The 57,671-nt window shown below is 53.9% G+C and carries 42 protein-coding genes (2 of these 42 cut by a window edge); 12 read left to right on the forward strand and 30 right to left on the reverse strand.

Features of this window, described 5'->3' with window-relative positions:
- From ldtD to cmoM, 5 genes are all read right to left on the reverse strand, one after another.
- A protein-coding gene (gene ldtD, locus F3J28_RS09840; RefSeq protein ID WP_166875402.1) for a L,D-transpeptidase crosses the window boundary here: on the reverse strand, positions 1-1,185 show its 5' portion. The gene continues 654 nt to the left of window position 1, outside the view; the window shows 1,185 of its 1,839 coding nt (coding positions 1-1,185); it begins with the start codon at positions 1,183-1,185; its stop codon lies beyond the left edge, outside the window.
- 182 nt (positions 1,186-1,367) lie between these two features.
- Positions 1,368-5,825: a chromosome partition protein MukB gene (gene mukB / locus F3J28_RS09845; RefSeq protein WP_166875405.1), complete on the reverse strand. Its 4,458-nt coding sequence runs from the start codon at positions 5,823-5,825 to the stop codon at positions 1,368-1,370.
- Positions 5,822-6,538, reverse strand: a complete 717-nt coding sequence (gene mukE, locus F3J28_RS09850) for a chromosome partition protein MukE (RefSeq protein ID WP_008461197.1) — start codon at positions 6,536-6,538, stop codon at positions 5,822-5,824. Before mukE ends, mukB begins: the two co-directional genes overlap by 4 nt.
- A complete protein-coding gene (mukF, locus tag F3J28_RS09855) occupies positions 6,519-7,841 on the reverse strand; it encodes a chromosome partition protein MukF (RefSeq protein WP_166875408.1) in 1,323 nt (440 codons plus the stop codon). The genes mukE and mukF overlap by 20 nt, the downstream gene beginning before the upstream one ends.
- Before the next feature lie 3 nt (positions 7,842-7,844).
- Positions 7,845-8,621 carry a tRNA uridine 5-oxyacetic acid(34) methyltransferase CmoM gene (gene cmoM / locus F3J28_RS09860; protein ID WP_166875411.1) on the reverse strand — a complete coding sequence of 259 codons (777 nt, stop codon included), beginning with the start codon at positions 8,619-8,621 and terminating at the stop codon, positions 7,845-7,847.
- A 132-nt stretch (positions 8,622-8,753) separates the two neighbouring features.
- On the opposite strand from cmoM, the gene elyC reads away from it, so the two are divergent.
- Positions 8,754-9,533 (forward strand): envelope biogenesis factor ElyC, encoded by a 780-nt coding sequence (gene elyC, locus F3J28_RS09865; protein WP_166875414.1) that lies wholly within the window; start codon positions 8,754-8,756, stop codon positions 9,531-9,533.
- On the opposite strand, the gene F3J28_RS09870 is transcribed toward elyC, so the two are convergent.
- The 12 genes from F3J28_RS09870 to serC form a co-directional block, all read right to left on the reverse strand.
- Positions 9,510-10,403, reverse strand: a complete 894-nt coding sequence (locus F3J28_RS09870) for a YcbJ family phosphotransferase (RefSeq protein ID WP_166875418.1) — start codon at positions 10,401-10,403, stop codon at positions 9,510-9,512. The genes elyC and F3J28_RS09870 overlap by 24 nt on opposite strands.
- Before the next feature lie 137 nt (positions 10,404-10,540).
- The gene (gene kdsB, locus F3J28_RS09875; RefSeq protein WP_166875421.1) at positions 10,541-11,287 is read right to left on the reverse strand and encodes a 3-deoxy-manno-octulosonate cytidylyltransferase; all 747 of its coding nucleotides are present in this window, start codon (positions 11,285-11,287) and stop codon (positions 10,541-10,543) included.
- A complete protein-coding gene (ycaR, locus tag F3J28_RS09880; RefSeq protein ID WP_008461191.1) occupies positions 11,284-11,466 on the reverse strand; it encodes a protein YcaR in 183 nt (60 codons plus the stop codon). Before ycaR ends, kdsB begins: the two co-directional genes overlap by 4 nt.
- Before the next feature lie 48 nt (positions 11,467-11,514).
- Complete coding sequence (locus F3J28_RS09885) at positions 11,515-12,747, reverse strand: winged helix-turn-helix domain-containing protein (RefSeq protein WP_166875423.1); 1,233 nt, start codon at positions 12,745-12,747, stop codon at positions 11,515-11,517.
- Between the two features lie 43 nt (positions 12,748-12,790).
- Positions 12,791-13,774, reverse strand: coding sequence for a tetraacyldisaccharide 4'-kinase (gene lpxK, locus F3J28_RS09890; RefSeq protein ID WP_166875426.1), 984 nt, complete (start codon positions 13,772-13,774; stop codon positions 12,791-12,793).
- On the reverse strand, positions 13,771-15,519 hold the full coding sequence (msbA, locus tag F3J28_RS09895) for a lipid A ABC transporter ATP-binding protein/permease MsbA (protein ID WP_008461187.1): 1,749 nt from the start codon (positions 15,517-15,519) through the stop codon (positions 13,771-13,773). Before msbA ends, lpxK begins: the two co-directional genes overlap by 4 nt.
- A gap of 37 nt (positions 15,520-15,556) precedes the next feature.
- Entirely contained in the window at positions 15,557-17,824 is a 2,268-nt protein-coding gene (locus F3J28_RS09900) for a ComEC family protein (RefSeq protein WP_166875429.1), read from the reverse strand.
- Between the two features lie 202 nt (positions 17,825-18,026).
- Positions 18,027-18,311 carry an integration host factor subunit beta gene (ihfB, locus tag F3J28_RS09905; protein WP_008461182.1) on the reverse strand — a complete coding sequence of 95 codons (285 nt, stop codon included), beginning with the start codon at positions 18,309-18,311 and terminating at the stop codon, positions 18,027-18,029.
- Between the two features lie 115 nt (positions 18,312-18,426).
- On the reverse strand, positions 18,427-20,100 hold the full coding sequence (rpsA, locus tag F3J28_RS09910; RefSeq protein WP_008461180.1) for a 30S ribosomal protein S1: 1,674 nt from the start codon (positions 20,098-20,100) through the stop codon (positions 18,427-18,429).
- A gap of 114 nt (positions 20,101-20,214) precedes the next feature.
- Positions 20,215-20,898 carry a (d)CMP kinase gene (gene cmk, locus F3J28_RS09915; RefSeq protein WP_008461178.1) on the reverse strand — a complete coding sequence of 228 codons (684 nt, stop codon included), beginning with the start codon at positions 20,896-20,898 and terminating at the stop codon, positions 20,215-20,217.
- Between the two features lie 192 nt (positions 20,899-21,090).
- Entirely contained in the window at positions 21,091-22,374 is a 1,284-nt protein-coding gene (gene aroA, locus F3J28_RS09920; RefSeq protein ID WP_166876565.1) for a 3-phosphoshikimate 1-carboxyvinyltransferase, read from the reverse strand.
- A 77-nt stretch (positions 22,375-22,451) separates the two neighbouring features.
- Positions 22,452-23,537, reverse strand: a complete 1,086-nt coding sequence (serC, locus tag F3J28_RS09925; protein WP_166875432.1) for a 3-phosphoserine/phosphohydroxythreonine transaminase — start codon at positions 23,535-23,537, stop codon at positions 22,452-22,454.
- A 338-nt stretch (positions 23,538-23,875) separates the two neighbouring features.
- On the opposite strand from serC, the gene ycaO reads away from it, so the two are divergent.
- From ycaO to pflA, 4 genes are all read left to right on the forward strand, one after another.
- Positions 23,876-25,639, forward strand: coding sequence for a 30S ribosomal protein S12 methylthiotransferase accessory factor YcaO (gene ycaO, locus F3J28_RS09930; RefSeq protein WP_166875435.1), 1,764 nt, complete (start codon positions 23,876-23,878; stop codon positions 25,637-25,639).
- Positions 25,640-26,040: 401 nt separating this feature from the next.
- Positions 26,041-26,898 (forward strand): formate transporter FocA, encoded by an 858-nt coding sequence (focA, locus tag F3J28_RS09935; RefSeq protein ID WP_039301559.1) that lies wholly within the window; start codon positions 26,041-26,043, stop codon positions 26,896-26,898.
- A 50-nt stretch (positions 26,899-26,948) separates the two neighbouring features.
- On the forward strand, positions 26,949-29,231 hold the full coding sequence (pflB, locus tag F3J28_RS09940; RefSeq protein WP_166875437.1) for a formate C-acetyltransferase: 2,283 nt from the start codon (positions 26,949-26,951) through the stop codon (positions 29,229-29,231).
- A 194-nt stretch (positions 29,232-29,425) separates the two neighbouring features.
- Entirely contained in the window at positions 29,426-30,166 is a 741-nt protein-coding gene (pflA, locus tag F3J28_RS09945) for a pyruvate formate lyase 1-activating protein (RefSeq protein WP_008461164.1), read from the forward strand.
- Positions 30,167-30,297: 131 nt separating this feature from the next.
- On the opposite strand, the gene F3J28_RS09950 is transcribed toward pflA, so the two are convergent.
- From F3J28_RS09950 to lrp, 9 genes are all read right to left on the reverse strand, one after another.
- A complete protein-coding gene (locus F3J28_RS09950) occupies positions 30,298-31,446 on the reverse strand; it encodes an MFS transporter (protein WP_166875440.1) in 1,149 nt (382 codons plus the stop codon).
- Positions 31,447-31,742: 296 nt separating this feature from the next.
- Positions 31,743-32,603 carry a dimethyl sulfoxide reductase anchor subunit family protein gene (locus F3J28_RS09955; RefSeq protein WP_166875443.1) on the reverse strand — a complete coding sequence of 287 codons (861 nt, stop codon included), beginning with the start codon at positions 32,601-32,603 and terminating at the stop codon, positions 31,743-31,745.
- A 1-nt stretch (position 32,604) separates the two neighbouring features.
- Entirely contained in the window at positions 32,605-33,222 is a 618-nt protein-coding gene (locus F3J28_RS09960; protein ID WP_008461158.1) for a DMSO/selenate family reductase complex B subunit, read from the reverse strand.
- 10 nt (positions 33,223-33,232) lie between these two features.
- A complete protein-coding gene (dmsA, locus tag F3J28_RS09965; RefSeq protein WP_166875446.1) occupies positions 33,233-35,674 on the reverse strand; it encodes a dimethylsulfoxide reductase subunit A in 2,442 nt (813 codons plus the stop codon).
- 345 nt (positions 35,675-36,019) lie between these two features.
- A complete protein-coding gene (gene serS / locus F3J28_RS09970; RefSeq protein WP_008461154.1) occupies positions 36,020-37,312 on the reverse strand; it encodes a serine--tRNA ligase in 1,293 nt (430 codons plus the stop codon).
- A gap of 94 nt (positions 37,313-37,406) precedes the next feature.
- Positions 37,407-38,750 (reverse strand): replication-associated recombination protein A, encoded by a 1,344-nt coding sequence (locus tag F3J28_RS09975; RefSeq protein ID WP_008461151.1) that lies wholly within the window; start codon positions 38,748-38,750, stop codon positions 37,407-37,409.
- 8 nt (positions 38,751-38,758) lie between these two features.
- The gene (gene lolA / locus F3J28_RS09980; protein WP_166875448.1) at positions 38,759-39,370 is read right to left on the reverse strand and encodes an outer membrane lipoprotein periplasmic chaperone LolA; all 612 of its coding nucleotides are present in this window, start codon (positions 39,368-39,370) and stop codon (positions 38,759-38,761) included.
- Positions 39,371-39,546: 176 nt separating this feature from the next.
- Entirely contained in the window at positions 39,547-43,260 is a 3,714-nt protein-coding gene (locus F3J28_RS09985) for a DNA translocase FtsK 4TM domain-containing protein (RefSeq protein ID WP_166875451.1), read from the reverse strand.
- A gap of 121 nt (positions 43,261-43,381) precedes the next feature.
- Entirely contained in the window at positions 43,382-43,876 is a 495-nt protein-coding gene (lrp, locus tag F3J28_RS09990) for a leucine-responsive transcriptional regulator Lrp (protein ID WP_000228469.1), read from the reverse strand.
- Between the two features lie 491 nt (positions 43,877-44,367).
- On the opposite strand from lrp, the gene trxB reads away from it, so the two are divergent.
- The 5 genes from trxB to infA all read left to right on the forward strand — a co-directional run bounded on the left by trxB (position 44,368) and on the right by infA (position 50,197).
- A complete protein-coding gene (trxB, locus tag F3J28_RS09995) occupies positions 44,368-45,336 on the forward strand; it encodes a thioredoxin-disulfide reductase (RefSeq protein ID WP_039291478.1) in 969 nt (322 codons plus the stop codon).
- A 113-nt stretch (positions 45,337-45,449) separates the two neighbouring features.
- Complete coding sequence (gene cydD, locus F3J28_RS10000; RefSeq protein WP_166875454.1) at positions 45,450-47,216, forward strand: heme ABC transporter permease/ATP-binding protein CydD; 1,767 nt, start codon at positions 45,450-45,452, stop codon at positions 47,214-47,216.
- Entirely contained in the window at positions 47,216-48,937 is a 1,722-nt protein-coding gene (gene cydC / locus F3J28_RS10005; RefSeq protein ID WP_166875456.1) for a heme ABC transporter ATP-binding protein/permease CydC, read from the forward strand. Before cydD ends, cydC begins: the two co-directional genes overlap by 1 nt.
- A 61-nt stretch (positions 48,938-48,998) precedes the next feature.
- Positions 48,999-49,700, forward strand: coding sequence for a leucyl/phenylalanyl-tRNA--protein transferase (aat, locus tag F3J28_RS10010; protein ID WP_166875459.1), 702 nt, complete (start codon positions 48,999-49,001; stop codon positions 49,698-49,700).
- A gap of 278 nt (positions 49,701-49,978) precedes the next feature.
- The gene (infA, locus tag F3J28_RS10015; RefSeq protein ID WP_002211347.1) at positions 49,979-50,197 is read left to right on the forward strand and encodes a translation initiation factor IF-1; all 219 of its coding nucleotides are present in this window, start codon (positions 49,979-49,981) and stop codon (positions 50,195-50,197) included.
- A gap of 267 nt (positions 50,198-50,464) precedes the next feature.
- Here the strand turns inward: infA and clpA are convergent, their stop codons facing one another.
- On the reverse strand, positions 50,465-52,738 hold the full coding sequence (gene clpA / locus F3J28_RS10020) for an ATP-dependent Clp protease ATP-binding subunit ClpA (RefSeq protein WP_166875461.1): 2,274 nt from the start codon (positions 52,736-52,738) through the stop codon (positions 50,465-50,467).
- A 27-nt stretch (positions 52,739-52,765) separates the two neighbouring features.
- Entirely contained in the window at positions 52,766-53,086 is a 321-nt protein-coding gene (clpS, locus tag F3J28_RS10025; RefSeq protein WP_008461103.1) for an ATP-dependent Clp protease adapter ClpS, read from the reverse strand.
- 323 nt (positions 53,087-53,409) lie between these two features.
- Between clpS and cspD the strand changes: the two genes are divergently transcribed.
- Positions 53,410-53,631, forward strand: coding sequence for a cold shock-like protein CspD (gene cspD, locus F3J28_RS10030; protein ID WP_008461102.1), 222 nt, complete (start codon positions 53,410-53,412; stop codon positions 53,629-53,631).
- Between the two features lie 77 nt (positions 53,632-53,708).
- Here the strand turns inward: cspD and macB are convergent, their stop codons facing one another.
- Both macB and macA read right to left on the reverse strand, forming a co-directional pair.
- Positions 53,709-55,655 carry a macrolide ABC transporter ATP-binding protein/permease MacB gene (macB, locus tag F3J28_RS10035; RefSeq protein ID WP_166875463.1) on the reverse strand — a complete coding sequence of 649 codons (1,947 nt, stop codon included), beginning with the start codon at positions 55,653-55,655 and terminating at the stop codon, positions 53,709-53,711.
- On the reverse strand, positions 55,652-56,767 hold the full coding sequence (gene macA / locus F3J28_RS10040) for a macrolide transporter subunit MacA (protein ID WP_166875466.1): 1,116 nt from the start codon (positions 56,765-56,767) through the stop codon (positions 55,652-55,654). Before macA ends, macB begins: the two co-directional genes overlap by 4 nt.
- A gap of 142 nt (positions 56,768-56,909) precedes the next feature.
- Between macA and F3J28_RS10045 the strand changes: the two genes are divergently transcribed.
- Positions 56,910-57,671, forward strand: partial view of a VirK/YbjX family protein gene (locus tag F3J28_RS10045; protein ID WP_166875469.1) — the 5' portion only. It continues 186 nt past the right edge of the window; 762 of the gene's 948 nt are visible here — the first part of the coding sequence; it begins with the start codon at positions 56,910-56,912; its stop codon lies beyond the right edge, outside the window.

A 57,671-nucleotide genomic window follows, 5' to 3' on the forward strand; every position in this document is an offset into this window, starting at 1 on the left:
GCGAGAAGCCAGGGCTTCATTGCCGTTGAGGTAATACACCAGCGAATAGTTAGGAATGTTCACCATAATGCCGGTCTCAAGTTTATCCGGCAGCAGGCGCAAACGTTGAATATTCAATGCCACCAGGGCTGCACGCTGCTGAGGCGTGACGTTAAGCCAGTCGCGCGTCAGTTGGCCAATCGCACCGTCCGAGCCTAGCCCTTGCCATTGCTGGAAGCGTTTAACGCCATCGACCAGATCGCGACTATAAACGCCGCGGGCAGCAGCCTGAGATTTCTTCTTGCCCGGCTGAGGAGACGCTTCTTCGACGTTAATCGCGGACGGGCTTACGGTGACATCCGCCACGCTGGTCACCCCCGATGGCTTGTCCTGAAGCATGCCGGTTCGGGCAAGAATCTCTCTCAGCGCCCCCACGTCGTTGCTCCACTGCCCTGGCCTTAAGGTCTCTTTACCGGTCATCTGCGGCCACGGACGGGTATCAGCCAACAGGTGAATCAGGGACTGATGCAGCTGGGCATACTGCGGATGCTGAGGCGCAAGGCTGTCGATAAAGTTCACCAGAGAACCCTGATCAACGGCTACCTGCCACTGGTTAATCACCGACAGGGGCGGCGTTTTTAACTTGTAAGGCGTGCTGCTATAAAGCCAGCGATTGCCGTCAATCGGGATCCCCGAAACGAACTGCAGGTAACCCATCATGGCGTCGGAAAGCACCACATCGCGTGCCATACCGGTCACTGCGGGATCGGTCAACAGCTCAACCCACTGGTTAAACTGCGGCTGTATTCCGGCAATGGCCACTTCCGCCAGCTGTTGCTGAAAGGCTTTAACCGCATCGCGGTTTTCCCACATCGGCTTCATGTCACGCGCAGCATAGAAGGCCGACAGGGCGTTGAGATAAACCGGCGTGTAGCCCGCAGGCAGGCCCGCAATAAGCTGTGACCGACTTTGTGCCGCCGACATCGTGGAGGTGTTTGTTGGCAAAGTTCCGGCCATCGTGGCCGTCGCCGTAGACTGCGCCAAAGGCTGATTGAGTTCCGTGGGCCGATCGGTCTGGAAAGCAGAACTGTCGGAGGGAACGACGGCAGGCTCGTCGGCCTGGGCCACAAACAGCGGAGCGAAACTGAGCGCCAGGCAGTAACCGACTGCCGATAGTCGAAAATCTTTAACTTTTCTAAGCAACATCCCTTGCCCCCTGTTTATTACTGTGCTCACCGTCAAAGGCGGGAAGTATTCACCACTAGTATATAAACAGTAAAAACCATTTGCCTGACAAAATGTAAAGAAAATTAAAGATTAAGACTGTTCGCGACAAAGAAAAAGCGGGCCTTAGCCCGCTTGATAATATCGCATCCAGCAGCGCTGGTTTACGAGGCGTCCGCCGTTTCCGAACCCTGCTGCGGCTCTGGCAGCGCCGGGGCCGCAAAGCCACGCAGGCCAACAACGTGAACGTGCTCGCTGTTCTGGAAGACCTTACGCACCAGCTTATAGGTGGTCCCTTTTTCCGGGCTGATGTTTTCTGGCGCGGCAATAATTAATTGCATTTCCAGACGTTCACACAGCTCAAACAGCGTGGCGATGGACTTGGCATCCAGTCGCGCCGCTTCGTCAAGGAACAGCAGGCGGCAAGGGGAAATGTCTTTCCCACGCAGGCGCTGCGACTCGTCTTCCCAGCTCTGAACAACCATCACCAGGATAGACATCCCGGTCCCGATAGCTTCCCCGGTGGACAACGCGCCGCTCTCTGCACGCAGCCAGCCGTCTGAACCACGGTTTACCTCAACTTCCATTTCCAGGTAGTTACGGTAATCCAGCAGCTCTTCGCCGATGGTCTGCGGCGTGCGCTGGCCCATGTCGATCTGCGGGTTAAGGCGCTGATAAAGCTTCGCTAACGCTTCGGAGAAGGTCAGACGATTGCTGTTGAACAGATCCTGATGCTGCTCATGCTGCTCGGAAAGTACGTTCAGCAGCGTTGCGTGAGCCTCGCGCACGTTGACGTTCAGACGAACGCTCTTCACCTGGCCGAAGGAGACGCTTTGCAGGCCCTGGTTGAGCATGCGAATACGGTTCTGCTCGCGCTGGATCGTCTTGCGAATGATGTTCGCCACGCTGCGGGAGCTGATCGCCAGTTTCTGCTCGCGTGAAGTCAGTTCTTCCGTCAGGCGACTCAGTTCGATTTCCATCTGCTCGATGGCTTCAACCGGATCGTCGGTACGAATGATGTCCTGGCGAATACGCTCGCGCAGATGCTGATAAACCGCGACGAAGAACTGAATCTTACGTTCAGGGCGCTTAGGATCTTCCGACAGACGAAGCACGTCACGCAGATGTTCGTTGTCGGCCACCGCCAGGCGCAGCGCACCCAACGCCTTATCCGACATGGAACGCAGATCGTCCCCGGAGAGATAAGCCAGCTCACGACGATGCAGGCGGCGCTCAACGCCGTTGTCTTTCACCATACGCATGACGGCGCACCAGCCTGCTTTCGCCGTTACAACCTGCTCGCGCATTTCAAAGTAATTACGCTCCAGCTGCTTCAGCTTGCGGGTCAGGTTGTTCATCTCCGCTTCGCAGTAAGTCAGCTGCTTCTCAAGCTGATTACGGCGCGAGCGGTTGTTGCTGAGCGCGGTATGCAGCTCATCGCGGCGCGCACGTGCTCTTTCCTCCGCCCCGGTATCTGCGCGGACGCCGATATCCTGCAGTTCTTTATGCAGATCCGTCAGCAGCTCTTTTTTGGTATCAAACGAACTTTTCAGCGACGCCAGAAGCTGGTTGTACTGACCCAGCTGCTGGGCATGCTGGCGCAGCGCTTCACGGGAACGCGTCCGCTCCACTTCAGCCTGTTCCAGACGCTGGCGCAGCTTCTCATTCAGGTCGCTGTTGCCGTCCAGCATGGCGGCAGAGTCGCTGTAGCTGAAGTGGGCGCGACGCTGCACGACTTCGGTCAGCGCAAACGCGCGCTGACGGGCATCACGCTGTATTTGCTGCGCGTGAGCGTAGTCGTCTTTAAGCTGCTCGAACTGTTCAGGGTCGCTCTGCAGCACGCTGGCAACGCCTTCCAGCTTGATTAACTGGTTGCCGTGCTGGTGAATAAAGCGAGCTGATTCTTCGGCTTCATCCAGGCGCTCCTGGATTTCATCGCAGCGATCGGCCAGCGTTTCGTCATTCAGCAGACTAATACGCGGCAGCAGGCGGTTAAGCTGGGCCACGCCCTCTTTTGCCTGCTCAAACTGCTGGCGCTGCTGCTGATTGTCATTTTCGTGGTTGTTGATCGCCCGCTCAATCTCGCCGCGACGGCTGTTGAGGTGGCGAATTTCCGCCTCAGGATCGTCTTCAAACGCCACGCCCAGATGCTGGCCGATAAAGCGGCTAAACGACTGGTGCAGGCGCTGGTTTTTCTGCACATCGAAAGAAAGCGTGGCGAAGCGCTCGGCCAGTGACTCACGTTCGTTATGCAACGCTTCAAGGCGGTTTTCACGCGCGGCACGGCCAAACAGCGGCAGCTCCGGCAGACGCGAATAGCGCCACTGGCGTTCAGCGGTTTTGACGAGTACCGCCGTACCCATCTCTTCAACGGTAAACACGCTGTCATCGAACGAAGACGGGTCCCCTTCAATCAGGTACAGGTCTTCCGGGCAATCTTCCAGATTTTCCAGCTGTTCGCGTACTAAAGAAAGATCGGGCACCACGATGGCGTGACGGGATGGACCATACAACGCGGAGAAGTACGGCGCATCTTCAAGGCCGATGTCATCATAAATTTCAGACAGCAGCACGCCGCCAAAACGTTCGGCCAGCGCGTTGAGGCGCGGGTCTTCGGCACCGCCAGGCTGGCTGAGGCGTTCAATTTCGTCATCTACGGCACGTTTACGCGCCCCGACTTCGTCACGCTCAACGGTGGATTCGCGCTCGCGCTCCAGCAGCTGCTGCATGTACTCAGTCACCTGCTGGCTGGCTTCAAACTGCTCGCCGCTTTGCTCGCACAGCTGAGTCAGGCTGGTTTGCGCCGCAATCCATCTTGGCGCGCGCAGGTTCAGCGTTTTGATGCTGGCCTGAATTTGTTCCAGTTCCTGACGCAGCGCCATGCGCTGCTCGCTTGCTTCGGCTACGGTTTGCTGCAGCGCGCCGATGCGCTCTTCCAGCTCCTCATGCAGCGCTTCAAGCTCTTCCGGATCGAACTGTTTGCCCTGGCGTTTACAGAAGTCAGCGAGCAAGCGCTCGGCTTCCTGCTGTTCACGCAGGCGCTGTTCCAGCTCGTTGAGACGCATACGCAGCGGCTGAACCTGATCGGCCAGATGACGCTGGTTGCTGCTGTCGCGCAGCAATTCACGCGCGGTGTCCCAGGCTTCGCTGCGGCTCACCGGGCCACTGATCGCCGTTACCAGTTGGTAAGCATGTTCGAACTGGCTATGCGCCGCCTGAGCCACGCTCATTTTCTGTTCAAGAGACAACAGTTTGTCGGTTGCCTCGATCTCTTTCGCTTTGAAAGTGTCCAGCCATTCATCGGCGCTGTCGGCGGTTAAATCCGGCAGATGGCAAAGCTCGCGAGCACGCTCCAGCGCCTGAAGCGCCTGCTGGTACTGAATAGCGCGGGTCTGCTGCACGTCCAGCGCCTGCTGGTAATCGGCAAGCTGACTCTTCAGCTCATCCACTTCCAGCTCGGCGGCTTCGGCCCGGGCCTCGTTTTCTTCCTGCTGCTCGTGCGCCTCGGCAACGATCTCATTTTGCTCTTCAAGACGAATTTGCAGCTCGTCGAGGTCAGCTTCGTAGCGCTCGATCTTTTCCTGCTGGCGAATCGCCGTTTGCACCAGATTCAGATGATCGCTTGCGGCCTGATAATCCGTTTCCAGATCGCCTTCCGCACCGCTGTGTTCACCCAGCTCCCGCGCCATATCAACGTGCTTATATTGTTCGGCGGCCAGCTGCTGGCGGCTAATCAACAGTTCGCGACGAAATTCCAGCGCTTTATCCAGGTGGATACGTCGTTCGTTGGCGTGGCGCATGTAGTCTGCCGCCACATAGTCAGTCGCTTCCGAGATTAAGTGCTTAAACAAATCACGGTCGGACTGGGTGACGCGAATCGCTTCCAGCGTCATGCGGTTTTCACGCAGCGCCGCTTCCATGTCCTGGAAGGCTTTACGCACGCCGCCGTTTTCCGGCAGCAGGTAATCACGCAGGGAACGGGTGATCGCGCTGGAAATACCGCCGTACAGCGAGGCTTCAATCAGGCGATAGTATTTGCTACGGTCTGCGGCGCTGCGCAAACGACGGGCAACAATGCCCAGATCGAACATCAGCGAGTGGTAGTCGGTAATGGAGTTGAACTGCTTGAACTGCACGCCTTCAATGGCTTCAACTTTATCCTTCAGCTCCTGCAGGCTGAGTACGCGAGCCTGACGTTCATTCAGCGTTTCAGTCAGTAACTGCGTCGGCTGAATCGAGGTTGGCAAGCCCTGAATTGCAAAGGGTTTAATATCGACTTTACGGTCGCGCCCGGCGACCTGCTGCAGACGGACACCCACCACAACGCGCTGATGACGCGAGTTGATGACGTCCAGCGTGGAGTAACAGACGCCTGCTTTCAGCTTACCGTGAAGGCCTTTATCGCGAGAGCCTGAGGTGGCCCCCGCCTCCGTGGTGTTGCGGAAGTGCAGCAAGGTTAAGTCCGGGATAAGCGCCGTGACGAAAGCCGCCATAGTGGTGGACTTACCCGCCCCGTTGCCCCCGGAAAGCGTGGTAACCAGCTCATCGAGATCGAATGTACGCGCGAAGAAACCGTTCCAGTTAACCAGCGTCAGCGAGCGAAATTTTCCGCGTTCAATCATTCTTGTTCATCCTCCGCGTTATCCAGTCCTGGTTGTGGCTCATCGCTCTCATCATTGAGCTGCAGGCGACTTTCGACCGCCATGGCTTCGCCGTCGCGAATCATGCGCAGCTGGGCTTCGCGTGGGTCATCGCCGGTACGCACATCGGCGCCAAAGCGGAAGACCGATTCAGTGATGCGGAATTTACTGCTGTCGTGGCCCATAAACCAGATCATGCCGAGGCGGCGCAGGCGAGTCAGTGAAGCACGTACTTTCTCCTGCAGCTTTTGGCGGTCAAGGTCGGATCCGGTGGAACGGTTATTCACCAGCTTCAGCAGCTTGTTTTCATCCGCCAGCGTTAGCAGCTCGTCATAAAGCTCCTGCTGGGTGAAGATCCCTTCGTTGGCCAGGCGCTCCGGGCTGAGGTAGAGGTAGCACAGAATTTTGCCTACCATCATATCCAGCTCGGAGAGCACAGAACGTGGGATTAGCGTGGTGGAACGTGGACGCAGATAGAAAAATCCTTCTGGCGCACGGATGAGTTCCACGTTATAGCGCGCGTAAAACTCTTCCAGATATTCCTGGAAATCCATCAAGAAGGCGTGGTTGTCCAGCTCTTCGAGGCCAATATGACGCCCGGCGCGCAGCTGGCTGTCGAGCGCAGGAAAAAGAGGGTTAGCCAGCGCCTGTGCCAGTTTAACCGGCATCACTTGTTCAATATTTGTTGATGACATGCGCCTGTACCTTGGCTCCGTAATCGTTAATGGTTTGCCACTTAGCCGGCAATCCTGTGAAATCCGCTTCCGCTACGCCCAGACGCACCGCCTGGTCAACAACAATACGCGCCACGTCGAAGTGACGCGCGCGCGGGTATTGCACGAGGTAGTCACGTACCACAACGCCCAAATCAAGAGGAGCTTGTTGGGTTTTGTAGACCTGTAGCGCCGCTTCAATCAGCGCCGCCAGCTGTTCACGAATTTCGTTAAATTCTTCAAACTCGAGTTCACTTGGCAACTCGCCGGTGACCTCTTCATCCCGCAGTGCCATCTCTTCGTCACGCATATCCAGCAGGCGATCGGCGCTGGAGTAGGTCAGCGCCCATGGCGCATCGAAGTAGCTTTGCACCGACTGGCGCAGACGCTGAGCAAAGACGCGGTTTTTATCCATATCGATAGCGGTACGAATAAATTTATGCACGTGGCGGTCGTAGCCAATCCACAGGTCAATGGCCTGCTGGCCCCAGCTGATAATGCGGTCGAGTTTGCTTTGCAGGTCGAACACCAGGCGGTCTACAAAGTGAAGATCGTCGCGCCCCAGGGTTGAGTCCTGAACGCGCAGCAGGTTGGCCTGCAGCTTATCCCCCGCGGCTTCGAGCGTATCCTGCAGTTCACGTAGCGTGCCGGATGTCTCTGACAACAGCAGTTCGCAGCTTGAAATCGCCGCCCGCCAGTCTTTGTTCAGCAGTTGGGCAATGTCATCTTTTACCTGCTGCTGCTGCTCGTCCATAATGCGCTGGGTGAGATCGATACTGTCGAAAATCTCCGCCACGGAATATTTGAGCGGCGCATAAACATTGCGGTGCCAGTGAAATTCATCGCCATCTTCATCGGCCGCATCAGCGGCGCGCTTAAGCTCGCCCGCAACGATAGAAAGCTGCATAGACAGACGCAGCGTGGAAAACTCACGCTGGCGAATGTAGTAGTCAGTGATGCCAATCCCCAGAGGCGTCAGGCGATAAATGGCATTGCCTTCGGTTAGCTCGCTGACAAAGCGATTGAGCAAACGCTGACGGACCATATCGTTGATGGCGTTATTAGCGCGCACGGTGATGGTTTCGCTCGTTTGTTCAAAACCATCGCTGACGTGACGAAACGCATCAATCAGCTCTCCCTCGCTCAGCTCGCCATCAAGGCGCTCGCCGTTTAAGGTGGCCACGGCCAGCAAAAACGTCAGGCGCTCCGTCGGTAGCGAGATCGAAAAATCATTTTTCCTGGCCCAGGCAACCAGTTCAGGCACTGTCTGGGAAAAATCACTCATAATTTATCCTTGGCTCTGCGGCTTAAACGCGGTTACGTGAATATAGCGGCCGAGACTGATAAACGGCTCCTGCCGACAATAACGCGTCTCCAGCGTCAGCAAATCGTCAAAACCATCTCGTTGTTTGTGTTTATCTCGCAGGTAATCGTGAAACACCCGCACGCCGGTTTTACCGGTAATTTGCCAGCCAATTTGCTCCAGCCAGTGATAAACCTGTTCTGGCTGCAGCGGATTGTCGGGCGAAAGGGTTTTGCGCTTATTTTTTTTCATCCCCTGCAGTACATATTCGAAGTTTCCGACAAACATGTTTCGCATCAGCAGGCCGTTTGCATTGTAGAACATTAGCGACAAAGTGCCGCCGGGACGCAAACAATCCCAAAGCGCTTTCAGCGCGGCCTGAGGATCGGTGACCCACTCAAGCACCGCATGAAACAATATCAGATCAACCGGGCTTTCCAAATGTTGAGCCATATCCTGAGCGGCAGATTGTACAAAATGCATGTTGTCGCTCACACCTTTATCGTGAGCGAGCATTTTTGCACGTGCAATCATTTCGGCGGACACATCGCAAAGCACCACTTCGTGCCCACGCTCAGCGAAGCGGGTGGCCGTTTGCCCCTCCCCACCGCCGGCATCCAACACCTTTAAGGCTGCGGGCTGTGTCGCCAGAAAAGCATCCAGATCCTGCCAGAGAATCGCCTGCCGCAACTGGCCTTTTGTTGTGCCATAGATATTGTGCGAAAACTTCTCGGCAATATCGTCAAAATTGCGGTCACCCATGGGTACAGCTCCGTGGCAAAAGAGGTCATCTGACAAAACCGCTATTTTGGCACAGGCGGGACGAGAATGAACCCATCTGGTGTAATATCACGGACGTTTACCTGCTGGATGGTTAAAAAGGATCCGAATTTCATGCTTTTTATACTGAAAAAAATCATTGGCGGTCTGCTGCTTCCTCTGCCATTCCTGCTGTTAACCATGGGCGTGGCTCTGGCGCTGCTGTGGTTTACTCGCTGGCAAAAAACAGCCAAAGGGATACTCACGGCCAGCTGGCTGGTGCTTTTTCTGATTAGCCTGCAGCCCGTCGCGGACTGGATGTTAAAGCCTATCGAAGACACCTACGCCACTCGCCAGCACGGCGACAACGCCCGCTACATCGTTGTGCTGGGCGGCGGCTACACCTGGAATTCGGACTGGGCACCCAGCTCAAATCTGATCGACAACAGTTTACCGCGACTCACCGAAGCGATTCGTCTGAAACAGCTGAATCCGGGGGCAAAACTTATCTTTACTGGGGCAAGGGCGATGACTAACTCGGTGAGCGCCGCAGAGACTGGCGCCAGGGTTGCGGAAAGTCTCGGCGTTGCCAGAGATGACATCATTACGCTAGACACGCCAAAAGACACGGAAGAGGAAGCCCACGCCGTGGCCAGGTTGCTAGGCCAGCAGCCGTTTATTCTGGTGACGTCAGCTTCGCACCTGCCACGGGCGATGATCTTCTTCACCCGGGCCGGGCTGCATCCTCTCCCTGCCCCGGCTAACCAGTTGGCGATAACCTCTCCGCTTAATCCGTGGGAAAAGGCTATCCCCGACCCGGTATGGCTGATGCACAGCGAGCGCGTGGGCTATGAAACCCTCGGGCGCCTGTGGCAGTGGCTGAAAGGCCCTTCAGGAGAGCCAGGGCAGCAATGACTTAGAGGCGTTGTCAAACACCGGCCGGTTCAGTCGGCCGGTTTGCAGCAGGTGTGCGACCTCATCCCACAGCACATATAGCCAGCGCCGCCAGAGGAAAGATTCGGCAACCGGAGCGCGCTGTAAATAGTGCCAAAGCAGGCTTTCGGCCTGACCTGGCTCAGCCAGGCGAAACAGCTCATATTCTCGCGGCGCCCAAAGCATTACCCCGGGGTTAACCATCGCCAGCAATTGATCGCTACGAGAATCCTTGAGCATGCTGCGAAGGGAAAAATTGCCGTGAATAAGCACGCAGTTATCGCTGAAGTCTTCGAACATACGCGGCAGACATTCTCGGGTACGAAACAGAATACGTTTATCCTGCATGGTTAACCCGGTGTTCTGGTACTGATTGAGCGTAGTCCAGAGCACTTCGACTCGCTGGCGGTACCAGTGCGGCCAGATGTTTTCCTGAGTGCTGTCGACGCTCCCCACACAGCCGCTGCTGTCCACGCGATGCCAGGCTAACAGCCCCTCAACAATCTGGTCTTTGAGCTGCTCCCAGCGGTTAGGCGTTCGGGTTGGTGCTTCACCGGGAACCCCTCGCAGGCGCTCCATCAGTAAAACGTCCGGGCCAGGATGTTCTTCGTGAGTCAACACGCCGTAGACCACCGGCATGCGGACGGTGCCTGAGCGCGCCAGCATCGACATTTTCCAGGCCAACTGAGTCGCCAGGCCCGGCGAGGTAAAACTTTTGGCGAGCAGCGGCATTGCGTGGCCGCCGCTGTCATAGAGCGACCAAAGTGCAGTTTCCGCATGTTCGCTAATGCACTCAATACGGCTTAACTTCTCACCCAGCAGGTGACTTAGCTCCTTACGCAGCAATTCCATACCGATTTCCCCTGGTAATACTGTTGATTTAATAATGAGCGCACCAGGCGAAGTTGTCACCACTCCAGATCAATTGGGTTTCAGAAAAAGAAAAACCGGCCTGGTTAGCCGGTTTGATTGTTCACGCTGAAGGTGAATTAGCGCATTGCTAGACGGACGCGTTCAAGATCTTCTGGGGTATCCACACCAATACTTGGGATGGCTTTCGCAACGGCAACATGTATTTTTTCGCCGTTCCACAAGACGCGCAGCTGTTCAAGCATTTCGATTTGTTCAAGCTGGCTCGGTGCCCAGCTGACGTAGCGACGAATGAAACCAGCGCGGTAGCCATAGATGCCAATATGGCGCAGGAAGGTATCGCCAATCTCTTCACGTGAAGCGGCAAAACGCTCGCGATCCCACGGAATCGTGGCGCGTGAGAAATAAAGCGCGTAGCCCTGCGCATCCATAACCACTTTTACCGCATTCGGATTAAACGCTTCTTCCGCAGATTCAATGGGTACTGCGAGGGTCGCCATGCCAGCTTGGCTGTTCGCGACGTTGTTAGCAACCTGCTGAATAATCACCGGGGGGATCATTGGCTCATCGCCCTGTACGTTCACGATTACCGTGTCGTCGCTGAAGCCACATTTCTCAATAACTTCTGCCAGGCGTTCAGTGCCGGACTGATGATCGGGGCTGGTCAGGCAAACTTCCCCACCTGCCGCCTCGACAATACGGGCCACATCAGGATGATCGGTGGCGACAATGATACGTTCCGCACCGGACTCACGCGCGCGGTCCAGAACATGCAGCACCATTGCTTTGCCGTTGATCTCTTTTAAAGGCTTACCCGGCAGACGCGTAGACGCATATCTCGCGGGAATAATGGCGACAAAACTCATGGGTTGGTCTCGTCTGAAGTCAGCGTCCGGGCTTCACTTTCCAGCAGAACTGGAATGCCATCACGCAGCGGGTATGCCAGCCCGTCAGGCTTGCAGATAAGCTCTTGCTTTTCCTGGTTATAGTAGAGCTTGCCGTTACAGACCGGGCAGGCAATGATTTCAAGTAAACGACTTTCCATAATTACTCCAGATGAGTGCCATCAACGGCACCAGAATAGCATAAATGACTAGCCAGCCGGGGCCATTTCCCAGCCATCACCCCAGTTTTCTCTTAATTCTGCGGGCAAAATACCCAGGGTAAGATGCGTCGCGGATTGCCAGCGCGCAAATTCCGTCAGTGCACCACGCAGACCTTCCTGCAAGGCGTCGGTGACTTTTATGCCCTCTTCCAGATAGAGGCTTATGACCTCCAGCTCCCCCTGCTTACGGTGCATTTTGGCGTCTATTCTGCCCACCAGCGCCCCTTTGTGCAGCAGCGGTAAAACAAAATAACCATAGCGACGCTTTTCCGCTGGGGTATAGCATTCCAGTCGATAGGAAAAGTTAAACAGCACCTCTGCTCTGCGACGATCCCAAACGACCGGGTCAAACGGTGAAAGCACGGCGCTGTGGGTAGCGTTAAGCTGATTTTGCTGCGCTTTTTCAAGCAGCGGTAGCAGCGAATGATGCAGCAGCATATCGCCCAGTTTATCTGCACGGACGCGAATGACATTGCCCGATGAAAGCCAGCTTTCTAGCAGGGGCTTTAACGCAATATTTTTCAGTCGGTAGTAATCAGCGAGCCATTCCGGACGGAAGATCCCCAGGCTACGGGCGCTATTTTCCAGCATGAGTAACTCAGCCTCGGGCTGCTCAATCAGATGCAAGGCATCGTTCCAGTGCGGCATAACGCGCTGGGTTAGATCGTAAACCCTTTGAAAATTACGCCGCTCCGTCACCATCACCTGTCCGGCGGTAAATAACCCCTCAAGATGTTTTTTCTGTGGCTTCCATTCCCACCAGCCGCTCGCGCCTTTGCGTGGATGCTCAAAATCAGCTGAACGGACGGGGCCATTGTCTTTGATATAAGCGAGCAGCTGGCTGATATCTTCCGCATGCTCATTCATCCATTCGGGACGGTATTTCCAGCCCATGTTTTCAGGGCTCAGCATCCGGTGGCGAATGAGCGCAAAATCTTTTTTCGGCAAAAAACAGGCTTCATGCGCCCAGTATTCGATTAGCTCACCGCTCGCCAGGGCACTATCAAGCCAGCCAGATTCATACTGACCAAGACGACTGAACAAGACCAGGTAAGGGCTGCGGGCAACAATATTAATGGTGTCAATTTGCAGCAGCGACATGCGGGAGATCGCGTCGGCAACATCAGCGGGCCGTGCACGACGACGAGGCTTTTGAAGTAACCCCTGAGCTGCAAGGTGGAGGTTTCGGGCTGCTCGTAATGAAAGTTGTGAAACGGTCATGACACACCTGTAATCAACGAACGAAAAACCGGTGCCGCAGAGATTAACGCACCAGCGCCAGTAATTGCTTGAGGAGAGTTTCCGCGAGAGGTGAATCAAGCTGCGCATCAACCGGCAGATACCACCAGTTTGTATGGCCCCCGGCAAACGCACGGCATTTTACCGCATCTTTTTCCGTCATCAGTACGACTTGCTCCGCCGTCGCGATAGCCAACATATCCTGTTCGGTAATTGCCTGATGATCGGCCAGCGCCACTGTTTTCACCGGCGTAATACCGCATTGCGCAAGCGTGGCAAAGAAACGCGGCGGATGGCCAATACCGGCCATAGCCACAACGTCAGAAAAATCAGTGACCGGCCGGCGTTCACCGGTGAGTACGTTAATGGCGAGCCCGGGCTTCAAGCGCATGGCGATTTCACCAGCCTGCGGTTCCCCACCATTCACGATAATTGCATCTACGCTGCGTAAACGCCCCGCTCTTTCACGCATTGGCCCGGCAGGTAACCACCAGCCATTACCAAACCTGCGGGCACCGTCGATCACAACGATTTCTTTATCGCGTCCCAGAGCATAATGCTGTAGGCCATCATCAGTAATAATGATTTGTGGGGCTGCAGCTACAATGAGGGCTTTTACAGCCTCACTGCGTTTTGGCGCAACGGCGACGGGCGCCCCGGTACGTTGAAAAATAAGTACCGGTTCATCTCCAGCTTCGGAAGGTGTGGTTTTTGCATCAAGCAGCAGAGGATAAACAGCGGCTTTTCCTCCGTAGCCCCGGGACACAACGCCAACGCTCACGCCACGCTGCTGTAGCTGCTCCACAAGCCAGATAACAACGGGTGTTTTCCCATTTCCTCCCGCCGTCAGATTTCCAACGACAACCACGGGTACAGGGGCACGCCATATGGCACGCAGACCAATACGGTAAGACAGGCGAATAACGCCGCTCACCAGGCCATAAAGCCAGGAAAGCGGCAACAGCAGCAGGTAGAGAGGTGATTTTCCCGACCAGATACGCTCTATCATTCGCCGAATTGCATCTTATGTAGCTGGGCATAGACGCCGCGATGGGCCAGCAGTTCCAGGTGAGGCCCGCGTTCGACGATACAACCATCTTCCACCACCACGATTTCATCAGCCTGCTCAATCGTCGACAGACGGTGAGCAATCACCAGTGATGTGCGGTTCTTTTGCAGTTCATCCAGGGCAGATTGAATCGCGCGCTCCGACTCCGTGTCGAGCGCAGAGGTTGCTTCATCCAGGATCAAGATTGGGCTGTCACGCAGCAGCGCGCGAGCGATAGCGATACGCTGACGCTGTCCACCAGACAGCAGCACACCATTTTCACCGATAATGGTATCCAGCCCGTTGTCCATTTTGCTAATGAAGTCCATCGCGTAAGCCATGCGCGCGGCCTTTTCGATATCTTCACGGGAATATTCGCCGGTGCGGGCGTAGGCAATATTATTCGCCACGGTATCGTTAAAGAGATGAACATTTTGCGACACCAGCCCCACCTGATTACGCAGAGATGCAAGGGTGTATTCGCGTATGTCGTGCCCGTCAATCAGGATGGCACCTTCCTGCTGCTCGTAGAAACGCGTGATCAGGCTGGCAATCGTTGATTTACCCGAACCTGAACGCCCTACCAGCGCAACGGTTTTTCCTGCTGGAATGGTCAGGTTGATATTGCGCAGGGCCGGGACATCACGGCCTGGGTAGGTGAAGGTCACATTGCGGAATTCAACGTCACCTTTAGAACGATCGATGACCAGTTTGCCACCGTCCTTTTCCTGCTCAGAGTCAAGGATAGAGAACAGCGTTTGGCACGCTGCCATCCCGCGCTGGAATTGAGCGTTGACGTTAGTCAGTGACTTAAGCGGACGCATTAGCGCAATCATGGAGGAGAACACCACGGTAATGGTGCCGGCTGTCAGGGTTTCCATCACGCTAGGGAAGCTGGCGGCATAAAGCACAAAGGCCAAAGCAAGGGAAGCAATAAGCTGAATAATCGGATCAGAGATAGAAGAGGCTGAAACCAGCTTCATCCCCTGATTACGCATGCGGTTACTGACTTTGTCAAAGCGATCGGTTTCTACCTGCTGGCCACCGAAAATAAGCACTTCTTTGTGCCCCTTCAGCATCTGCTCTGCGCTGGTTGTAACCTGCCCCATGGTGTTCTGCATGTTTTTGCTGATATTACGGAAGCGCTTAGAGACAAAGCGAATGGCAAAAGACACAACCGGTGCCAACACGATCAGGATCACTGAAAGCTGCCAGCTGTACCAGAACATCAATATAAACAGGCCAATAATTGATGCTCCCTCACGGACAACGGTGATCAACGCGCCGGAAGAGGAAGAGGCAACCTGCTCAGAATCATAGGTAATACGGGAGAGTAACGTCCCGGTGGACTGCTGGTCGAAGAATGAAACCGGCATCCCCATCATGTGGCTGAACAGTCGGCGACGCATGTTCATGACCACCATACCTGACACCCATGAAATACAGTAGCTTGAAACATAGCTGGTCACGCCGCGCAGCAGCATCAACGCAATCACGGCCACTGGCATCCATAGCAGTACAGAAGAGTCCGTTTTACCAAAACCATCATCCAGTAATGGTTTAAGCAGCGAAAGCATGTAGGTATCACTCGCCGCATTGAGGATTAACGCTATCCCAGACACAATCAGACCCGTTCTAAAGGGGGAAATCATCGGCCAGAGCCGGCGGAAAGTCTGCCATGTGGAGAGATCTTTATCGTTCTGCATTAAGTCGAACCAGCCTTTTATGAAATAGCCGCATATTCTACCCATTATCTCGGGTGACGCCAAACCACTGATGATACCAACGGGGCAATATTTGTTCTCTGAAGCCAGAGATTTGCCATTTATCACCTTTTATTTCAATTGTCAGCTGCCCTGATTGAGCCGTGTCATGCCACTGATAACCGTATTGCCGGTAACGATGAATAATTGTTGAAGACGGTAAGCGCCAGGCGTTAAACCTGGAAGCAGAAGCCAGTGCCACGCTGCCTGAAACGGCTCTCAGTAGAGGACCGCTGGACGAAGTTCGGCTCCCGTGATGTGGAACCTGCAGGACGTTTGCTTCTAGCGTTTGCCACCGTTTTCTCAGCATAGCCAATTCTGCATTCGCCTCCAGGTCCCCCGTAAGCAAAAGGCTGAATCCTCCGTGACTAACTTTAACCACACAAGAGCGATTGTTGCTGCTCCCCTCATACTCTTCGGGTGGCCACAGCACATCGAATTGAATCTCCTGCCATGCCCATTGTTGACCACGAAAGCAAGGCTCATGCCCCTTCCAGCGTAAAGGACTACGAATATTTAAAGCAGGCCACTGCTGCTTAAGACTTTTCAATCCGCCGATATGATCAAGATGTTCATGGCTAATAATGACCTGCTCTGGCTGAAGGTTTCGCCATTTTAACCAGGGAATAATCACGGTTTTAGCCGCGTCTCCCCCAGGCCATGCGTTGCCCGTGTCGTAGAGTAACGCTTTCCCTTCACGCTCAATAACCACGGCAAGCCCATGGCCCACATCAAGCATATGGACGGCCCAGCTATTGGCCTCCGGCTTACGCCAAAAGGGAAACATCATCATAAGCAACACTGCTGCAGCGGTAGCGAAAGAGCTTCGCCAAAAACCGAATCGCCATATCACTATGGTCCACCAGGCAATGAACGCCAGAAATTGATAACGGCGATCGAGTTCTTTCCACCCATCCGGCAACCCAGCCAGTAACCCGAATACTCCTGCAAGTGATTTATCGGCCAGTGACCAAAGCACCTCGCCAATGGCAGGGACTTCTCCGAACACCATACCGGCTAAAATGAAAGGCACGCTAACGAAGGTAATCAACGGCACAGCGAAGAGATTAGCGACCAGCGAAGTCATACTGATGCCGTGAAATAAAATCACCTGAAGTGGAATGAGCAACAGCGTAATGCCTGTTTGCAAATAAAGCAGATCGGCAAAAGGCCGAAGCCAGCGATTTATCGTCATGCGAGGCAGCGGCACCCACTGGTACCAAAAGATAAGCCCGCATACCGCAAGCGCGGAAAGCCAAAGACTTTCAGATAAAATAGACATCGGTTCGCTAAACACAATGCCCGCGACACAGCACAACAACACATCCCAGGATGACCACTTTCTGCCGCTCAGACGTAATATTGCCCAAATGCCCATTCCAACCTGGGTTCTGACCGCCGGCGGATTCATCCCTGACAGCCAGGTGTAAAATAGCGCGACGCTAAAACTCATCACCAGGGGAAAACGAAACCCTATCATCGAAGCTGGCAGGCAAAATTGCAGAACCCGAGCAAACAGCCAGCCAATCCCACCGGCTAACGCAATATGCAGCCCAGAAATTGCCATCAGATGTGCAGTCCCGGTATCACGCATGATTTTTTTGACGTCTTCGCTGACATCTATTCGCTCCCCAAAACCCAGAGCGATAATCACACCCTGCCACGGGAGATTAGCGGTAGCATTTTTGGCTTGTTGGAGCCATTTACCTCGAAGATTACAGCCGCCCGATAGAAGGCTTGCTTTCAACACCCGACCATTAAACGGCTGCATCTGCGAAAGCGCATAGCGCTGCCCGTCAAAAATACCTTCATTAAGACGCCCATGTACCGGGTGAAGGCGTAGCGTCATTAACCATGTTTGCCCCTCACAAACAGGCTCAGGCAATACGCTATTTCGCAATACAACGCCTGGCGCAGGAAACAGGTAACGATCATCCCGTTTGACTATCCGCAGTTCATGCCGTTTTTCGCCATCACTTCTCGTAATTTTCACCTGCACGGTCAGCGGTTTCTCCCCAAACTCAGAGAACATATCCAGCATTTGCCGCGCGCCCAACAGGCTCCAGCTCAAGAATAAAAGGCAAAGCACCAGATAGCGCACCCAAACGATACGGCCCCAAAAACAGGCCAATGTCAGTGCAGCCGCCACGAACAGTAAAATCCCATTTTGTTCTGGAATAACTGACAGCCATAACAGTGGTAAAGCGCTAATCAGAACGGCACCAGCAACGGCAGGAATAGAAAACACATCCACCTCCTTGTTACAGGAAGTGTGCGGGAATCTTGAGATTAAATCAGGAAGCAATTGGAGAAATACGTGCTGGCCTGAACTCCGATGAATCTGGCTTAACAATATTGCGTTAGCCTTCAGGAAGGCGCTCGCAAAATAGCAAAATCAGTAAAAAAAATGGCACCTCATTTGAGGTGCCATTTTTGCTAACTCTAAGGAATTAGCCGTAAATATTGGCGCGGTCACGCAACTCTTTGCCTGGCTTAAAGTGTGGAACGTATTTACCTTCCAGATCCACTTTGTCGCCGGTTTTCGGGTTACGTCCGGTGCGAGGAGCGCGATAGTGTAAGGAGAAACTGCCGAAACCCCGGATTTCAATACGTTCACCCTCGGCGAGCGTAGAGGCCATATGCTCCAGCATTTCCTTCACCGCATCTTCTACTGCTTTTGCAGGGATGTGAGATTGCTGGGTTGCAAGTCTTTCGATCAATTCTGACTTGGTCATGATTCCTCCGGTTTCCTTTCAGGAAAATTAGCTTACAGCTCTCAATCGAACAAGGGCGGCCGAAGCCGCCCTGATTTTATACCCTGGCAAAAGCCGGGATACAACGCTCGGACGATTACTCGCCTTTAGCTGCTTTGAATGCTTCAGCCATTGCGTTAGAGAAGTTGCCTTCTTCCTGTTTGTTGTTAACAGTCGCAATTGCATCTTTCTCGTCAGCTTCGTCTTTAGCACGAACAGACAGGCTAACAACACGGTTTTTACGATCAACGCCGGTGAATTTAGCTTCAACGTCGTCGCCAACGTTCAGAACCAGAGTTGCATCTTCAACGCGGTCACGGGAAGCTTCAGAAGCACGCAGGTAGCCTTCTACGCCATCTGCTAATTCAACTGTAGCACCTTTCGCGTCAACTGCCGTTACTTTACCAGTAACGATAGTACCTTTCTTGTTCAGCGCAACGTAGTTGTTGAACGGATCTTCTGCGAGCTGCTTAACGCCCAGGGAGATACGCTCACGCTCTGCGTCAACCTGCAGAACAACGGCTGCAATTTCGTCGCCTTTTTTGTATTCACGTACTGCTTCTTCGCCCGCAACGTTCCAGGAGATGTCAGACAGGTGAACCAGGCCGTCGATGCCGCCGTCCAGGCCGATGAAGATACCGAAGTCAGTGATAGACTTGATTTTACCTTCAACACGGTCACCCTTGTTGTGGGTTTCCGCGAACTGCTGCCATGGGTTGTTTTTGCACTGCTTCAGACCCAGGGAGATACGACGACGTTCTTCGTCGATATCCAGAACCATAACTTCCACTACATCACCAACGTTAACAACTTTGGATGGGTGGATGTTTTTGTTGGTCCAATCCATTTCGGAAACGTGAACCAGGCCTTCAACGCCTTCTTCGATTTCAACGAAGCAGCCGTAGTCGGTCAGGTTGGTCACGCGGCCAGTCAGTTTGGTACCTTCTGGATAACGCTTAGCGATAGCTACCCATGGATCTTCGCCCAGCTGTTTCAGGCCGAGGGAAACACGAGTACGCTCGCGGTCGAACTTCAGCACTTTAACAGTGATTTCGTCGCCAACGTTCACGATTTCGCTTGGATGCTTAACGCGTTTCCATGCCATATCGGTGATGTGCAGCAGGCCATCAACGCCACCCAGGTCAACGAATGCACCGTAGTCAGTGAGGTTCTTAACGATACCTTTAACTTCCATGCCTTCTTGCAGGTTTTCAAGCAGCTGATCGCGCTCTGCGCTGTTCTCAGACTCGATAACCGCACGACGGGAAACAACAACGTTGTTGCGTTTCTGGTCCAGCTTGATCACTTTGAACTCAAGCTCTTTGCCTTCGAGGTGCAGAGTGTCGCGAACTGGACGAACGTCAACCAGGGAACCTGGCAGGAACGCACGAATACCGTTCAGCTCAACAGTGAAGCCACCTTTAACTTTGCCGTTGATAACACCAACCACAGTTTCAGCTTCTTCGTAAGCTTTTTCCAGCGTGATCCAAGCTTCGTGACGTTTAGCTTTTTCACGGGACAGCAGAGTTTCACCGAAGCCGTCTTCTACTGCGTCCAGCGCAACGTCAACTTCGTCACCAACCTGGATTTCCAGTTCGCCGGCTGCGTTTTTGAACTGCTCTGCAGGAATTGCAGATTCAGATTTCAGGCCCGCATCAACCAGAACGACGTCTTTGTCGATAGCAACAACAACACCACGAACGATGGAACCCGGACGGGTTTCGATTGTTTTAAGGGATTCTTCAAATAGTTGAGCAAAAGATTCAGTCATGTTTAATCTTCAAAAGTTAGATTAACGTCCATCTGGCCTCATGCCGGATGGGGTTGTTTTACATACCCGCTTACACTCCATTGCAGCGGGGGTACTACAAAATGGGTCGCTATCTCAAGCGAGCGCCAGCTTTTCGCGGGCGTATTGTAGCGCTTTTTCAATCACTTGCTCAATGCTCATACTGGTTGAATCCAGCACTAAAGCATCTATAGCAGGCACTAACGGCGCTACAGACCGATTACGGTCGCGATCGTCGCGTTCCTTGATCTCGGCCAAAAGGCGCTCAAAGTTAACACTAAAGCCCTTCTCCTGCAACTGTAGCATGCGCCTGTGGGCGCGCTCTTCAGAGGAGGCATCAAGGAAAATTTTCACCGGCGCATCCGGGAACACAACGGTTCCCATATCGCGGCCGTCTGCAATCAGACCCGGCGCTTCGCGGAAAGCGCGCTGGCGGCGCAGCAAGGCTTCGCGCACACGCGGGAACGCGGCCACCTGAGAAGCCGCGTTTGCCACTTCCTGAGTGCGAATTTCAGCGCTAACGTCTTCCCCTTCGAGAATCACTTCCAAATTGCCGTCGGTGGAAATAAACCGAACGTCCAGGTGGGCCGCAAGGGGCACCAGCGCGTCTTCGGAAGCCACATCAACATGGTGATGTAACGCCGCGAGCGCCAGAACGCGATAAATCGCACCAGAGTCCAGCAGATGCCACTGCAGCGCTTCGGCCATGGCCTTACAAAGCGTGCCTTTACCGGCGCCACTTGGGCCATCAATCGTTATTACCGGGGCGGATGCCGTCATCGTTTTCTCCTCTATCGCTGGATTCGCGGGTGGTAAACGCCGCGCATTATACGCCGCAACCGCCAGGACTGTTATCTTTCCAGACAAATATCCACGGGAATCAGGCTGAGTGTAGAAGAATTGCGCAACGGGCGTTGTAAGGAATCGTAGAGATAAAGAAAAACCGCATCAGACGATGCGGTTTTACAAACGTTATACAGGCGTACTGATGCGAGCTAACTGCTCGAAATAATCAGGGAAGGTTTTTGCCGTACAGCCTGGGTCAAGAATCGTCACTGGCGTATCGGACAACGCCACCAGCGAGAAACACATCGCCATACGGTGATCGTTGTAAGTACCGATTTCAGCAAACGTCAGCTTAGCCGGTGGCGTAACGCTAATATAGTCTTCGCCCTCTTCAACTTCTGCACCGACTTTTCGTAATTCCGTCGCCATTGCGCTCAGACGATCGGTCTCTTTTACGCGCCAGTTATAGATATTACGCAGCGTGGTCGTGCCTTTAGCAAACAGGGCCGCGGTCGCGATAGTCATTGCCGCATCCGGGATATGGTTCATATCCATGTCGATAGCGTTTAGCTCACCACGTTCACAGCTAATGAAGTCATCGCCCCAGGTCACTTTCGCGCCCATTTTCTCAAGTACATCGGCAAAGCGAATATCACCCTGCACGCTGTTCCGCCCGATGCCGGTAACCTTGACCACGCCACCTTTAATTGCGCCTGCGGCCAGGAAGTAAGAGGCGGAGGAGGCATCACCTTCTACCAGGTAAGCCCCTGGGGATTGATACTGCTGCGCGCCGCGAATCAGGAAACTGCGATAGTCGCGGTTTTCAACTTCCACGCCGAAAGTTTTCATCAGATGCAGCGTGATATCGATATAAGGTTTGGAAACCAGCTCGCCTTTAATGGTGATTTCAGTGTCATGTGCAGCCAGAGGTGCGGTCATCAGTAGCGCGGTCAGGAACTGGCTGGATACGCTGCCGTCCACTTCAACCTTGCCGCCGCCAAAGCCACCGCGCAAACGCAGAGGTGGGTAATTTTCTTGCTCAAGGTATTCTATGTTCGCTCCACCCTGGCGCAGCGCATCGACAAGGTGGCCGATTGGACGCTCTTTCATCCGCGGCTCACCGGTCAGCACAATGTTGTTACTGCCGAGGCACAACGCCGCGGCCAGCGGACGCATAGCGGTGCCAGCATTCCCTAAAAAGAGTTCCAGCTCACCTTGTGCCTGCAGAGGCCCGGCCACGCCGGTGACTTCACAACGGGTACGATCCGCCGAAAGCGTATAGCTCACGCCCAACGCCTTCAGCGCATTAAGCATATGGCGGACATCATCGCTATCCAGCAAATTGGTCAGCACCGTGGTGCCTTTGGCCAGCGCGGCCAGTAGCAGCGCACGGTTAGACACGCTTTTTGAACCCGGCAGATTAATGGTGCCGTTGACCAGCGCGATGGGTTGTAACGTCAGGGATTCCAGCATGGGAAAAATACTCTCAACTCAAACAGAATAAAAACCCCGCAGACGGGCCGCGGGGCAAAGTGCTAATGCATTAATTAACCGTGGCGACGCTCGAAGTCCACCATGAAGTCAGTCAACGCTTTGACGCCATCGAGCGGCATCGCGTTGTAAATCGAGGCGCGCATCCCCCCCACAACACGGTGACCTTTCAGGGAATGCAGGCCCGCAGCGAAAGACTCTTCAAGGAACACTTTGTCCAGCGCGCTATCCGCCAGTTGGAACGGGACGTTCATCCGGGAGCGATTAGAGGCCGCAACATCGTTACGATAGAAATCGCTGTTATCAATCACGCCGTACAGCAACTCAGCCTTGGCCTGGTTGATACGATCCATCGAGGCAACGCCGCCCTGCTCTTTCAGCCACTTAAAGACCAGGCCTGCCAGATACCAGGCAAAAGTCGGCGGCGTGTTAAACATTGAGTCATTATCGTTCAGCACGGTGTAATCGATAATCGACGGACACGCTTTGTGCGCCTTGCCTAGCAGATCTTCACGAACAATAACCAGCGTCAGGCCGGCCGGACCAATGTTTTTCTGTGCGCCAGCATAGATCACGCCGAAGCGGCTAACGTCGATAGGACGAGACAAAATAGTCGAAGAGAAGTCTGCGGCAACGACGGTATCACCAAAATCTGGGGTTTCATCGATTGAAATGCCGTCAATGGTTTCATTCGGGCAATAGTGCAGAAACGCGCTGTTGTCAGACACCTGCCATTCACTCATTGGCTTGATAGCACGTTTACCGTCCACGGTGATTTTTACATCATGGGCAACCGGCTGGCAGTATTTTTTCGCTTCTTTAATTGCGCTATTTGCCCAGTAGCCGCCGTCAATGTAGTCGGCCGTGGTTTTGTCACCGAGAATATTCAGCGGCACGCCTGCAAACTGACCGCGCCCGCCGCCGTGGCAGAATAAAACTTTATAGTTGGAGGGGATTTGCAGCAGATCGCGAAAATCTTTTTCCGCCTCTTCAGCGACCTGAATAAACTCTTTACCACGGTGGCTAATTTCCATTACGGAAGTGCCCAGACCGTGCCAGTCGCACAGCTCCTGTTGTGCACGACGAAGTACTTCAGCCGGCAGCATCGCCGGACCAGAACTAAAATTGTATACCTGTGTCATTTCCCCTCACCACGCCTCGAGCAATAAGTTTTTATTACATTATCGGTTTTATCATTCAGCGGCGCAGTGTTGCAATGGTTAATCCCTCGCGGAAGACCAATGTGAGCAAAATCACACAACACAATCTTCCGGCAAGCGAAAAAACTGCCCGATTTCCGACGGCAAGGCAATACGACGAACATGCCCAATGGCGGCCAGTCATTTTACTACCATAACAGCGAGTTACTGTAAGCAGGCATAGCCTGTTATGCTAGCGTCGCCTGCACCGTGCGGAGGATAGCGTCTGCCCGGTAAAACCCGTATCATTGCGCGTTTTGCGTACCATTAAAGTGAACCCCATGACCCAGACATTTATCCCCGGCAAAGATGCCGCCCTGGAAGACTCCATCGCTCGCTTCCAGAAAAAGCTGACCGACCTCGGTTTCAATATCGAAGAAGCCTCCTGGCTTAACCCGGTACCCAACGTTTGGTCGGTGCATATCCGCGACAAAGACAGCGCCCTGTGCTTCACCAACGGTAAAGGTGCGACCAAAAAAGCCGCGCTGGCATCCGCGCTGGGTGAATATTTTGAACGTCTGTCGACTAACTACTTCTTCGCCGACTTCTGGCTGGGCGATGCAATTGCAAACGGTCCGTTCGTGCATTACCCGAACGAGAAATGGTTCCCGCTGCCGGAAGATGACCAACTGCCTGAAGGCATCCTCGACGATCGTCTGCGCGCTTTCTACGACCCGGAAAACGAAGTCGGTGCCGGGATGCTGATCGATCTGCAGTCCGGGAACGAAGAACGCGGTATTTGTGCCCTGCCGTTCACCCGCCAGTCAGACCTGCAGACTGTTTATATCCCAATGAACATCATTGGTAACCTGTACGTCTCCAACGGCATGTCTGCGGGCAACACGGCTAATGAAGCACGGGTCCAGGGTCTGTCTGAAGTCTTCGAGCGCCATATCAAAAACCGCATCATCGCAGAAAGCATCAGCCTGCCAGAGATCCCACAGGATGTGCTGGCCCGCTATCCGGGCGTCGTGGAATCCATTAAAACGCTTGAAGCTGAAGGCTTCCCTATTTTTGCGTATGACGGTTCTCTGGGCGGTAAGTACCCGGTTATCTGTGTCGTGCTGTTCAACCCGGCCAACGGAACCTGTTTCGCCTCCTTCGGCGCACACCCTGATTTTGGCGTAGCGCTGGAGCGTACCGTAACTGAGCTGCTGCAGGGGCGCGGTCTGAAAGATCTGGATGTCTTTACGCCGCCAACTTTCGACGATGAAGAAGTCGCTGAACACGCGAACCTGGAAACACACTTCATCGATTCCAGCGGCCTGATTTCCTGGGATATGTTCAAGCAGGACGCAGATTACCCGTTTGCTGACTGGAGCTTTGCTGGCACAACGGAAGAAGAGTTCGCTACGCTGATGGCTATCTTCAAGTCGGAAGATAAAGAAGTGTATATCGCCGACTACGAGCATTTGGACGTTTACGCCTGCCGTATTATCGTCCCAGGCATGTCTGATATTTACCCTGCCGACGACCTGCTGCTGGCCAACAACAGCATGGGCAGCCACCTGCGTGAAACGATTCTTGCGCTGCCGGACAGCGAATGGGAGCAACAGGACTATCTGGATCTGATTGCCCAACTGGATGACGAAGGCCACGATGATTTCACCCGCGTGCGTGAGTTACTGGGCCTGGCTACCGGGAAAGATAACGGCTGGTACACGCTGCGCATTGGCGAACTGAAAGCCATGCTGGCGCTAGCGGGCGGCGATCTTGAGCAGGCACTGATCTGGACCGAATGGACCATGGAGTTCAACGCTTCCATCTTTAGTCCTGAGCGTGCCAACTACTACCGCTGCCTGCAAACTCTGCTTCTGTTGTCACAGGAAGAAGAGCGCGAGCCTCTGCAATACCTGAACGCTTTCGTCCGTATGTACGGGGCTGAAGCCGTGGATGCCGCCAGCGCGGCAATGAGCGGTGAAGCGGCCTTCTATGGGCTGCAGCCAGTGGATAAAGATCTGAAAGCTTTCCCGGCGCATCAGGCGCTGCTGGCCGCGTACGAAAAATTACAGCGCGCTAAAGCCAAATATTGGCAAGTAAAGTAATTTCCTGACAACTTCCTGGTGCGCACTGCACCTTGTCTGAGCTATATTATGGGGCGCTTTTTGCGCCCCTTTTTATTATTGCAACAATAATAATTTATTATGTAATTTTTTGGTTAACTTCAGGTAAATAGTTATTTTTTGACAGCGGCAATAATGTTATCAAAATATAAAAATACCCCATTATAATTAACCAATTTCGCGTAAGGGAGATGTTCAATTCAATTTTACCTATAATTATTAAAATTTATTTTTTCATTTACAATCAATGAATTAAGATGAAAAACAGGTAAAGACCTGCTTTTTCAGTGCCTATTAGCTTGGCGAGATATGATCCACATCAATTTTTACTCTATAATGCTTTGTTAGTATCTCCTCGCCGAATTAAATAAGAGAGAGTTAGTGTGAAAGCTGACAACCCTTTTGATCTAGTACTTCCACCAGCGATGGCAAAAATTGCCGAAGATGCTGGCGTCTATAAAGCAACGAAACAACCGCTAACGACCTTTTACTTAGCGATTACCGCCGGCGTCTTCATTTCGATTGCCTTCGTGTTCTACATCACCGCCACCACAGGCACATCCACGATCCCGTTTGGGATTGCCAAGCTGATTGGCGGCACATGCTTCTCACTGGGTTTAATTCTTTGCGTTATCTGCGGTGCTGACCTTTTCACCTCCACCGTGCTTATCGTCGTAGCCAAAGCCAGCGGCCGTATCACTTGGGGCCAGCTACTGCGTAACTGGGCTAACGTCTACATCGGTAACCTGATCGGTGCTCTACTCTTTGTGCTGCTGATCTGGCTGTCCGGCATGTATATGACCGCCAACGGCGCATGGGGACTGAATGTCCTGCAAACCGCAGATCATAAAATGCACCACACATTTGTTGAGGCCGTCTGCCTTGGCATTCTGGCAAACCTGATGGTGTGTCTCGCCGTCTGGATGAGCTACTCCGGCCGCAGCCTGATGGACAAAATGTTTGCTATGATCCTTCCGGTTGCCATGTTTGTTGCCAGCGGCTTTGAGCACAGCATCGCAAATATGTTCATGATCCCGATGGCTATCGTGGTTCGTGACTTTGCCAGCCCGGAATTCTGGACCGCCGTAGGGTCTTCTCCGGAAAGTTTCTCGCATCTGACCGTGCTGAACTTCATCACCGATAACCTGATTCCAGTCACCATCGGAAACATCATCGGCGGAGGTTTACTGGTTGGGTTGACATACTGGGTAATTTATCTGCGCGGTGGCGACAAGCACTAAGCTACGTCAGTACGCAGGTTTAAGAACTCCACATTAAAGGTAGGTGTTACATGTCCGAGCAAAATGAAAAGTTAGCCACAGCCTGGGAAGGTTTTGCTAAAGGCGACTGGCAGAATGAAGTTAACGTCCGTGACTTTATTCAGAAAAACTACACCCCGTACGAGGGTGACGAGTCCTTCCTGGCAGGTGCTACCGACGCAACTACCATACTGTGGGACAGCGTGATGGAAGGCATCAAACTGGAAAACAGCACTCACGCACCAGTTGACTTCGATACCGACCTCGCGTCTACCATCACCGCTCACGATGCGGGCTACATCAACAAGTCCCTCGAAACTATCGTGGGTCTGCAGACCGATGCTCCTCTGAAACGCGCCATCATTCCTTTCGGCGGCATCAAAATGGTCGAAGGTTCTTGCAAAGTATACGGTCGCGAACTCGACCCAATGCTGAAAAAGATCTTCACCGAATACCGCAAAACCCACAACCAGGGCGTGTTTGACGTTTACACCAAAGACATCCTGAATTGCCGTAAATCCGGTGTTATTACCGGTCTGCCAGATGCCTATGGCCGTGGCCGTATCATCGGTGACTACCGTCGCGTTGCGCTGTACGGTATCGACTACCTGATGAAAGACAAGTTCGCTCAGTTCAACTCACTGCAAACCAAACTGGAAAACGGTGAAGATCTGGAAGCGACTATCCGTCTGCGTGAAGAAATCTCCGAACAGCACCGCGCGCTGGGTCAGATCAAAGAGATGGCCGCCAAATATGGCTACGACATCTCCGGTCCTGCTACCAACGCTCAGGAAGCTATTCAGTGGACTTACTTCGGCTACCTAGCTGCGGTTAAATCTCAGAACGGCGCTGCAATGTCCTTCGGTCGCGTATCCACCTTCCTGGATGCTTACATCGAGCGCGACATCAAAGCAGGCAAAATTAACGAGCAAGACGCTCAGGAAATGATTGACCACCTGGTCATGAAACTGCGTATGGTTCGCTTCCTGCGTACCCCTGAATATGATGAGCTGTTCTCCGGCGACCCAATCTGGGCAACCGAATCTATCGGCGGTATGGGCGTTGATGGCCGTACTCTGGTGACCAAAAACAGCTTCCGCTTCCTGAACACCCTGTACACCATGGGGCCTTCTCCGGAGCCAAACATCACCATTCTGTGGTCTGAAAAACTGCCACTGAACTTCAAAAAATACGCGGCTAAAGTCTCCATCGATACCTCTTCTCTGCAGTACGAGAATGACGATCTGATGCGTCCTGACTTCAACAACGATGACTACGCTATCGCATGCTGCGTAAGCCCAATGATTGTTGGTAAGCAAATGCAGTTCTTCGGGGCTCGTGCAAACCTGGCGAAAACCATGCTGTATGCAATCAACGGCGGCGTTGATGAAAAACTGAAAATGCAGGTTGGTCCTAAAGAAGCACCAATCACTGCCGACGTTCTGGACTACGACAATGTGTTGGATCGTCTGGATCACTTCATGGACTGGCTGGCTAAACAGTACGTTACCGCGCTGAACATCATTCACTACATGCATGATAAATACAGCTACGAAGCGTCTCTGATGGCTCTGCACGACCGTGACGTTGTTCGTACCATGGCTTGTGGTATCGCTGGCCTGTCCGTTGCGGCTGACTCCCTGTCTGCTATCAAATACGCGAAAGTGAAACCTATCCGCGACGAAGACGGTCTGGCTATCGACTTCGAAATCGAAGGTGAATATCCACAGTTCGGTAACAACGATCCTCGCGTAGATGACATTGCCGTTGACCTGGTTGAACGTTTCATGAAGAAAATTCAGAAACTGACCACCTACCGTGGCGCTATCGCGACCCAGTCTGTTCTGACCATCACCTCTAACGTGGTTTATGGTAAGAAAACCGGTAACACCCCAGACGGTCGTCGTGCAGGTACTCCGTTCGGCCCAGGCGCTAACCCAATGCACGGTCGTGACCAGAAAGGTGCCGTTGCCTCTCTGACCTCCGTCGCTAAACTGCCGTTTGCCTACGCGAAAGATGGTATCTCTTATACCTTCTCCATCGTGCCAAACGCGCTGGGTAAAGACGATGACGTGCGTAAAACCAACCTTGCAGGTCTGATGGATGGTTACTTCCACCACGAAGCAAACATCGAAGGTGGTCAGCACCTGAACGTCAACGTAATGAACCGTGAAATGCTGCTGGATGCGATGGAAAACCCTGAGAAATATCCTCAGCTGACCATTCGCGTATCCGGTTATGCCGTTCGTTTCAACTCGCTGACCAAAGAACAGCAGCAGGACGTTATTACCCGTACCTTCACTCAGTCCATCTAATTCCTTGTCAGACTGAAGAAGCGTACTATATAAAGGCTCCACTCCCGTGGGGCCTTTTTACTCACCTCCCTACCCTCAGCCTGCTTTGCCAGCTATCTATACTCTGGGTATCTGTCAAAACAGACTTAACACAGCCGGCTTGAGCTGTGCACGACACAGGCCCTGGACGGGCCACATCTGGAGAGATCACCGCAATGTCAGCAATCGGACGAATTCACTCTTTTGAATCCTGCGGTACCGTGGACGGCCCCGGTATCCGTTTTATCACCTTCTTTCAGGGCTGCCTGATGCGCTGCCTTTACTGCCACAACCGCGACACCTGGGACACCCACGGTGGCAAAGAAGTGACGGTAGAAGAGCTGATGAAAGAAGTTGTTACCTATCGCCACTTCATGAATGCCTCGGGCGGCGGCGTTACCGCATCCGGTGGCGAAGCTATTCTGCAGGCCGAGTTCGTCCGTGACTGGTTCCGCGCCTGCCGTAAAGAAGGGATTCATACCTGCCTGGACACCAACGGCTTTGTTCGCCGCTACGATCCGGTGATTGATGAGCTGCTGGAAGTCACCGACCTGGTGATGCTCGATCTCAAGCAGATGAACGACGAAATCCACCAAAACCTGGTGGGCGTGTCAAACCACCGCACGCTCGAATTTGCGCAATATCTGTCGAAAAAAGACATTAAAGTGTGGATCCGCTACGTTGTTGTACCGGGCTGGTCTGACGATGATGATTCCGCGCATCGCCTCGGGGAATTCACTCGTGACATGGGCAACGTTGAAAAAATCGAACTGCTGCCGTATCACGAGCTGGGCAAACACAAGTGGGTGGCGATGGGCGAAGAATACAAGCTGGATGGCGTGCATCCGCCGAAGAAGGAAACGATGGAGCGGGTGAAAGGTATTCTGGAGCAGTACGGCCATAAAGTGATGTACTGATTCGAACCGTGCTCCCCTCTGTGGGAGCACGTATATTTTTCTTCCGGCTCGCTCACTTCTCAGCAGGGCCTCACATAACTCAACCAGCCACAAACGCCCATGAGATCGGATCTATAGACGCGGCAAGCTGATTAAGCGTGAGCCACCGGGGTTGGATGATGGCCCGCCTTACGCAGCAGCATCATCAGGTAAACAAATGACACTGCGGCCATCATGATAAACAGCACGTTATCAGAGTAGTTTTGCATCAGCAGCGCAGTCACTGTCGGCCCAATTAAGCTCCCGATGGTGTAGCTCAGCAACAGCGCCTGATTCATTGCCACCAGTTGATGACGCTCAATCCTTTCGCAAGCCCAGGCCATCGCCACCGGGTAGAGCGTGAAACCAAAAGCCCCCAGAACGAATAGCGCAGGCCCCATGGCGGCGTTGCTGAGCATCGCCAGGCAGCCAAGAATCACCACGAACACCTGTACACGCAGCACCAGCAGACGGCCATATTTATCCGCCAGACGCCCCATAGGCCACTGACCAACAATACCCGCGCTGATCATCAGCGCCATCCAGAAGCCAATACCGGAGTCACTCACGCCCTGATGGTTCAAATACAACGGCATCAGACCATACAGAGAGCCGAGTACGATGCCGGACATAATGCAGCCGTTCACACCCAGTCGAGCCTGGCGCAGACGCAACATCGGCCAGACCGGCGTGTTATCCCGGTGCTCATCCCCGTCGCTGACAATATGGGTAAACAGCAATGGAAGAATAGCGGCCAGCACCAGCGCGGTAGCCCACGGCAGAACGTTCATCAGTTCAGTAGACAGCTTGCTGACCATCAGCTGGCCGACCACCATTCCGATGTAGTAAACGGTCATGTAAGCCGCCAGCAGACGGCCGCGGTTGCGGGAAGTCCCGCTGCACATCAGGGCGCTTTCAACCACAACCCAAATCATGGCGCAGCCCACGCCGGCCACAAACCGCCAGACCATCCAGCTCCAGAAACCAACCATCAGCCCGAGGCCAACACAGCCCACGGCAAAAATAATAGAGGCAAGATAGTAGCTGCGGTTAAACCCGTGACGCTTAATCACCCATCCGGTAATCAATGTCCCGACCAGGTTGCCGGTAAAGTAGGCGGAGCCCACCATCCCGACCTGCCAGGTAGGAAGATTATCGTGAGCCAGCCAAAGCGGGACGAGCGTGTTTAAAACCGCCATCGCCAGAGTCAGCAGCAAAAGCCCGCAAAGCAGGAGCAATACGGGACGGGTATAGGTGGTCATGGGTATCAAACCGTGAGGAAATCAGGAAATTTGTGCGCATCATGCCACCGGCAAATTGATTGTCAATCCAGCAATAATGGGGGGTAAGGAGGGTTTGAGCGGGTACGATTTGAAAAACTTATCCTGCTAATAAGTGACCGGTGTCACGTAAATTGTATCTCGCTGTTTTTGATGCGATATAGCGGAAAATAGGTCAAAATGAGCAATCAAAAATTTCATGGATATTCAGGTGAAATTTTCTTATGCGAGAAGATTAAAAAGCGCGTCCTCAGACGCGCTTATAACTCGATGAAATGTTAGCTTGCTATCGCCATACCAACAGTCATATGCAATCCGTAGAAGACGCCACGACCGATAAGTTCACCTGCAATCACCAATACCATTGCCAGCGTTAGCAAACCGACGCCAGGCCGAGAGCCTTTCAGCTGTGGAACAATCCAGCCGACCAGAGCAATCACCAGCAGAACCATCCGCCATGCCATCAGCGAGCCGTATTCCGGCACCAGCGCAGACGCCTGTTGAATAGAACTATGCAGCGTTGCCAGCTCCATGCCCTGCATCAGCACAACGACCATGCTAACCAGCAAGGCAAGTAGCGAGACGACAGGCAATATACGCATCCCCCAGCCGCTAACCCCGGCTGCTGAAAGCAGCAAATAGCCCAGCAGTGGGCCACCGATAAACATCGTCAGGAAGAAGCTCAGCGGCGTCCAGACGCTAAACCAGGTCGGAACCGTGTCAATCAGGTAAACCCGACTCATCATCCAGACAAATACCACGCCCAGAATCATGGTGATTACGACCCAGACTTTGCTGAGTGCCTGAGGCATTTTTCCGAGCACGGTCAAAAGCCACCAGAAACCACCCACCGCAAAGAATACCGATCCGCTGGCAATTTCATTGCTCAGCGCTGAACTGCCGAGGCGATTCAGGGAGTTGAACGCTCGCAGCGGCGAACCGAGATGCAGAATTGAGGCAATAAAGCCGATGCCCATCAGGATCCATAACACCACCATCAGCAATTCGGCGCGCTTGCGAACCGCCCTGTCCTTCACGCCATACAGCAGCGCCAAGGCCATAACGATAAACCCGCCTGCAACACATTGGCCTAACACCGTAAAGACCATCAGCGGCCATTCATGCCATCCGTTTCCCATCTCACACCTCCTTCGGGTTGGCCAGATAACCGCTGGTATCCCCACTTGGGCGGCTGTTGGCGTTAGGTTTAATCACGATATTTGGTTTTGTAAAATGCGATGCTGGCAACGGGGCAATAGCAGCCTGAGTGCCGTACTTCTTGCGTAATTCATCGACAGGAGCCAAATCCAGCGCGCGCAGCGGGCAGGATTCCACGCAAATCGGCTTTTTCCCCTCGGCAACGCGCTCATAACAGCCGTCACACTTGGTCATGTGGCCTTTCTCTTCGTTGTACTGTGGCGCACCGTACGGACACGCCATATGGCAGTAGCGGCAGCCGATACAAACCTCTTCGTTGACCACCACAAACCCATCTTCGCGCTTGTGCATGGCACCGCTCGGGCAGACCTTAGTACAGGCCGGATCTTCACAATGGTTACAGGAAATAGAGAGGTAATAAGCAAATACATCCTGATGGAAAACACCGTTATCTTCCTGCCAGTTACCGCCCGCATACTCATAAATGCGGCGATAGCTAACTTCCGGACTCAGGTTCTTAAAATCCTTGCACGCCAGTTCGCAGGTTTTGCAGCCGGTGCAGCGACTGGAGTCGATATAAAAGCCATATTGGGTTGTCATTTACTGCTCCTTACGCCTTTTCAACCTGGACCAGGTTACTGTGGGATGGATTGCCTTTTGCCAGCGGTGACGGGCGCTGGGTGGTCAGCACATTGATGCTGCCGCCGCGGTCGATTTTATTGGCATCGGGGCTATACCAGGCGCCTTCCCCTAAGGCGACAACGCCAGGAATGATGCGTGGCGTGACTTTGGCGCTAATGCGCACTTCTCCGCGATCGTTAAAAATACGGACTTCATCACCATTGGCGATGCCGCGCTGTTTTGCATCAAGCGGGTTGATCCACATCTCCTGGCGACAGGCAGCCTTCAGCACGTCAACGTTGCCATAGGTCGAGTGCGTCCGCGCTTTGTAATGGAAGCCGGTTAGCTGCAGCGGCCATTTTTCCGCCAGCGGATCGCCAACGTTCTCAAAACCAGCGCTATACACCGGCAGCGGGTCAATGACATCCCCTTCCGGCAGTTCCCAGGTGGCGGCAATATCCGCAAGCTGAGCGGAATAGATCTCAATTTTCCCTGACGGCGTCGTTAATGGGTTGGCATAGGGATCTTCACGGAAGGCTTTGTAGGCGACGTGATGCCCTTCCGGGTCACGCTTTTTAAACATCCCCAATTGGCGGAACTCATCAAAGCTCGGCAGCTCAGGGATCGCTTCCTGAGATTGAGCATACAGGTGACGCATCCAGCCTTCCTGCGTCCGTCCTTCCGTGAAACGCTGCTCCACACCCATACGCTTCGCCAGTTCGGTCGTCATTTCATAGATGGTTTTGCATTCAAAACGCGGCTTGATGGCCTGTTCAGCAAAAATCACATAAGACATGTTGCCGCAGGAAGCATCGAGGCAAAAATCCATCTGCTCAGAGGCAGTGCAATCCGGCAGAAGAATATCGGCGTATTTCGCAGAGGACGTCATGTGGTTGTCGATCACCACGATCATTTCGCATTTTTTATCATCCTGCAGAATGTCGTGCGTGCGGTTGATCTGAGAATGCTGGTTAATCAGGCAATTCCCGGCATAGTTCCAGACCATTTTAATCGGTACATCCAGTTTATCTTTACCACGCACGCCGTCGCGGGCGGCTGTCATCTCCGCGCCGCGTTCGATGGCATCGGTCCACATAAACATGGAAATACTGGTTTGAACCGGGTTTTCCAGCGTAGGCATTCGCACAAACGGCAGGCTATAAGAGCCTTCACGCGCCCCGCTGTTGCCCCCGTGAATACCGACGTTACCGGTCAGGATAGAAAGCATGGCGATTGCGCGGGAAACCAGCTCGCCGTTGGAGTGACGCTGCGGCCCCCACCCCTGGCTGATAAAGGCCGGTTTAGCACTGCCAATTTCCCGGGCAAGTTTGATAATACGATCGATCGGAATACCGGTTATCTGCGAAGCCCATTCAGGCGTTTTGGCAACGCCGTCAGCCCCCTGACCGAGGATGTAAGCTTTGTAGTGGCCATTGCGCGGCGCACCAGCCGGGAGCGTTTTTTCATCATAGCCAACGCAGTATTTGTCCAGAAAGGCCTGATCTACGAGGTTTTCGTCGATCATCACCCACGCCAGCGCGGAAATCAGCGCCGCATCGGTGCCAGGGCGAATAGGGATCCACTCGTCTTCACGCCCTGCGCCAGTATCGGTGTAACGTGGGTCAATAATGATCATTCGGGCATTGGACTTTTGACGAGCCTGTTCGAGGTAATAAGTCACCCCGCCGCCGCTCATCCTCGTTTCGCCCGGATTATTGCCGAACAGCACCACCAGCTTGCTGTTTTCAATATCGGATGGGCTGTTGCCGTCCGCCCAGCCGCCGTAGGTATAATTCAGACCGGCGGCAATCTGTGCGGTGGAATAGTCCCCGTAATGATTGAGGTAGCCCCCGCAGCAGTTCATCAGGCGAGCAATCAGCGTGGAACCCGGCGGCCAGGAACGCGTCATGGTTCCACCCAGCGTACCGGTACCGTAGTTCAGATAAATAGCTTCGTTACCATGCTCTTTAATGATGCTCTGCATGCTGTGGGCAATGGTATCAAACGCTTCATCCCAGCTAATGCGCTCGAACTTCCCTTCGCCACGCGCGCCAACGCGTTTCATCGGGTATTTCAGGCGGTCAGCATTATAGACCCGGCGGCGCATAGAGCGACCACGCAGGCAGGCCCGAACCTGGTGTAAACCTTCATAATCGTCATCGCCGGTGTTATCGGTTTCGACATATTTAATTTCGCCATCCACCACATGCATACGCAACGGGCAGCGGCTGCCACAGTTCACCGTACAGGCGCTCCAGACCACTTTTCCACTGCTACCGGGATTAACGGTTTGAGCGGCAAAAGCGAGCCGGGAGAAGGGGAGTGAGAAGGCGCTAGTTGCAGCAGCTAAACCACCGATTGCCGTGGTTTGGACCAGCTTACGACGGCTGACCTCTGCCGCGAGGATCGCGTTAGGGGTTTTATCAGTCATAGTGACCTACTTGTTTTGCTCACAGTTGAAATAAGCCGGCAGCGGTCACGCGGGTTGAGAGCCCACATTCCGTTGCGCAGCTAAAGGGTGAAAGGGGTGTCCGGTATATTTTTATTGAAGGATTGACCTGACCGCGTCACGCCTTGTGAAGCACGGCCGTCAAATGATGATTAGATGTAAGTTTTAATTGAACAATCATCACCCGCTTCCGGTGAGCAATAATACTTCTTTGGGAGTAGGGGTTATTGTCTGGTATCAAGAAAGGCGGTGTTGACGTAAAACCTCGGAATTAGGGTATAAAAAAAGCGCCCTGAGGCGCTTTTTCAATGCATCACAAACGGCGGATTACCCGATGTATTCCAGGCCATTCATGTAAGGACGCAGCACTTCTGGTACCTGAATGCGGCCATCAGCCTGCTGGTAGTTTTCCAGGACGGCGACCAGAGTACGGCCAACTGCCAGACCAGAACCGTTCAGGGTGTGAACCAGGCGAGTTTTCTTGTCTGCTTTACTGCGGCAGCGGGCCTGCAGGCGGCGAGCCTGGAAGTCCCAGCAGTTGGAGCAGGAAGAGATCTCACGGTACGTATCCTGTGCCGGCAGCCAGACTTCCAGATCGTAAGTTTTGCGCGCACCGAAACCAATATCACCGCTGCAAAGCAGCACTTTACGGTATGGCAGCCCCAGCAGTTGCAGAACCTTCTCCGCATGGCCGGTCATCTCTTCCAGCGCATCCATAGAGTCTTCAGGGCGAACGATCTGCACCATCTCAACTTTGTCGAACTGGTGCATACGAATCAGCCCGCGAGTATCACGGCCATAGGATCCAGCTTCAGACCGGAAGCACGGCGTGTGCGCAGTCAGCTTCAGCGGCAGGGAATCTTCGTCGATGATCTCGTCGCGAACCAGGTTGGTCAGCGGCACTTCTGCGGTAGGGATCAGCGCGTAGTTGCTGCTGTCCGCTTCTTCTTCCAGCGGACGGGTATGGAACAGGTCACCGCCAAACTTAGGCAACTGGCCGGTACCGTACAGCGTGTCCTGGTTAACCAGATACGGAACATAGTTTTCCATGTAACCGTGCTGCTCGGTGTGGAGATCCAGCATAAACTGGCTCAGCGCACGGTGCATACGCGCCACCTGCCCCTGCATTACTACAAAGCGGGAACCGGTGAGTTTAACCGCCGCAGCGAAGTCCAGGCCTTTTGCCATTTCGCCCAGGGTTACGTGATCGCGCACTTCGAAATCAAATTTACGCGGCTCGCCCCAGCGGCTGACTTCGACGTTTTCGCTGTCGTCTTTGCCCAACGGCACGCAGTCATCAGGAATGTTTGGCAGGGTCAGCGAGATGTCGCGAATTTCTGCCAGCAGAGAATCAAGCTCGTTTTTCGCTGCATCCAGCTCTTCACCCAGCTGGTTAACCTGCAGGCGCAGCGGCTCAATGTCTTCTCCGCGCGCTTTCGCCTGGCCGATGGATTTCGATCGCGAGTTACGTTCAGCCTGCAGATTTTCCGTTTTGACCTGCAGTACTTTACGACGCTCTTCCAGAGAGCGCAGCGTGTCTACATCCAGCTTAAAGCCCCGGCGTGCCAGTTTTTCAGCGACTGCGTCTGGCTCTGTACGCAGCAGATTGGGATCGAGCATGCTTATCCTGTGCTTATCGAATTGAATTTATAGGAGTGCGGCCACAGCCTGCGACCGCTTTGATAGTCTTGCTAACCTTACCGCAACGCCTGCATTAGCGGTAGCGTTTTGTGGGGCTTTTCTGATCCTGCTCGGTCAGCCAGGCTAGCTTTTCGCCAATCTTACCTTCCAGACCTCTGTTGGTCGGCCGATAGTAGCGAGTTTGCGCCATTTCAGGTGGGAAATAGTCTTCCCCGGCGGCATAGGCATTGGGCTCGTCATGGGCGTAACGGTATTCCTGGCCATAGCCCATTTCTTTCATTAATTTCGTTGGGGCGTTACGCAGATGGACGGGCACGTCATAATCGGGGCGTTCGCGCGCATCCGCCATTGCAGCTTTGAACGCGGTATAAACGGCGTTACTTTTTGGGGCACAGGCCAGATAAACAATCGCCTGAGCAATAGCCCTCTCCCCTTCCGCTGGCCCTACGCGGGTGAAGCAATCCCAGGCGGCAATGGCCACCTGCATACCTCTGGGATCCGCGTTACCAACGTCTTCAGAGGCAATCGCCAGTAAGCGCCGCGCAACGTAGAGCGGATCGCCACCTGCGCTAATAATGCGTGCGTACCAGTAAAGAGCGGCATCCGGGGCAGAACCGCGAATTGATTTATGTACTGCTGAAATCAGATCGTAAAAACGATCGCCTTTATTATCGAAACGCGCACTGCGTTCACCAGCAATCTCCGTTAGCAATTGGGTTTGCAAAATTCGGTTGCCGCTGGCGTCAATTTCAGCCATATCCGCCATCATTTCGAGCGTATTTAACGCCCGGCGCGCATCGCCGTTTACCAGCTCGGCAATGGCTTTACGCGTTTCGTCCGGCAGGATGATATTTTGCCCGCCGTAGCCCCTGGCTTTATCGTTCATCGCCTGATCGAGCACCAGCTCAATATCCGCCACGGTCAGTGATTTCAGTAGATACACGCGAGCGCGGGAAAGCAGCGCCGAGTTCAGCTCAAAAGAAGGGTTTTCGGTTGTCGCACCAATAAAAGTAATGGTGCCGTCTTCAATATGCGGCAGGAAGGCATCCTGCTGGCTTTTGTTGAAACGGTGAACTTCGTCGACAAAAAGAATGGTGCGGCGCCCGGCATTGCGGTTCTGCCGCGCACGTTCGATGGCCTCACGAATATCTTTCACGCCTGAGGTTACCGCAGAAATACGTTCAACATCCGCGCTGGCATAGCGAGCAATCACTTCGGCGAGGGTTGTTTTACCGGTGCCCGGCGGCCCCCAAAGAATCATGGAATGCAGATGACCTGCTTCAATGGCTCGGGGCAGCGGTTTTCCATCAGCCAACAGATGCTGCTGGCCGATGTACTGCGCCAGATTTTCTGGCCGCATACGCGCGGCCAGCGGCTGGAAGGTATTCTCTGAAAAATCGAGCGACAGATTGCTCACTCAAGCCTCTACTTACGTTGGTCGTCCACCGTGACGCCTTTTGGCGGGGTGAACGTAAACTTACCGGCATCCACTGCGCCGTTTTGCTGAGCCTTCAAAGTATAGCTGCTGCGCTGGTCATCCTGCTCTACGGCGCTGAACTGATGGATAGTGCCGTCTCGGCCGACGTTGATGGTGAATTGCTTCAGGTTACCCGAGCTGCTTTTTGGCGTCAGCACGAAGTCATCGCCGCTTTGCTTGATGTTGTATTGCTTCCAGTCGCTGGACTGGTTGCGGGCAATCAGCATAAACGGCGTATTGCTGGTGGCATCTTTTAGCCAGGTAGCCGTAACCTGCTCAACAAACGGGTTGTAGAACCACAGGGTTTTACCGTCGGAAACGAGGATGCTTTCATCGGGCTGAGTCATGTGCCAGTTGAACAGGTTTGGGCGCTTAACCCACAGATCCCCCTGGCCTTCCTGCACGGCAGCGCCGCTACCATCGGTGACTTTCTGGGTGAAGCTGGCGTGGAAGCTGCCAACTTTATCAAGGCGGCCCTGCAAATCCCCGGCTGCGTCAGCCCAGGCTCCGGTTGCGGTCAGGCCGGCTAACAGCGCACAGGCAATTACGATTTTTTTCATTATGTTCCCTCTGGATTCATTGACCACCTGACGATGGCACTTCTGCTGCTCACTCTAGTGAAGTCTTCGGCTACCGCAACAGAAGAATAAGCTGATTTTCCGGTAATTTACCCATCTTTGCAAAAAGAGCCGCAGGCGCGGCTCTTTTTTGCTCAATGGACTAGCGCTCGGCCGGATTACTCAAACTGAGGTGGCGCAAGAACCTCTCGGTTACCGTTATGCCCCTGTGGGCTCACGATCCCCTGCGCTTCCATCTGCTCCACGATTCTCGCGGCTCGGTTGTAGCCGATACGGAACTGGCGCTGCACGCCGGAGATGGATGCTTTGCGTTTCTCTACCACGAAAGCGACTGCCTGATCGAACAGCGGATCCAGCTCTTCGTCACCGTCCATCCCGCCGCCACCGCCGTCACCGCTGCCTTCATCATCGGTAATGCCGGTGATGTACTGCGGACGGCCACGTGCTTTCCAGTCCTGCACCACCGCATGCACTTCTTCATCACGCACAAAGGCACCGTGCACACGAATCGGCGTCGTGGAGTTTGGCGCGGAATAAAGCATATCCCCCATGCCGAGAAGTGATTCAGCGCCGCCCTGATCCAGGATTGTGCGTGAGTCAATTTTGCTCGACACCGTAAACGCGATACGGGTTGGGATGTTAGCTTTAATCAGGCCGGTAATGACGTCAACCGATGGACGCTGGGTTGCAAGAACAAGGTGAATACCTGCGGCACGCGCTTTCTGTGCGAGGCGGGCGATCAGCTCTTCTACTTTTTTGCCTACCGTCATCATCAGGTCGGCAAATTCATCCACCAGCACCACGATATACGGCAGTTTCTCCAGCATCGGGTGGCTCACTTCCATGCTGTCACCAGGTTTCCAGAACGGGTCAGGGATTGGGCGCCCCATGCGCTCAGCTTCCAGCACGCGTTCGTTGTAGCCCGCAAGGTTTCGCACGCCCAGCGCGGACATCAGCTTATAGCGGCGCTCCATCTCGTTCACGCTCCAGCGCAGCGCATTCGCGGCGTCTTTCATATCCGTAACCACTTCGGTCAACAGATGTGGAATGCCTTCATACACCGACAGCTCAAGCATTTTCGGGTCGATCATAATGAAGCGAACATCTTCCGGCGTTGCTTTATACAACATGCTGATGATCATGGCGTTTACGCCAACCGACTTACCGGAACCCGTTGTACCGGCAACCAGCAAGTGAGGCATTTTCGCCAGGTCTGCAACCACAGGCTCACCGCCGATGTCTTTACCCAGAACCACGGTCAACGGAGAGCCGTTGTCGCGGAATTTAGCGCAGTCGAGCACTTCACGCAGATAAACGGTCTGGCGCTTTTTGTTAGGCAACTCAAGGCCTACGTAAGGTTTACCCGGAATAACCTCAACCACACGCACGGCGACGGTGGAGAGCGAACGCGCCAGGTCGCGGGAAAGGTTAGAGATGCGGGCAGCCTTCACACCCGGAGCCAAATCCAGCTCGAAGCGGGTAATGACTGGGCCAGGGGAATAATCCACTACATCCGCTTTAATGCGGTAATCCGCCAGACGCGCTTCAACCAGGCGCGCCATCTGCTCCATTGCAAAGGTATCTACCGGTTCAACCTCAGTTGGAGGAGAAGTCAGTAGATCCAACGACGGCAGCGGCGTGGTCGGTTTCTGAAGCGGCCGGTCGTCACCGTTGCGCATCAAGAACGGGTGGATCAGGCTCTCTTTTGGCTCTGGCGCAGCAGGTTGATGCTGAGCCGCCTGAGCATATTGAGAAGGCTGTGCCGCTGGTTGACTGTGCTGAACTGGCTGCGGGGCCGGTTCAAAGCTCGGGGTAAACAGCGGCTCGCTCGGCGTATCATCCACCAGTTCCTTCAACGATGACTGGAAATCAAAGTCGTCAAGAGAGAACGGCGTATTATTCTGCTGTGGCTGCTCGCTATAGCGCTGTTGCTGCTGTGCAGCAAACTGACGCGCAAGTTCCGCCTCTTCCGCCTCGGCCTGCTGTTCTTCAGACCAGCTTTCGTCTTCGTACTCTTCGCCATAGCGCTGCTGTTGCTGGGCTGCAAACTGGCGGGCCAGTTCGTGCTGCTGCAGCGCATCGCCTTCATCTCCGTAATCGTCTTCAGACTGCTGGTTCTCGGCGAGTCTCGCCTGCTCTTCTGCCATTCGCTGGGAAGGCAGTTTTATGCCATAGGACGCCAGTTCACGACGAGTCGGAACGCGTACCCGGTTTGGACGTGGCAGTTGAGGGCCAATACCTTCTTTTACCTGAGGACGTGGCGCATCACTGGCGATACTGAACACGGGTGAAAATGCTGCCGCTGCAGCCCCAGTTTTTACTGCCTGCTGAATGCCAGATGCAGTCTGCGTTATATCCGGCACTGGCATTTCTGGTGCCGATAACGACGAGGAAACGGGCGCAGATGTCGGTATCAAAGGTTGAACCGGTTCCGGGCTAGCGGGTTTTACTGGCGCATAGCTGTAAGGATCAGGCTTTGGCTCATTAACTGGTTGGTACCACGCCGCAAGCTGTTCACGTTCCCGGGCTCGCTTCTCTTCCACTTCTTCAAAGTGGTACATCGGCGGGCGAACGTATTTCACCTCTTCTACCGGCTCAGGCACGGACTGTGGTTCAACGGCTGGCTGAGCCACCGGCACAACGGGTTCAGACCAGCTTTGATGCGTCTCAGGCACAACCTGCTGTTGTATGCTTGCCGAGTGCGGCGACGTGTAATGATCCGGGGCAGGCGCAATAACCGGTTCTGGCGTGACCGTTGTCGGTGCCGGTTCCCAGGCAATCGCTGGGGCAGCAAGCTCAGCGTCAACGACAGGTGCCGGTGTTGATACTGGAGGCATTGAAGCAACCGGCGGTACCGGTGCAGCCCACGACTGGTGAACTGTTGTTGCCGCGGCTGCCGCTGCAACAGGCTCAACGGCAGAATGCCCACTGAACAGCGGATCGTATTCCTGATCTTCTGGCAAAGTCGCTTTATGCCCGGAGAACAGCACATCGTTCGGATCCGCTTCTACACCACGAGCGCTGAACAACACATCGTCTTCAGCGTCATCCATACGCTTGCCGGAGAACAACGCCGCATCCGTTTTGCGACCATTAGGATTAGCAAACTTCTGCGACAAGCGCTGCTTACGCGCAAGCGCCCCGCGTAAAATACGCGCCCGGCGAGATTCGCGTTTCTCAGCAGAAACCTGCGGCGCTTCGTCTTCGTCATGCTCTTCTTCGTATTCGTCCTCATCCTGCCAGGTGTTATCCCGGCGGGTGCGGTTGCTGGCAAAAGTCAGCACGGTCAGCACCGCGCTGCCAAGTTTCTCAGCAATGCTGACCCAGGACCAGCCGGTGAACAGCGTCAGACCAGCAGCCCAAACGCATAGCAGCGCAATTGTGCCGCCGCTGCTGTTCAACAGCGGCATCATAGCGGTGCTAAGCAAGCTACCCAACACGCCGCCCGAAGCGAAGTACCAAATATCGTCCGCATTGATGGCCGCCAGACCACAAGAGGTCAGCACCATCGCAAGTACGCCGATCAGGCGCAGCGAAACGGCAAAATAATCGATGAATTCTTCACTGTCGCGCTGGCGCCAGGTGAACCAGCAGCCCCCGATGATAATCACCGGAATGGTGTAGGCCATCACGCCAAAAATGAAGAACAGCGTATCAGCAAACCACGCTCCCGGCGCACCACCCAGATTATGGATGGGCTCATGCCACGCGGTTTGCGACCAGCTGGGGTCTGAGGGGTTAAAGCTTAGCAAGGCAGCCATCAAATAGATGGCGAATAAGGCAACAAGGATCAGCAACGCCTCGAGTAAACGGCGCCCGCTGCTCAGTTTCCGCAATGTTACTTCTTTATCTTCGGTATATTCCTGGCTCAAGAAAGGCTCTCCAGGTCCTTAAACTCAATGGAGACAACAGCACCGGCGGCCTGCCGGAGCTGTTGCTGTATGGATTCCCAGGAGTGTAACCAAAATACGCCAATTTTGCACCTGGCCCGTATTAACGGGTCTTAATGACCAAACGGTTACTCTGTTTGACCTCTTCCATGACAACATAAGTACGGGTATCGTTCACGCCCGGCAGACGCAGCAGGGTCTCACCTAAGAGTTTACGATACGCCGACATATCCGGCACGCGTGTTTTCAACAGGTAGTCGAAATCACCGGATACGAGATGACACTCTTGAATTTCTTCAAGTTTCTGCACTGCGGCGTTAAATTGCTCAAACACATCCGGGGCGCCACGATTCAGAGTAATCTCAACAAATACCAGCAGCGAGGCATCCAGATAATGCGGGTTTAACAGCGCCGTATAGCCCTGAATAAAACCCTGACGTTCTAGACGACGGACGCGCTCAAGGCACGGCGTCGGCGAAAGCCCAACACGCTTGGAAAGCTCAACGTTAGAAATGCGCCCATCCTTTTGCAATTCGTTGAGAATATTGCGATCGATACGGTCGAGATCTTTGCCCGGGCGCTTCTTGCTATCTACCATTATTATTGTCTCTCTCTATTCCTTCCTTCACCTGCCATAACCCTGGTGACGTCAATGTTCAGGGTGTACGTGAGAAGACCGATGCCTTGCGGCTGCTATCGACATCACGCATAGCGTCTGTCCACGTCATGCGTAAATTTCAATAACTCGGTAAATTTGCATCAGGTTTGCGCGAGAGCACGCGGCTTCCACATCACCAAATGTTTTTCTTCCTCGAATGTTTTCGCAAATGCTTAGGGGATTGTCAAAGCAAAACATCTATTTTTAGTGGAACGTGCCAGATATTCCTTTTGGCTGATGATTATTCATCATTTTCGCACCGTGATTACCGTGCTATTACAATGATTATTTATGCACATGACGGCGATATTCATTGGGCTTATAGGCAGCATCAATGACACACATCGTTAACAACATTGCTGCACTCTTTTTTTACTGCAACGAATTCCCTACAATCACCCCATTGTCTGTAAACGTTCAATGAGGATCTCATGGGCACAGCTAAACACAGTAAGCTGCTTATTCTTGGCTCCGGCCCTGCGGGCTATACCGCAGCGGTCTATGCTGCACGCGCCAACTTAAAACCGGTTTTGATTACCGGGATGGAAAAAGGCGGTCAGCTGACCACCACAACCGAAGTCGAAAACTGGCCTGGCGATCCTAACGACCTGACCGGTCCGTTACTGATGGAACGTATGCACGAGCATGCGGCTAAGTTCGAAACTGAAATTCTGTTCGACCACATCACCAGCGTCGATCTGCAGAACCGTCCTTTCCGCCTGGTGGGCGACAGCGGCGAATACACCTGTGACGCGCTGATCATCGCGACCGGCGCATCTGCGCGCTACCTTGGCCTGCCTTCCGAAGAAGCCTTCAAAGGCCGCGGCGTTTCTGCCTGCGCCACCTGTGACGGTTTCTTCTACCGCAACCAGAAAGTCGCGGTCATCGGCGGCGGGAATACCGCAGTTGAAGAAGCGCTTTATCTGGCAAACATCGCTTCAGAAGTGCATTTGATCCACCGTCGCGACAGCTTCCGCGCGGAGAAGATCCTGATTAACCGTCTGATGGATAAAGTGCAGAATGGTAACATTGTGCTGCACACCCATCGCACGCTGGAAGAAGTCACAGGCGATCAAATGGGCGTCAGCGGTCTTCGCCTGCGCGACACGCAAAACACCGATATTACCGAAGAGCTGGAAGTCGCTGGCCTGTTTGTGGCTATCGGTCACAGCCCGAATACCGCTATTTTCAACGGCCAGCTGGAGCTGGAAAACGGCTACATTAAAGTGCAGTCCGGCATTCACGGCAACGCCACCCAGACCAGTATTCCTGGCGTATTTGCCGCAGGCGATGTGATGGACCATATTTATCGTCAGGCCATCACTTCTGCCGGAACCGGCTGTATGGCAGCTCTGGACGCCGAGCGCTATCTCGACGGCCTGGCCGAACAGTGTAAATAATCTAAAGATGTTAAAAAAGGCGGCCTTGCTGGTCGCCTTTCTTGTTTCTGCCATGTAACATTGCCTGTCAAAATTGCCTGAGAATTCCTTCTTCTACCAGAATCTGGCACGCGATGAATAAAACCCGTCAGCAAGAACTTAGCCTCTGGCTAAAACAGCAAAGTCTTATCTCTCGCCGTTGGCTCGGCCTGTCACGTCTGCTCGGTTTGGTCAGTGGTTTACTGATTGTGGCCCAGGCCTGGCTGCTCGCCCGCATTCTCCAGCACATGATCATGGAAAATATTCCGCGTGAAGCACTGCTCATGCCGTTTATTTTGCTGGTTCTGGTATTTGTGCTGCGCGCGTGGATCGTGTGGCTGCGCGAAAAGGTCGGATTCCACGCCGGGTTGTACATTCGCCAGGAAATTCGCCGCCAGGTACTCGACAGATTACATCAGGCAGGCCCAGCCTGGATTCAGGGCAAACCAGTAGGTAGCTGGGCTACGCTGGTTCTTGAACAAATAGAAGACATGCACGACTACTACGCGCGCTACCTGCCGCAGATGTCGCTGGCGGTCATGGTGCCTTTGCTGATTATTATTGCCATTTTCCCGATCAACTGGGCAGCCGCACTCATTTTGCTGGGCACCGCGCCGCTTATCCCCATTTTCATGGCGCTGGTAGGCATGGGCGCAGCCGATGCGAACCGCCGTAATTTCCAGGCGCTGGCAAGGCTCAGCGGACACTTCCTCGATCGTCTTCGCGGGATGGAAACACTTCGTGTATTTAACCGTGGCGCGGCGGAAACTGAAAATATTCGCGCGGCAAGCCAGGATTTTCGTCAGCGCACCATGGAAGTGCTGCGTATGGCCTTTCTTTCTTCCGGCGTGCTGGAGTTTTTCGCCTCGTTATCTATCGCCGTGGTGGCCGTCTATTTCGGTTTCTCTTACCTTGGCGAACTGAATTTCGGCCATTATGGTGCTGGAGTCACTTTATTCGCTGGCTTCCTGGCGCTCATTCTTGCCCCTGAATTCTTCCAGCCGCTGCGTGATATGGGCACCTTCTATCACGCCAGGGCTCAGGCCGTAGGCGCGGCAGAGACTCTGAAGAACTTCCTCGACGCGCCGCTGCAACACCCTGAGCAGGGAACCGTGCAGCTTTCGGGCAACGGGACTTTCACTCTTGAAGCCCGAGAGATGACAATTCTGTCCGCAGATGGGAAAGTGCTGGCCGGGCCGCTGAATTTCATGCTTCCTGCCGGGCAACGCGTGGCGCTGGTAGGCCAAAGCGGTGCGGGCAAAAGCTCCCTGCTGAATGTCCTGTCCGGCTTCCTGCCCTATCAGGGGCAGTTGCTGATCAATGGCGTCGAGCTGGCACAGCTTTCACCTGAATGGTGGCGCACGCAGCTTAGTTGGGTGGGGCAAAATCCGCAGCTACCGGCGGCTACCCTACGTGACAACGTACTTCTTGGGATGCCAGAAGCGGACGGCACTCGTTTGCAGGCAGCTCTGGATAAAGCCTCGGTAACAGAGTTTCTGTCGCAGCTGCCAGAAGGTATCGACACCCCAATCGGCGATCAGTCTACCCGTTTATCCGTGGGTCAGGCACAGCGAGTGGCCGTAGCCAGAGCCTTACTCTCCCCTTGCGGTGTTTTATTGCTGGATGAGCCTGCCGCGAGCCTGGATGCCCACAGCGAACAGCGTGTAATGGAAGCGCTTACGGAAGCGTCCCGCCAACAAACCACGCTGATGGTGACTCATCAACTGGACTATATCAGCAGTTGGGATCAAATTTGGGTGATGCGGAACGGGCTGATTGTTCAGCAGGGAAACTTCGAACAGCTTTCCGTTGAAGAAGGCCCCTTTGCTCTATTACTGGCCAGTCGCCAGGAGGAGATCTAATGCGCGCATTGCTGCCTTATCTGGCGCTTTATCGCCGCCACAAATGGTTACTGTCTTTAGGCGTTGTTCTGGCGATTATCACGCTGCTTGCCAGCATTGGTCTGTTAACGCTCTCCGGCTGGTTCCTTTCTGCCTCGGCCGTAGTGGGCGTTGCCGGGCTCTATAGCTTTAACTACATGCTGCCTGCCGCAGGCGTTCGTGGGGCGGCTATCACCCGCACAGCGGGTCGCTATTTTGAGCGTCTGGTCAGCCACGATGCTACCTTCCGCGTCCTGCAGCATTTACGCGTTTCAACCTTTAGCAAGCTGCTGCCCCTTTCCCCTGCCGGGCTGGCGCGCTTTCGCCAGGGAGAATTGCTCAATCGCGTGGTGGCAGACGTCGATACGCTCGATCACCTTTATTTACGGGTTATCTCCCCGCTCGTCGGCGCTTTTGTCGTTATCCTGGTGGTGACGTTTGGCCTGAGTTTCCTTGATGTTTCCCTTGCCTTAACGCTTGGCGGAATTTTACTCGCAACCCTGCTCCTTCTGCCGCCGCTGTTCTACCGCGCCGGGCAGCCAACCGGGGAAGCGCTAACCGTTCAACGCGGTAACTACCGCCAGCAGCTCACCTCCTGGCTGCAAAGCCACGCGGAATTAACCATTTTCGGCGCAGCAAACCGCGCGCGCGAACAGTTAGATGCCACGGAAAACAGCTGGCAGGAAGCGCAACGTCGCCAGGCCGGGTTAACTGCCCTGTCGCAGGCTGTCATGCTGCTTATCAGTGGTATTGCCGTACTGACGATGCTGTGGATGGCATCCGCAAGCGTAGGCGAAAGCCAATCTCCCGGCGCGCTGATTGCCCTGTTCGTCTTTTGTGCCCTGGCGGCATTTGAAGCGATGGCCCCGGTTACCGGCGCCTTTCAGCATCTTGGCCAGGTCATTGCCTCCGCGCTGCGCGTGACGCAGATCACCAGCCAGACACCTGAAGTTATTTTTCCTGAAGCAACGCAGCCCGAGCAACGGCGGGCAACTCTGGACATTCGTGGGCTGAGTTTTACTTATCCAGGCCAGAGTCAGTCTGCACTGAAAGACATTTCACTGTCTGTCAGCGCCGGGCAGAGAATAGCGATCCTCGGTAAAACCGGCTGCGGTAAATCCACTTTACTGCAATTACTGACCCGCGCATGGGATGCTCAGCAGGGCGAAATTCAACTTAACGGCATCGCCCTTAGCACTTTTGATGAAGTCACTCTACGCAAAGCAACGAGCGTTGTCCCTCAGCGCGTACACCTGTTTAGTGCCACGCTTCGCGATAACCTTTTACTGGCATCTCCAGAGGCCAGCGATGCCCAACTCAACACCGCTCTGACTCAGGTAGGACTTGAAAAACTGCTTGAAGACGGCGGGCTTAATAGCTGGCTTGGCGAAGGTGGTCGTCAGCTTTCCGGCGGGGAGCTTCGCCGCCTTGCGATTGCCAGAGCAATATTGCATAACGCCCCTCTTATGCTGCTGGATGAACCTACCGAAGGCCTCGATGCAGAAACAGAGCGCCAAATCCTTGATTTGTTGGCTGAAGTCACCAGAGATAAAACGGTGCTGATGGTCACTCACCGCCTGCGCGGTTTGAACGCTTTTGACAGCATAATTGTGATGGACAACGGGCAAATAATTGAGCAAGGTAATCACGCTGAATTAATGGCGTCTGGCGGACGTTATTATCAATTTCGCCAGCGCCTGTAGGCGTTCTGAATAGACTATTATCAATTTATTATTGCTCTATTGCTCTGGAGTATTGGTCGTCATGCGCCTGGTACAGCTGTCTCGTGACTCGATTGCCTTTCCTTCGCCGGAGGGGGCGTTGCGTGAACCTAATGGGTTATTGGCGCTTGGCGGCGACCTGACCCCCGCACGCCTGCTGATGGCCTATCAGCGAGGTATCTTTCCGTGGTTTTCTCCCGGCGATCCTATTTTGTGGTGGTCGCCCGATCCCCGCGCCATTCTTTACCCGGAGCAGTTTCACCTTAGCCGCAGCATGAAGCGCTTTCATCGCACTTCGCCTTATACCGTCACGCTCAACCACGCTTTTGAGCGCGTACTCTATGGCTGCGCCAGCGACCGAAATGAAGGCACATGGATCACCGCAGACATTGTAGAAGCTTATTTGCGCCTGCATGAATTAGGCCATGCCCACTCCGTTGAAGTATGGGAAGGAAAAGAGCTGGTAGGCGGCATGTACGGCGTGGCGCAGGGAGCATTATTTTGCGGCGAATCTATGTTTAGCCGCCGGGTGAATGCCTCCAAAACGGCGCTGCTGGTTTTCTGTCAGCACTTTATTCGCCACGGCGGCAAATTGATCGACTGCCAGGTATTAAATGAGCATACGGCTTCGCTGGGCGTGATTGAAATTCCTCGTAGAGAGTATCTCCAGGCATTAGCGGAACTTCGCCTCCAGCACTTAGGCTCTCATTGCTGGGTTCCGCAGGCGCTGAGCAATAATGTTTAACAACACATTTTATGTGAGGGTGTTATAATTAGCGCCGCTAAGTGGCTTTTGCCTGCTACCCCGCCGTTGTCTGGGATTTATTGTTTAAGGGAATACCCTCTCATTTATCTCCTTGCGTTCTTCGTCGCAGACGTTGCCATGCGGCAAGCTGCTAACCGGCGGGTAATAAGCAAAATGCACTTTCACTGGTGATTTCACCAACAATTCTTTACATGATAAGCGAACTTCGGCATTATCTTGCCGGTTCAAACTACGGTAGTGATACCCCAGAGGATTAGATGGCCAAAGAAGACAATATTGAAATGCAGGGTACCGTACTTGATACGTTACCTAACACCATGTTCCGCGTTGAGCTGGAAAACGGGCACGTGGTTACCGCTCATATCTCCGGTAAAATGCGCAAAAACTACATCCGCATTCTGACGGGCGACAAAGTCACCGTTGAGCTGACCCCGTACGACCTGAGCAAAGGCCGCATTGTCTTCCGTAGCCGTTGATAGTTTTTATTCCGCGGCCTGAGATGGGCGGCGTTGAGAGTTCGTTGTAATAGAAAGGTCGGGCAATGCCCGGCCTTTTTTATATCTCGAACTGCTGATACTCCCTGGTGAGAAAAGAAACATCAGACAGCTCGTTAAAAAACAGGAAAATCAATTTATTGATTTTCGGCTGATAACCACAAAGAGGGAAAAACCACGTTTTTTCCCTCTTTGTCAGCAACTTAAAGGCCGGGCAATGCCCGGCCTTTTTTACATCCTCAGCCAGCGCTAGTGCGCGGCCTCCGGCTTGTGCTTCTGCGCACTCGCAAAGTTGAAGGTCAACTGCTGCTGGTCTTTATCCAGCGCAACCGTAACCTGCCCCCCGTCAACAAGAGTGCCGAACAGCAGTTCGTTAGCCAGCGGTTTTTTCAGGTTGTCCTGGATAACACGCGCCATTGGGCGAGCGCCCATCGCGCGGTCATAGCCCTTCTCTGCCAGCCAGTCACGCGCTTCCTGGCTCACTTCCAGCGAAACGCCTTTCTGATCCAGCTGAACCTGTAGCTCGACAATAAACTTATCCACCACCTGATGAATCACCTCGGTAGAGAGGTGGTTGAACCAGATAATGTTGTCGAGACGGTTACGGAACTCCGGCGTAAAGATCTTTTTGATCTCTTCCATTGCATCGGTGCTGTTGTCCTGGCGGATAAGCCCGATAGATTTACGTTCGGTTTCCCGCACCCCGGCGTTGGTGGTCATCACCAGAATCACGTTGCGGAAGTCCGCCTTGCGTCCGTTGTTATCGGTCAGCGTACCGTTGTCCATTACCTGCAGCAGCAGGTTAAAGACATCCGGGTGCGCTTTTTCGATTTCATCGAGCAGCAGAACCGCATGTGGATGCTTAATCACCGCATCCGTCAGCAGCCCGCCCTGATCGAAACCAACATAGCCTGGAGGAGCGCCAATCAGGCGGCTCACGGTATGGCGTTCCATATACTCGGACATATCAAAGCGCAGCAGCTCAATGCCCAGCGACTTCGCCAGCTGCACGGTGACTTCCGTCTTACCAACCCCGGTAGGGCCAGCAAACAGGAACGAACCGACAGGTTTATGATCCTGACCCAAACCGGCACGGCTCATCTTGATCGCTTCGGTCAGCGCTTCAATCGCTTTATCCTGGCCAAACACCAGCATTTTCAGGCGATCGCCCAGGCTTTTCAGCGTATCGCGATCGCTCGCGGAAACGCTTTTTTCCGGGATGCGCGCAATGCGAGCGACCACGGTTTCGATGTCCGCCACGTTAACGGTTTTCTTACGCTTGCTGACCGGCATCAGGCGGCTACGTGCGCCCGCCTCATCAATGACGTCGATAGCCTTATCCGGCAGATGCCTGTCATTGATGTATTTCACCGCCAGCTCAACCGCCGCGCGAATCGCCTTCGCGGTATAGCGAACGTCGTGGTGCGCTTCGTATTTCGGTTTCAGTCCGTTGATGATCTGCACCGTTTCTTCAACGCTTGGCTCAGTAATATCAATCTTCTGGAAGCGGCGCGCCAGGGCACGATCTTTTTCGAAGATGTTGCTGAACTCCTGATAAGTCGTCGAGCCAATCACCCGAATTTTACCGCCGGAGAGCAGCGGTTTAATCAGGTTAGCGGCGTCGACCTGGCCACCGGAAGCCGCGCCCGCACCAATAATGGTGTGGATTTCATCGATAAACAGGATGCTGTTTTGATCCTGCTCGAGCTGTTTCAGCAGCGCTTTAAAACGTTTTTCAAAATCGCCGCGGTATTTGGTACCGGCCAGCAGAGAACCGATATCCAGCGAGTAGATGGTGCAGTCGGCCATTACTTCCGGCACATCGCCCTGCACAATTCGCCACGCCAGCCCTTCGGCAATAGCCGTTTTACCCACGCCAGATTCACCGACCAGCAGCGGGTTATTTTTACGGCGACGGCACAGAACCTGGATAGCACGCTCCAGCTCTTTATCGCGGCCAATCAGCGGATCGATCCCGCCCACGCGCGCAAGCTGATTAAGATTGGTGGTGAAGTTTTCCATACGTTCCTCCCCGCCTGCTTGCTCTTCGTTGACCGGATTTTCAGAACCCGATGACTGATTTGGTTCGTCTTTGCGCGTACCGTGAGAGATAAAGTTCACCACGTCGAGGCGGCTTACTTCATGTTTGCGCAGCAGGTAGGCTGCCTGGGATTCCTGTTCGCTGAAAATGGCAACCAGCACGTTGGCGCCGGTCACCTCACTGCGCCCGGAGGACTGCACGTGGAACACCGCTCGCTGCAGCACACGCTGGAAGCTTAGCGTCGGCTGCGTGTCGCGCTCTTCAACGTTGGGTGGCAGAACCGGCGTAGTTTGTTCGATGAAGGCTTCGAGCTCCTGCCGCAGCGCCACCATATCCACAGAACACGCTTCCAGCGCTTCGCGGGCAGATGGGTTACTGAGCAATGCCAGTAACAGATGCTCGACGGTCATAAACTCATGTCGGTGCTCGCGCGCTCTGGCGAAAGCCATGTTTAAACTGAGTTCCAGTTCTTGATTGAGCATAGGCACCTCCCCAAATTATCGGCCTTGTCAGGCCTTTTCTAGCGTACACAGCAACGGGTACTCGTTCTCCCTTGCATACTGGTTCACTAACGCCACTTTGGTTTCCGCTACTTCTGCAGTAAAGATGCCACAGATAGCTTTACCCTGATAGTGAACCGTGAGCATCAACTGCGTGGCACGTTCAACATCATAAGAAAAGAACTTTTGCAGTACGTCAATAACAAATTCCATTGGCGTGTAGTCATCGTTCATCAGTATAACTTTATACATGGAGGGCGGTTTTAGCGTTTCGCGCAGTTTATCCGCCGCCATTTGGTCAAAGTCCAACCAGTCGTTCGTCTTACCCATTGCGATTTATCATCGTTTGTTGAAGCCCAACATACTGTCAGGCAAGGCCTTATATTGAGTGTAATACGCTTTTCGCAAACGTATGACAACGTATTCGATCCCGTGACGAATCTCCGTAAGCGAGCTACATCACATTAATAGCAATAGCGTTAACTGCTTCAAATTTTTGACTCATTGTTGCCTTACCTGCCCCGCCAGACGCTTGACGCAGTGTATAAAATATCTACATTGTAGCGGGGTGAGTTGGCGAGGTTTTGAACAGCCCGCCCTTACCCACCGGTTGATTCCATCTCACTATTAAGAGTTACGAAGGATGTCGAAGCATGGAGACGGGTACTGTTAAATGGTTCAATAACGCCAAAGGGTTCGGTTTCATCTGCCCGGAAGGCGGCGGCGAAGACATCTTCGCTCACTACTCCACCATTCAAATGGACGGGTACAGAACGTTAAAAGCCGGACAGCTTGTCAGGTTTGATGTGCATCAGGGACCTAAAGGCAACCATGCCAGCCTGATCGTTCCCCACGAGGCGGAAGCGGTCGCGTAGTTCCCCATTGATTGTGTACATCCCGCAAATAAAATGCCAGCCCATAAGGCTGGCATTTTTATGACCAACCGCCGGGATTACTCACGAGCTAGTGCATCGATAGGGTTCAGGCGCGCCGCGTTTCTGGCCGGCAACCAGCCAAAGAGCACCCCCGTGGCCGTGGAGCAGCCAAACGCGGTCAGCAGCGCCACCGGCGAGAAACCTATCTGCCAGCCCGGCAGCACCAGCTGCAGCGTGAACGCGATAACCAGCGACAGCGATATCCCCAGCGCGCCACCGACCAGGCAAACCAGCACCGCCTCAATTAAAAACTGCTGCAGTACATCGCTGGCTCGCGCGCCCACCGCCATACGGATACCGATCTCTTTGGTACGTTCAGTGACCGATACCAGCATAATATTCATGACCCCAATTCCCCCAACCAACAGCGAAATAACCGCTACCAGCGTCAGGAACATCTGAAGAGTACGTGTGGTCTTTTCCGCCGTTTTCAACAGCCCGTCCATGTTATAGGTGAAAAAGTCTTTCTTGCCATGACGCAGCGACAGCAGGCGATTAAGCTGCTGCTCGGCTTCGTGGCTGTCGTACCCTTCTTTAACACGTACGGTTATTGAGTTGAGCCAGCTTTGCCCCATCACGCGCCCGGCCATCGTGTTATAAGGCAGCCAGACACGCAGCACTTTGCTGCTGCCGAACATCGACTGTTTCTCTTCCGCCACGCCTATCACCGTGGCGGGCATATTCCCCACCAGCACAACCTCCCCGACAACATCACTTTTGTTCGGGAAAAGCTGCCTTTTGCTATTGGCGTCCAGCACCACAACCTGTGCACGGCCCTTCATCTGCTCATCGTTAAAGCTCGCGCCCTGGCTCATAGTCATACCGTAAACATCAAAATAGTCGCCACTGACACCATTGACGCTGGCCGCCGCATCCACGTTGCCGTAGCGAAGGCGTAAATTGCTGGAAATAGAAGGCGTGGCCGAACTTACCCAGGGCTGCTGGCCGATAGCCAGCAAATCATCATATTTTAATGCCTGCTGGAACTGCGGATTGTCATCACCAAAATCTTTACCGGGGTAGACATCGATCGTATTGGTGCCGATGGAGCGAATATCCTCCAGCACCATCTGCTTGGCGGCATCGCCCACCACGACAATGGAGACCACCGAGGCAATACCAATAATAATGCCAAGCATGGTCAGCAGCGTGCGCATCTTGTTCGCGGCCATCGCCAGCCAGGCCATACCGAGCGCCTCGCGGAAGCTGCTGATGACTTGCTGTATCGACGAACCGCTCCGCAGCGTTTGGTTTTCAACCATGCGCGCCGCAGGCTGATGAACCGGCGGAGGATTACTGATAATTTCTCCGTCGCGAATTTCAATAATACGCTGAGCCTGCGCCGCCACGGCCGGATCGTGAGTCACAATAATCACCGTATGCCCGCGCTCGCGCAGTTGCTTCAGCGTGGCCATCACTTCTTCGCCGGAATGGCTGTCCAGCGCACCCGTGGGCTCATCCGCCAGAATCACCTGCCCGCCGTTCATTAACGCACGGGCGATACTGACGCGCTGCTGCTGCCCGCCCGAAAGCTGTGACGGCAGATATTCCACCCGCTCCTTTAGCCCCAGACGCCCAAGCAACTCATGCGCCCGCTGCTGACGCTGGGCTCTCGTTGTCCCGGCGTACACCGCTGGGACTTCAACATTTTGCGAAGCATTCAGATGAGAAAGCAGGTGATAACGCTGGAAGATAAAACCGAAATGCTCGCGACGCAGCGTCGCCAGCGCATCGTTATCCAGCCCCGACACATCCACGCCCGCGACCTTATAACTGCCGCTGCTGGGTTTATCCAGGCAACCGAGGATGTTCATTAGCGTCGATTTACCGGAACCGGATGCACCGACAATCGCCACCATTTCCCCGGCTTCAATCGTCAGGCTGATGCCCTTCAGTACCTCAACCTGCTCTTCACCAGAAGGATAGCTGCGGCGAATGTCCTTTAATTCAAGCAGCGCCGTCATTTGCTACTCCCGGCATTGGCGCGACCAGTCACCACCTCTTCGCCTTCTTCCAGCCCGTTAACGACCTGAACCTGGGTGTCGTTCCGCATCCCGATAGTTATTTCACGGGTTTTGGTTTCCCCGTTGCGCAGCACCGTGATGTTATAGCGATTATCACCGATCGGTTCGCCCAGCGCGGCCAGCGGAATCGTCAGTACATCTTTTACGCCGCCGAGTTGAATATGCACCTGAGCGGTCATATCCAGGCGCAGAATGCCCTTCGGATTCGGCACCTCAAAACGCGCATTATAGAAAATGGCCTCATTGACTTTGTCTGGCGTCGGCAGGATATCTTTCAGCACGCCTTCATAGCGCGTCATCGGGTCGCCAAGTACCGTAAACCAGGCTTTCAGGCCCGGTTTGAGATGGATAACATCGGCTTCAGAGACCTGCGCTTTCACCAGCACCGTGCTTAAATCCGCCAGCGTCAGAATATTTGGCGCCTGCTGCGCCGCAATCACGGTTTGCCCCTGCAGCGTCGTTATCTGCGTCACTTCCCCCGCCATTGGCGCGACGATACGGGTGAACTCGAGGTTGGTTTTCGCGGTGCTCAAAGAAGCCTGATTGCGCTTAATTTGAGCGTCAATGGTGCCAATCTGAGCCTGTTTTACCGCCAAATCGGTTGCCGCTTTATCAAGATCCTGGCGGGACACCGCCTGAGTTTTTGCCAGCGTCTGCTGACGGGAAAGTGTCACCGCGGCAAGCTTACTTTCAGCTTCGGACTGCATGCGCTGGGCACGCAGCTCCATCAGCGTGGCCTCAACCTCTTTGACCTGGTTTTGAGCCTGTTCGGGATCGATAACCCCCAAAAGCTGATCTTTTTTTACTTTATCGCCGATGCTAACTGACAGCGTTTTTAACTGCCCGCTCACCTGCGCCCCGACGTCAACTTTGCGCACGGCATCGAGCTTTCCGGTTGCCAGAACGCTTTGCTGAAGCGAAGCCTTACGCACGATCATCGTTTGATATTGTGGGGCTGGCACATGCAAAAACTGCCAAAGCCAGAGGAAAAATATCACCACCAGCAGCGCGTAAAGCCAATAACGTTTTTTAAATTTTCCCTTAATTTTCATATAAATCCTGAAATAGCTAACGCATGATTAAACGGTTCTTAAACAAACTGCACAATGTGAAGATATGTAACAGTTATTGAACGTCGGTTGACATCCGGCGTGCTGAAATAGTGCCATCTTTCCCGAATATCAGGTTGTTATTATGTCCCAGATCGCTGCCGCGCATGTTACCGAAACCCTGCCTCAAACAGGCTGGAAACTCTTCCTTTCCCTCGCGACGGGGGAATGGCAGCCGGGAGCATCCTGGGGCAAGAAGGCTTACCGCCGCAAGTTTATTTTACGCTCACTGGCGATGCCTTTGCACACCGTCAGCCTGATGAACAACCTTGCAAGCCAGCCTCATCTTGCCAGCATGCTGAACGCTCAGCCTGGTCTGCCTTGCCGCCTGCATCGCCCTTACCTTGCGCTGCCGCTAAAACGCAAGCATACGCGGGATACTATCGCTTACCACTACCAGAAAATTGCCGAGAAAATGCCGAAAAAAATGCTTAACGGGCATTTCTCTGCCGAAGGTTACCGCCTGGCCACGCTGGTGGGTAAAAACAACGAGCTGATGTTTATCGATCTCACCTCTCACGATATCGAAGGTAAAGAAGGCGAAGCCTTCCTGAACTTCTGTAATGAAGAGGGCGTTCCCCTGGCGCGTATGACCTTTACTCTCAACCAGTTTGAAGGCAAGAACACCTTCTTTATTGGCTGCCTGCAGGGAGCCAAAACCTGGGTGCCTCATGAAGCCATTCAGGCTGCCACAAAGGCTTGCCACGGACTGTTCCCGAAACGCATGCTGCTTGAGGTTGCCTGTGAACTGGCGAAGCTTCTCGACGCAGAGCGCATTCTGGCCGTCGGCAACGGTACGCATATCTACCGTTCATGGCGCTACGAGAAGAAGAAAAAAGACAGTCTA

The sequence above is a fragment of the Enterobacter sp. Ap-1006 genome (assembly GCF_011752835.1).
Taxonomy (GTDB): Bacteria; Pseudomonadota; Gammaproteobacteria; order Enterobacterales; family Enterobacteriaceae; genus Cedecea.

Excerpts from the sequence above, each read along its gene's own strand:
- mukB (WP_166875405.1), bottom strand. The coding sequence starts at position 5,825 with ATGATTGAACGCGGAAAATTTCGCTCGCTGACGCTGGTTAACTGGAAC.
- mukE (WP_008461197.1), bottom strand. The coding sequence starts at position 6,538 with ATGTCATCAACAAATATTGAACAAGTGATGCCGGTTAAACTGGCACAG.
- mukF (WP_166875408.1), bottom strand. The coding sequence starts at position 7,841 with ATGAGTGATTTTTCCCAGACAGTGCCTGAACTGGTTGCCTGGGCCAGG.
- cmoM (WP_166875411.1), bottom strand. The coding sequence starts at position 8,621 with ATGGGTGACCGCAATTTTGACGATATTGCCGAGAAGTTTTCGCACAAT.
- elyC (WP_166875414.1), top strand. The coding sequence starts at position 8,754 with ATGCTTTTTATACTGAAAAAAATCATTGGCGGTCTGCTGCTTCCTCTG.
- F3J28_RS09870 (WP_166875418.1), bottom strand. The coding sequence starts at position 10,403 with ATGGAATTGCTGCGTAAGGAGCTAAGTCACCTGCTGGGTGAGAAGTTA.
- kdsB (WP_166875421.1), bottom strand. The coding sequence starts at position 11,287 with ATGAGTTTTGTCGCCATTATTCCCGCGAGATATGCGTCTACGCGTCTG.
- ycaR (WP_008461191.1), bottom strand. The coding sequence starts at position 11,466 with ATGGAAAGTCGTTTACTTGAAATCATTGCCTGCCCGGTCTGTAACGGC.
- F3J28_RS09885 (WP_166875423.1), bottom strand. The coding sequence starts at position 12,747 with ATGACCGTTTCACAACTTTCATTACGAGCAGCCCGAAACCTCCACCTT.
- lpxK (WP_166875426.1), bottom strand. The coding sequence starts at position 13,774 with ATGATAGAGCGTATCTGGTCGGGAAAATCACCTCTCTACCTGCTGCTG.
- msbA (WP_008461187.1), bottom strand. The coding sequence starts at position 15,519 with ATGCAGAACGATAAAGATCTCTCCACATGGCAGACTTTCCGCCGGCTC.
- ihfB (WP_008461182.1), bottom strand. The coding sequence starts at position 18,311 with ATGACCAAGTCAGAATTGATCGAAAGACTTGCAACCCAGCAATCTCAC.
- rpsA (WP_008461180.1), bottom strand. The coding sequence starts at position 20,100 with ATGACTGAATCTTTTGCTCAACTATTTGAAGAATCCCTTAAAACAATC.
- cmk (WP_008461178.1), bottom strand. The coding sequence starts at position 20,898 with ATGACGGCATCCGCCCCGGTAATAACGATTGATGGCCCAAGTGGCGCC.
- serC (WP_166875432.1), bottom strand. The coding sequence starts at position 23,537 with ATGACACAGGTATACAATTTTAGTTCTGGTCCGGCGATGCTGCCGGCT.
- ycaO (WP_166875435.1), top strand. The coding sequence starts at position 23,876 with ATGACCCAGACATTTATCCCCGGCAAAGATGCCGCCCTGGAAGACTCC.
- pflB (WP_166875437.1), top strand. The coding sequence starts at position 26,949 with ATGTCCGAGCAAAATGAAAAGTTAGCCACAGCCTGGGAAGGTTTTGCT.
- pflA (WP_008461164.1), top strand. The coding sequence starts at position 29,426 with ATGTCAGCAATCGGACGAATTCACTCTTTTGAATCCTGCGGTACCGTG.
- F3J28_RS09950 (WP_166875440.1), bottom strand. The coding sequence starts at position 31,446 with ATGACCACCTATACCCGTCCCGTATTGCTCCTGCTTTGCGGGCTTTTG.
- F3J28_RS09955 (WP_166875443.1), bottom strand. The coding sequence starts at position 32,603 with ATGGGAAACGGATGGCATGAATGGCCGCTGATGGTCTTTACGGTGTTA.
- F3J28_RS09960 (WP_008461158.1), bottom strand. The coding sequence starts at position 33,222 with ATGACAACCCAATATGGCTTTTATATCGACTCCAGTCGCTGCACCGGC.
- dmsA (WP_166875446.1), bottom strand. The coding sequence starts at position 35,674 with ATGACTGATAAAACCCCTAACGCGATCCTCGCGGCAGAGGTCAGCCGT.
- serS (WP_008461154.1), bottom strand. The coding sequence starts at position 37,312 with ATGCTCGATCCCAATCTGCTGCGTACAGAGCCAGACGCAGTCGCTGAA.
- lolA (WP_166875448.1), bottom strand. The coding sequence starts at position 39,370 with ATGAAAAAAATCGTAATTGCCTGTGCGCTGTTAGCCGGCCTGACCGCA.
- lrp (WP_000228469.1), bottom strand. The coding sequence starts at position 43,876 with ATGGTAGATAGCAAGAAGCGCCCGGGCAAAGATCTCGACCGTATCGAT.
- trxB (WP_039291478.1), top strand. The coding sequence starts at position 44,368 with ATGGGCACAGCTAAACACAGTAAGCTGCTTATTCTTGGCTCCGGCCCT.
- cydD (WP_166875454.1), top strand. The coding sequence starts at position 45,450 with ATGAATAAAACCCGTCAGCAAGAACTTAGCCTCTGGCTAAAACAGCAA.
- cydC (WP_166875456.1), top strand. The coding sequence starts at position 47,216 with ATGCGCGCATTGCTGCCTTATCTGGCGCTTTATCGCCGCCACAAATGG.
- aat (WP_166875459.1), top strand. The coding sequence starts at position 48,999 with ATGCGCCTGGTACAGCTGTCTCGTGACTCGATTGCCTTTCCTTCGCCG.
- infA (WP_002211347.1), top strand. The coding sequence starts at position 49,979 with ATGGCCAAAGAAGACAATATTGAAATGCAGGGTACCGTACTTGATACG.
- clpA (WP_166875461.1), bottom strand. The coding sequence starts at position 52,738 with ATGCTCAATCAAGAACTGGAACTCAGTTTAAACATGGCTTTCGCCAGA.
- clpS (WP_008461103.1), bottom strand. The coding sequence starts at position 53,086 with ATGGGTAAGACGAACGACTGGTTGGACTTTGACCAAATGGCGGCGGAT.
- cspD (WP_008461102.1), top strand. The coding sequence starts at position 53,410 with ATGGAGACGGGTACTGTTAAATGGTTCAATAACGCCAAAGGGTTCGGT.
- macB (WP_166875463.1), bottom strand. The coding sequence starts at position 55,655 with ATGACGGCGCTGCTTGAATTAAAGGACATTCGCCGCAGCTATCCTTCT.
- macA (WP_166875466.1), bottom strand. The coding sequence starts at position 56,767 with ATGAAAATTAAGGGAAAATTTAAAAAACGTTATTGGCTTTACGCGCTG.